This window comes from Psychrobacter sp. GP33, assembly GCF_014119005.1.
Lineage (GTDB): Bacteria > Pseudomonadota > Gammaproteobacteria > Pseudomonadales > Moraxellaceae > Psychrobacter.
Genome location: NZ_JACGYX010000006.1, coordinates 115,343 through 169,470 on the forward strand (window position 1 = coordinate 115,343; position 54,128 = coordinate 169,470).

Sequence of the window (54,128 nt, forward strand, 5' to 3'; positions counted from 1 at the left end):
GCAGCAGCGCGTGCCAATGCGGCTCAGAAAAACAGCTATGAGACTTTGCCCGTATTTCTGGTTGCGGTATTGGTGGCGATGCTATTCTTTGTGCCACAAGCCATTGTTAATAAGCTGGCGTGGCTTTATGTGATTATCCGTATGGGCTATTGCGTCGCTTATATTACCAATTTAGCAATGTTTCGCTCCATTCTTTGGGTCTTATCCATCGCTTGTAGTTTGATGTTGTTTTATTTGGCGATTCGCATTAGCGCTTAAAGTTGTTATTACCATAAAAACACTAATGCTATACTTACGATAAAAGCGACTATGGATGTTTAATGCGTACTATTTTTCAGCGCATGAATGATTGTCGCTTTATCTTTTTCACGTTTAATATCTTGCCACAATGCTTGGGCTTCACTATAGCCTTTAGTCAGCATTGCCAGCCACTGTTTATAGCGTCCGATGAGGACGATATCATTTTTCGCTTCGCCATGTAAAAAGTCAATTTGATGCGGTATCAGCGCTTGCCAAGATAAAACGCTATCCGTGTTATCAGCATCATTATTCTTTTCAGAATGGTTGGTGTCAATGCGCGTAACCAAATCTGGACGTGTTACCGCACCGCGACCAAGCATCAAATGTGATGTTCCCGACTGCTGCATACAAGATTGGGCTTGCTCAGCTGTCCAAATCTCACCATTGGCAATAACGGGAATAGTTAACGTATTAAAGCTTTGGATTTTATCCCAATAAGCGGGCGGTTTATAACCTTGCGTTTTAGTACGGGCATGAATGGTCAGCCAATCGGCACCACTATCGGCAATGGCAGCACGAATATCATCCATTTTCGAGGTATCGGTATAACCCAGACGAATTTTTGCCGATACTGGAATATGAGCAGGAACCGACTGACGGACTGCGCTGATAATCTCGTATAGCACCGCAGGCTCGTCTAATAAAACTGAGCCACCACGATGATTGTTCACCGACTTAGCAGGGCAACCAAAGTTAATATCAATGGCGGGCGCACCAAGCTCGCAGGCATACGCGGCATTTTCTGCCATCAGCTTCGCGTCGCTGCCGAGTAGCTGAATATGAATCGGTGTGCCGCAGGCTGTTTTGGCATCATGGTGCAACTCAGGCACATATCTATAAAAAACGTGAGCCGGTAGCAGGTGCTGAGTAACGCGAATAAACTCACTTACCGACCAATCATAAGGGCGACCCAAATCATGGGCAATTTGTGTGAGTATTTGACGCATTAATGGGTCGCTTAAGCCTTCCATAGGAGCAAGTAGGCGAACAGGATTGGCAAAAAATTGTTGTACTGCGGCGATAGGTTGCCGGTTATTCATTATACTAGCTGCCATAAATTACCTTTTTCCCTGCCTGTAATCCTGATATCAAGGGTTGAATATTGGCAATATCTAAGTTTACCTGAGCTCGTGTACAGGCTACGTATAACAAGCGCAACTCTTCAGGGCTGATTTTAATACCATTGGTGGTCACATCATAATAAAAATCATCATCCAACTGCACCCGACCCCATTCAAGACCTTTTGCTTTGTGCGCGGTTGAAATAACATAATCAGCATTTTCAATACTGGTTAAGCTGTTTACCGCTTTGCTCAACACATTAGTGCCATGGTCATCAACCAATTTAACCAGTGTTTTTAAATCGCTACCTTCATTGGTTTCCGCATATTCTTGTACATCTGCCCAATTATAAAAATACGCCAGTTCTGGCACGCCATAAGCCGATTTACCATGCTTTAAATTCTCCGCTGCTTGACAAAATTTAAGCATCCGCTCAGTATCCGCTTGCAAGGCAACGCGATGTCCTAGCTTGAGCCCTGTTAATAACTGCGACATTGCCGCAGCATTAGTACGGCAAAGAATGGCATCTTTTTTACTATGTACCAATCCTTTATTGGTAGACGAGTGCTTAGCAGGATTGCCAATTAATGGTACATCTTCTTGTAGCGCCTTCAATAACGTGTTGGCAATCTCAGCAATTGGTTCGCCAAAACGAAAGGACTGAGTTAATAAGGTTTGCGGCAGCGGCAATTTTTTCATAGCATTGACAGCGCCTCGCCATTCATAAATCTGCTGATGGGCGTCGCCAACATAAATCACTTGCTTGGACTGCTGAGTTAAAATGCCCATCATTAAGGGGTCGGCGTCCTGCGCTTCATCGAACAGGATAAAATCTGCTGGAATACTGGGTTTCGATAATGCCCACAGTTTAAGATAAATATCATGACCAATACCTGCGGGATGACGCGCATCAATTGATTGTAGCCAGCGCTGCTCAACGGCAGGATAGAGCATCTCGCGTAGTTGTTCGGCATCAGCAGCGTCCAGCCATTTTGGAAATTCGATATGTCTTGGCGCAGGATAACTGGCGTGCGTGCTACAAAAATGACTGACCGCATCACTGACAAAGCGCGCTAGTCTGGCTGGCGTTAGCGTAATATATTTATTGACCCCGTCCATTTGTCGGCGAACTTGCACTGGTTGTAGACCTAAATCATCGCCCAGACGCTTAGGCGAAAAGCGAGGTAGTGATAATTTTGCCGTGATATCACGCGGGACGTGGCGATAAGCCAACGAGTGGAAGGTTCGGCAGTCCACATGACCGGGGAATTTTTGCCGCGCATCGTTGGCAATGGCTTTGTTAAATGCCAAATACAAACCGCGCCCGCGCAGTCGCTCACCGATAAGCTTTAAGGTTGTGGTTTTACCCGCACCGGCATAGGCGACTACTTTAAACGACTCACGATCCATCGCCATATTCAGTGCCGAGAGCTGCTCATCCGTGGGATGGCTCATATAAGCGGGCATAGATGCAGACATAAAAAGCTACCTAAAATACAAAGACAAGATAATAAAGTTTCGGGGGTAAAAAAAGCCACTGCATAGACAATGGCTGAAAGACGAAGAATAGTTATAAATATAAAGAATATTGATTAATGGTAAGCATAAGACATTGTGCTGGTATTTATCTCTAAATAATTAATTATCTGACGTTTTAATATCAGAGACTAAAGTAGTTTTTGGCTCTTCTTTAATCAATAATTGTGCAAATAATAACCCCAACTCAAACAATAACCACATCGGAATTGCCAACATCAACATCGACACGCCATCGGGCGGTGTCACTATAGCAGCAACCCCAAAACAACCCACAATAATATAGCGGCGTTTGTCCTTGAGACTCTGAATGGAGACAAGACCGACCAATATCAAGAGCAAGGTCACTACAGGAATCTCAAAAGTCAGCCCAAAGACCATAAATAATTTTAACGCAAAGCTTAAATAACTGTCGATATCGGTCATGGGAACGACGTTTTGCGGGGCAAACATAATAAAGAACTTTAGCACCCCTTTTAGAACAATAAAGTAGGCAAATGCGACACCGGCATAAAATAAAAATATTGAAGATAATAGCACTGGAATGGCAATTTTCTTTTCTTTTTTATATAGACCTGGGGCAACAAATGACCAAATTTGATACAAAATATAAGGCATCGCAGCAAAAGCAGCGACAAATATGGTCAGGCGAATGGGTGCCATAAAATTTGAGGTGATGTCTGTCGCAATCATAGTTGAATTAACAGGCAGCTGTGCCACTAAAGGGTCTGACAATAAGGTATACAGTTCGCGAGAAAATCCGACTAATACCAAAAATATAATGAGAACGGCGACGCATATTTTTATCAAGTGCGTGCGCAATTCAATCAAGTGCTCAGTAATAGGCATATCAGCCAGTGTGTTTAACCCCTCATCCGACTGACTGTGGCTATCTTTTGACACAGTGCTTTTTGATGCAGGTTCTTTTGATACTTCGGTTTCTGAATCGGCTATTTTTTCTAGGCGGCTTTTACGCCGTTTGAATAACTTCATTCAGCCGCTCCTTTGATATTCATAGCAGCATTTAATAACGTATCGGCTTTATAATTTGGTAAATAGGGCGCAGAGGGTAGGCGACGAGCTTTATCATAAGCACCCAACCGAAACCACATATTCTCCCAAGGTTTGGTGACAATAGGTTGAACAACGATATTGCTGTCTTTACCTGATATTGTTGCGTTGCTATCAGTATTAGAACTGCCAGCACTATGCTTATCAGCGCTATGAGATGATTCTATAGAGTCATTTGACTGGGATTGCGGATAACTTTGGTCTTGCTCGTAAGCGTAACTGAATGCTGCTGGCACAGATGATTTTGCCACATCTTGTTTAGAGTGGTTTGCATCAATATGAGTTGGTATATGAGGGTTTGATTTTGAATCATTGCCTGATTCAGAATGAGCCTTGGTGTGTATGCTTTGATTTTGAGCGTATTCAAACTCTTTCATACTGCCACGCATTTCCGCCATCTCACGTCGCATCTCTGCTTCCGTTTGGCGAATTTTGGCAATCTCTTCTTGCATTTGCTGGCGCGTTTCTGCCAAATCAAGTTCAGCTTCTATTTCAGACTGCAAGGTTGAAACAGTACGGCGAACTTTTGCATACCACTGACCAGCGGTACGCGCCGCCTTTGGCAGTTTTTCTGGACCTAATACAATTAGGGCAATGATACCAAATAAGAGTAATTCGGAAAATCCGATATCAAACATAATGCTCAAATATAGTGATTAATATAGCGACTAGACTTTAAAGCATTGCACTTTAAAATATCGGGCTTTAAAACGTTGGACTTTAGAAAACGGTATTTTAGATTTTATGATGGTCGTCCACTGGTGCAGGACTGATTTCGATATCATCGATTCGCGTATCTGACTGCTCATTTTGTACAGGAGAGCTGGATTCGTGATCCAGAACCCGATGCTTGTGCGCATGCTCTGCTTGCTCATCTTTTACCGCTTCTTTAAAGCCTTTAACCGCGCCACCCAAATCTTTACCAGCATTTTTAAGCTTGGAGGTGCCGAACACGACAACCACAACGACCAATAAAATAAGCCAATGCGTAATGGAAAAACTGCCCATAACGGTATCCTTATAACCTAATAAAACCAGTATTTATGATAATACGTTGAATATACTTATATTATAACGCGCACTGATGACAAAAAGGTGAAAACAATTGTCATCATAAGAGACTGGTGTTTATCTGTTTATTATTGCTCTATTGCTCTATTGCTCTATTGCTCTATTGCTCTATTGCTCTATTGCTCTATTGCTCTATTGCTCTATTGCTCTATTGCTGGCGAGCTATTGTTGACGCGCTGCTTTTTCATCAATACCCGATAATCCAAAGCGTCGCCCAAGCTCGTTTAACACTGCATCGGACTCAATATCAAACCATGCCAACCCAACTAGAGTGTGGAACCAGACGTCTGCCACTTCATAAATCAGCTCATCACGTGCCGCATCATATTGAGCTTTAGCTGTATTTTCATCACAGCTGGCAAAGTCTTTAGCGGCAATAATACTTTCTGTCGCTTCCTCACCGACTTTTTCTAGTATTTTATTGAGACCTTTTGCATATAGACTGGCGACATAAGAGCTGTCCGCATCGGCTTGTTTACGTTCCGCTAATACTTTATCCAGCTGTTGTAAAATTGGCTGGTTAATATGATGATTATCATTGTTTCTGTCATCAATGTTATGAGTATCTTTATTATAAGAATCATTATTAACATCAGATATTTTTGGTGTTTCACTATTACTATCAATAACAGTAACATGAGCTTTCTTGTCACTATAAATCTCAGCAGGATCTTTTAGCACCGCATCGACTGTTTGCCATACAGGCTCTGCTCCCGATATATCCAATCGTTGGTAAAAGCAAGACGCACGCCCAGTATGGCAGGCGATACCACCAATTTGGGTCACCGTTAAGACGATTACATCGGCATCACAATCGAGGCGAATATCATGGACGTGTTGGGTATGACCTGACGTTTCTCCTTTATGCCAAAGACGTTTGCGTGAGCGCGAAAAATACACAGCGGTCTGTGTTTGCGCTGTTAATTGCAGCGCCTCAGCATTCATCCATGCCATCATCAAAATACGTCCTGTCTGCTCATCTTGAGCAATTGCAGGAACCAATCCATCAGCGTTAAAAGTTACGGCAGTAAGCCAAGCAGGTAGGGTCATAATTGGTCGGTCATCTTATATGAAAGAAAATAGTAATAGAGATAGTAAGTAATAATCAATGTTTAAGTGTCATATGATATTACCTAGTATAAACCATTATTAAATCCCAAGAGATGACGGACTCAATCTTTCTTGCATACTACTATCTATGGTGGTGACTTTATTTAGACGATAGTCATAATTAATAATATGCTTACGAGCTTTTGCCACCACTGAGCCGTCATGCATGCGTGATACTTTAATAGCAATATTACCCCCTTTTTCAGAGAGTTGCTCAATACCCACTTCAAATAAAAGTTCTTCCCGAACTCGAACTCTACTGATAAATTCTAACTGCAAATTATCCACCATTAAACCTTGATAACCTGCGTTAACATTTTGTATACCTCTAGAATATAAAAAGCGGGCGCGCACCTCTTCTAATAATACCGCCAACGCTTCAAGTGTTAAGTATTGTCCACCACTAGTTTCTATATTGCGCACGCGCATAACTGTTTCAAAAACAAATATTTTGTTATTGAAAATTAATCCTTGATCTGACAACGTCATCTCCTAATTTATATTTATATAATGACTCAGATATAGTAATAACTACTAATAAAGCCAGCTCAAGGGCTGGCAATACCATGATTGACTATTGATATAGTCTTTGGTCTTTATAAGTAGTGGCATATGAAGAACACTATAGAATATAGATGCGCTCATTCTGTACTTAAACATAGCACAAGGTCGCATTCAATATAATTAGGAATGAGCGGTCAAATTGCTCGACGACATTATATTATTCATTAGAAAATAACTTTCTATTAAAAAATAAAAAAGTAAAAATATTAAAATGAATGAACATAGAATAAAAAGTAATATTATTAATTTAAAGTACGTTAATTTTATTAAATGACTCGTTTTAATAATGTAATAAGTTAGATGTGAGCATGTTATTGAAGCTTACTAAGCTAGCTTATGGAGAAGGCGTTAAAGCCGTCAAAACTTTGCTTGGCAAAATAGGGTTGACTCTGTTAAAATAGCGCCTCCCACCTCAAGGCAAATAGACAGTTAGCAGTTATTTTATGATATCTTGCTTGCAGTAATGACTGTTTGACGACCAGGTTCTAACACAGATAAAGAGGCAATCACTCATGAAAGTGAAGATGAAGACTAAAAGCGGTGCCGCTAAACGCTTTAAAAGAACAGCGAATGGCTTCAAGCGTAAGCAAGCATTCAAAAGCCATATTTTGACCAAGAAATCAGCTAAGCGTATTCGCCAGTTGCGCGGTCTTAAGATGGTGGACAAGTCTGACGAAGCAGCAGTTCGTCGTATGTGCCCATACATCTAACAGTCTATCGTCATTTAAGTTTAATTAAGGTTTACTTAATTAAAAATATCTGACTTTGCAATTTGACAGCGATGTTTAAGTATTAACAACATCGTTACTCGTTTAACAATGATTAAAGAAATCTTGGAGTAATTTATGGCCCGTGTAAAACGTGGTGTACAGGCGAATCGTCGTCACAAAAAAATCTTAAAACGTGCTAAAGGCTACTACGGTGCCCGTTCACGTGTTTACCGTGTAGCGGTACAGGCAGTAACCAAAGCTGGTCAATATGCATATCGTGACCGTCGCAACAAAAAACGTACTTTCCGTCGTCTTTGGATTGCACGTATTAATGCTGGTGCACGCTTGAACGGCTTAAGCTATAGCCGCTTTATCAATGGTATGAAAAAAGCCAACATCGCTATCGACCGTCGCGTATTGGCTGACATCGCTATGCATGATGCAGCGACTTTCACAGCATTGGTTGAAAAAGCAAAAGCGGAATTGGCATAAATAGTCAGCTTGTTTGAATGCTTTATTGGCTTAAAAAAAGAAGTATTTAATCAATAAGTTTACTAATCATTAATAGCAGCTATATTAATAAAAGCTACCGCAGGTCGGTGGCTTTTTTTATGTGTTTTATCTTGCTAAGCTATACCTAGCTTTAATTATATATTGTCTAAATATTTAAGTTATTCAGTGGTCTGATTTTTATCACCAATAAACTTATATAATTAGTAATTTTTATAATATTGTTATACACCTAACAATGTTATAAAAATGGAAATGATATTACCATTATAAAATTAATATTCGTTATAAATATACTTCCAATAATTTGGAATATTTAGTCAACTCCTTATCCTTAATCGTTTGTTTAAATCAGGAATGAAACGTCTTATGACCACCCCTGCTGTTACTAACGAGTTGTCGGCGCTACCGACTTTATCTTCTGAGCTGAGTGAGGTTCAGGAGGCACAATTGACTGAGCTTGCCAGTGCGGCAGAAGCGATGATTGCTCAGGTAACGGATGTGAGTGCATTACAAGCCTTACGCGTTCAGTTAACGGGTAAAAAAAGTTTGCTCACCGGATGGTCAAAGCAGCTGGGAAAACTCAGTAGCGATGACAAAAAAACTTATGGTGGCTGGTTACATCAGGTTCGTAGTCGCATTCAAGATGCGTTGACTGAGCAGCAACAGCAATTAGAAATTACGGCGTTAAATGCCAAGCTTGACGCTGAGCGTATTGATATTACTTTACCAGCGCGCGGTGGTCAAAAAGGTCATTTGCATCCAGTGACGATGATTACCCAGCGTATGCAGCAGTTTTTTGTGCAAGCAGGATTTAATGTGGCAACCGGTCCTGAAGTAGAAAGCGATTATTATAACTTTGAGGCGCTAAATATCCCGTCACATCACCCAGCGCGTGCCATGCATGACACGTTCTATTTTGATGCCCATTATTTATTGCGTACTCACACCAGTCCGGTACAGATTCGCACGATGGAAAAAAGTGTGCCCCCGATTCGTATTATCTGTCCGGGTCGCGTTTATCGCTGCGACTCTGACCAAACCCATTCACCGATGTTTCATCAGCTAGAAGGATTGATGGTTACTGAGTCAAGTACCTTTGCTGAGCTAAAAGGTTTAATTAGCGAATTTTTGCAGGCATTTTTTGGTAAAGAGCTGACGGTTCGTTTTCGTCCATCATTTTTTCCCTTCACCGAGCCATCTGCGGAAGTGGATATCTTAGCTGATAATGGCAAATGGTTGGAAGTTATGGGTTGTGGTATGGTACATCCGCAAGTATTAACCAACTGCGGCATTGATGCCGACAAATATACTGGTTTTGCTTTTGGGATGGGGATTGAGCGTTTTGCCATGTTGTATTACGGTATTGATGATTTGCGTTTGTTTTTCCAAAACGATGTACGCTTTTTAAAGCAATTTGGCTAGATTTTCGTTATTAATACGTCTACCTTTACTTCAAAATTTTGATTCGAGATATTTATGAAAATTAGCGAACAGTGGCTACGTCAATGGGTGAACCCTAATAATAGCAGTGAGCAATTAGCCGAACAACTGACCATGGCGGGTCTAGAAATTGACGATCGTTATACGGTCGCGCGTGCGTTTAGTGGCGTAGTAGTGGGCGAAGTGCTTAGCGTCATTCCGCACCCTGATGCTGATAAATTACGTGTCACTCAAGTAAATATCGGTACAGGCGAACCGTTACAAATCGTTTGCGGCGCGCCCAACGTTTGTGTTGGTATGAAAGCACCGGTAGCAACTGTAGGTGCGGTATTACCAAGTGCTGACGCAAAAGGTTTTGAAATTAAAAACGGCAATCTACGCGGCGTAGCCTCTAACGGTATGCTATGCGGAGCGTCTGAGATTGATTTAACCGATAGTATAGATGGCCTGCTCGAACTACCAGCTGATGCACCGATTGGTATGGACATTCGCGAGTATTTGGGACTGGATAATCAGATATTTGATATCTCAATCACGCCCAATCGTGGCGATTGCTTCAGTGTGCGCGGCATTGTCCGTGAGATATCAGTCATTAACGGTTTGCCGATTGAAACGCCTGCCATTAAAATGACTGACTTGGCAGCTGGTGCGCACTTAGACACGACTCCTACCGTGACGGTCAAGGCGACAGAGGCATGTCCACGCTATTTATTACAAGTTATTAATAACATTGATCGCAGTAAAGTAACGCCAAAATGGATGCTGGATGCGCTGCTGCATTCAGGATTACGCACCCATAACTTTTTAGTCGATGTGACCAACTATGTGTTGATGGAGCTTGGTCAGCCGCTGCATGCTTTTGATGCCGATACGATTGTCGGTGATATCGTTGTCCGTTTAGCGCAACCAAAAGAAAGTGTTACTTTGCTTAATGAACAAACCATCAGTCTCACAGGTGATGAGTTAGTGATCGCTGATGACAAAGGTATATTGGCATTGGCTGGTATTATGGGCGGACAGCGCGGTAGCGTAACTGATAGCACGACTAATATTGTATTAGAAAGTGCCTTTTTTAATCCATTAGCCATTGCTGCGCGTGCGCGTCGTTTTGGTCTTCATACCGATGCGTCACAACGTTTTGAGCGCGGTGTCGATTTTGAATTACCAGCGTTGGCACTGGCGCGTGCTACTGATTTGATTACCAGTATCAGCGGTGGTCAAGCTGGGCAAGTGGTTGTCACTGAAACCCTTGAGCAGTTACCAGCACGTGCGCCCATTACCTTACCGATTACAAAAGTGCGTGATGTGCTCGGTATTGATATTGAGCCTGCTACCATGGTGCGCATTCTAACCCAATTAGGCTTTGTGGTTGAGCAAACAGGAACGACGCTTATTTGTACGCCGCCATCGTATCGCTTTGATATGAATATTAAAGAAGATTTGATTGAAGAAATTGCTCGTATTTATGGTTATGACAATATTCCGAGTATCTTGCCACATTTGCAAGTGAGCATGGATTATGACGATACTGCCGACTTAACCTATGAGATGAAACTGGCGATGGTTGATGCTGGTTACATGGAGGCGATTAGCTTTAGCTTTAGCGATGCAAAACTTGAGACGCTGCTTGATGATAAAGCGTTAGGTGAAGTGTTGGCACTTGCCAATCCGATATCCAGTGATTTGGCAGTGATGCGCCGTACTTTATTATCAAGTTTATTGCCTTGTGTGCAATATAACTTAAACCGTCAGCAGTCACGGGTACGCTTTTTTGAGACTGGTCTCAGCTTTATAGGTCATAGCATTAGCGAGCTGGTACAAACACCAAGTATTGCATTGATTGCAGTGGGTAATATTTGGGATGAGCAAGCCTATCAAAATCGAGCCATAGATTTTTATGACCTCAAACATGATATTGAACAGTTACTGCCGGCATTAATAGATTCTGCTCGTATTCGTTATGAACGTAGTGAGCTTAGTTTCTTACACCCGGGTCAAAGCGCTAAACTATATATCGACGATCAGTATATCGGCTGGCTTGGACAACTGCACCCTAATACGGCAAAACAACTTGATTTGCCTGCAACATGGGTGGCGCAACTGGACTTAGCACCGCTACTCACCCTAGCGCGTGAGCAATACGCCATTGCCACACCTAGTAAGTTCCCACAAGTACGCCGTGATATCGCTATATTGGTCGATAGTGAAATTAATGTGCAAACCTTACAAGCTACCATACGCGCGGCAGCTGGTGACTTACTCACAGACTTATGGCTGTTTGACGTCTATCAAGGTGACAATGTTCCAGCTGGTCAACGCTCATTAGCATTTGCCCTGATTTGGCAAGACAGTAACCAAACCTTATCTGATGAGACTGTAAAAACCGTTACTGATAATGTCATTCAGGCATTAACCGAGCAACATCATGCCCAGCTACGCGACCATTGATATATTATTTGTTCATGATGTTTATAGAGTTATATAGTATGAACTAGAAATGCTAGATGACTGTTAATAAAGGATTTTTAGTATTATTTAAATAAAAATCGTGCCAAAAATCCTTTATAATCATCAAGGTAATTTCTAGAGCAATACCGTTTGTTCAATAATATCATCACGATATATCAATACTGCACCATTTAAGATAGGAGTCGTACTGTGAGTACCTTAACCAAATCTGATATGATTGAGCATCTCATGTATCAGCTTAACCTAACCCGCCAAGAAGGGCGCTGCTTGGTTGAGAACTTTTTTGATGAATTGTCAGAGAGCTTGATTGCTGGTAACGAAGTCAAACTTTCAGGCTTTGGTAATTTTGAGCTTAAAGATAAAAGTAGCCGCCCAGGTCGTAATCCAAAAACGGGGGAGCCGGTTGACGTTTCTGCTCGCCGCGTCGTTACTTTTAAAACGGGACAAAAATTCCGTCAAAAAGTTGACGAGCGTTTATTTGAAGTGTAGAAAATTTCAGGGAAAAAGTAGTAAGGGTTATTAAAAATATAAATAGTTGTGCCAATATTCTATTTATATTAGCTATCTATCATTCTTTTATTATCTCTAATCCTAAATGACAGACACAAAAAAGAGAGCATACGCTCTCTTTTTTTACTACCGTAATATTTATTGTATAAACAATAAAACTTACTTAGCTGGCTCTTCAACAACAACTACGTCGTCAGCAGCATTAGCAGCAGCAGTATCGCTAGCTACGTCAACGCTAGTAGTAGTACCGTCTACAGGTACTTCAGCATCGATTTCGTCAGTAGCAGTAGCTACTTGAGCGTCAGCGATGTTAGCTTCAGCGTTAGCAACAGCAGCGTCAGCTTCTGCAGTAGGTTCGCCTTCAGCAGCTGCTTGATCTAACTCTGCAGATGCGTCTTGCACTTCTTCTTGTGCGTCAGACAAATCTTCAGCAGCGTTTTCTTTGTTGCTATCACAAGCAGTTAAGCCCATAGAAGCGGCCATGATACCAGCTAGCGCAAGTAATTTAAGTTTCATACGATTTCTCCGGAAAAATGAAATGATCAGTAGCTATAGCACGGAAAAAAGTCGAGCTTTCGACATACTCGAAAGTCAACTAATCTTAGTTACAGCTACTCAGCTTCCACGCATTCTATACTCTTTCTTTTGAAAAGAAAAGACGTTGTACACTTAAGTAACAATAAACTTGTAATTAATATTTTAAGTGTCTATTTTGATGTCGATTTTAATACAATAAAGCGACCTACAATCCGTATAATTAGCGCTACAGGCTATTACAGTACAGCATCTTAGCATGACTTGAGAGTAGTCTTACATGTAGCTTACTATGATACTTATATAATTAAAATTAACAAGTCAAAGTGCTCAGTATCTTGCGTAGTTAGATACCTCTAACTCCAAATACCTTTAATAACTTAATAAAAATTCTATTTAAGGATAACAATTATGAAATGGCAAGGTCGGCAGGGCAGCTCGAATGTGCGCACCACAGGCGGTGGCAAAATGATAGGCGGTGGTATTGGCGGTATTATTATCGCTGGTATCCTGTGGCTGGTATTTGGTGTCAATCCAATGACGGCGCTACAGACAGGACAAGTGGTTGCTGGGGGCGGCAATAGTACTCAACCTGCGACTGATGATGATCGCGATACCCGATTTGTTAAAGTGGTGCTCGGCGATACTGAAAGAGTATGGAATCAGGTATTTACAGAAGGCGGGCAAACTTATAAAGAGCCATCATTGGTACTGTTCAATGGACAAGTTAGCTCGGCTTGTGGCAGCGCCACCTCAGCCACGGGTCCTTTTTATTGCCCGGGAGATCAGACCGTCTATCTTGATACGTCTTTTTTTGCAGAAATGCGTCAAAATTTAGGTATTAGTGGCGATCAACAGGGTTCAGGTGATGCAGAAAATCAAGGTAAGGCAGGAGACTTTGCTCAAGCCTATGTTATCTCACATGAAGTAGGTCATCACGTTCAGACCTTATTAGGTATTACCCAGCAAGTGAATGAAGCCAGCCGTCAAGTGACACGCGCCCAAGCTAATAAGCTTTCTGTACTCCAAGAGCTGCAGGCAGACTGCTTCGCTGGGGTATGGGCAAATCGCAATCAATCTTTAGTGGAAGGTGGCTTTATCGAACCCGGTGATATCGATGAGGCAATCAATGCCGCCAGTCAAATCGGTGATGATCGTTTGGCAAAAGCCAGTGGACGTGCAGTAACGCCAGATAGTTTTACGCATGGAACCAGCCAACAGCGTGTGCAATGGTTTAGCCGTGGACTTGAAAGCGGTAACGTACAATCATGTGATACCTTTAGCGGTGCGTTATAGAAAATCGCACACTATGATGATTTTTTGTTGGTATTTGGATGTCTTATTGACTTCAAAAGTAAACAGCATTAAAAAAGCCTACCATTTAAATGATAGGCTTTTTTGATTTTAGGTATGATAAATAAACCTAAGTTTGAGCTATAACATCAAAGCTTAGTGCTTTTTGTTATTATCAAGAATATAAGCACCAGCACCGCCAACCGCTGCACCAGCAATTGCACCACGAGCGATATCTTTGCTATTGCCGCCACTTCTGATCAGTGCGCCAGCTGCTGCACCTGCCGCCGTACCTTTAGCAGTGTTGCTTAAGCCACTGTTATAACCATAGCCAGAATTACAACCAGTCATAATAAGTGCCGAGCTAGCAATAGCTGTCATAGCAATAGTTTTTGCAAATTTCATATGAGTACCTATATAAGTTATGTTATGCGCGTTACGCACATAGTAGCAATAAATATATGATATTTTCAACATTTAACCAATATCAATGTATTTATAAAAGTTTACAAATAGATTTTTTAAGGATACCAATTATTTATCTAAGTATCATTAACAGTGACTGTAAAATTTTTTAGTAGCAATATTTTAAAAATACATCATATACATCTATTAAGGCTTTCTTTAGACAACTAAGAGCTTTAAAACCAAACGAATATTTCTAAATTAATGCCTTCCTAACCAATTCTAACAAGCCGTTTTTACTAAATTGTAGCAGGACATATCTATTGTTCCAATAATAATCTATTTTCAGTGGGGGAGTCGTAGTAAAAAGGCTAAGCTTTACAAATATTATGTAAGTGATGTTACGTCCACGTATCATTGGTAGGAGATTAGCTTAGTATTATTGTATTATCATCGATAATACGCTAACTGTTTTTAGGTATGTTTGTAAGATTTATAATTACAGGAAATAAAAAAAGACCGCACAGTGGCAGTCTTTTTTAAATAAGACAATCTATAATAGCGTGGCTGGTCTAGTTTTGTGATTTACGCTTCATTTGTTCAAAGAATTCATCATTAGTTCGCGCTTCTTTTAAGCGATCTAATAAGAATTCAGTCGCTTGCACCCCATCCATCGGCTGCAATAATTTACGTAATATCCAAACTTTACGTAGCTTATCTTCATCAAGTAGACGTTCTTCGCGACGTGTACCAGATTTTTTGATATTGATAGCAGGGAAGACGCGTTTTTCTGCCAAATCACGTTCAAGAGTAATTTCTTGGTTGCCCGTACCTTTGAATTCTTCAAAAATAACGCTGTCCATTTTACTACCGGTGTCAATCAGGGCACTGGCAATAATGGTTAAACTGCCGCCTTCTTCAACGTTACGCGCCGCACCGAAAAAGCGCTTTGGACGTTCAAGAGCATTGGAATCCAGACCACCAGTTAGAACTTTGCCGGACGATGGGATAACGGTGTTATAAGCACGAGCCAGACGGGTAATAGAGTCGAGTAAAATAACCACATCTTGCTTATGTTCAACCAAACGTTTGGCTTTTTCGATAACCATTTCTGCTACTTGAACATGGCGCTGCGGTGGCTCATCAAAGGTTGAAGCAACCACTTCACCGCGTACCGTACGTACCATTTCGGTTACTTCTTCTGGACGTTCATCAATAAGTAAAACGATTAAATAACATTCAGGGTTATTACGGGTTATCGATTGAGCGATATGTTGTAATAACATCGTTTTACCCGCTTTTGGCGGTGCAACAATGATAGAGCGTTGACCTTTACCAATCGGTGCAATTAAATCAATAATACGACCAGTCAAATCTTCAGTCGTCCCGTTACCAAGCTCAAGTTTAAGATGCTCAGTTGGAAAGAGGGGTGTTAAGTTCTCAAAAATGAGCTTATGACGTGAACGGTCTGGGGTATCAAAGTTAATTTCCCCCACCTTTAATAAGGCAAAATAGCGCTCAGAATCTTTTGGAGGACGAATAGTACCAGCGATGCTATCGCCAGTTTTTAAGCTAAATCTACGAATCTGGCTTGGGCTGACATAGATATCATCAGGACCTGCCAAATAAGAGCCTTCAGAAGAGCGTAAAAAGCCAAAACCGTCCGGAAGGACTTCAAGTACGCCATCACCGTAGATGGCCTCACCGTTACGAGCATGGGTTTTTAAAATCGCGAAAATGATGTCCTGTTTACGGCTACGTGCCATATTATCAAGACCCATATCTTTGGCTATCGCCAACAGTTCAGCGATTGAGTTTTTCTTTAATTCAGTTAAGTTCATAGATAAGTCATTAGCTATTTATCGGGTGAGGCATGCCAGTAGCTGGACAACCCACAACATTGATTAAGATTACGGAAGTGTAGCAATATAGGATAGGCACAGAATTTAGTCTTAAACAGCCTGCATTGTTATCGATCAGGTTTGTGTCGTCTGACCAAGATAATGGTGAGATGACAAAAAAGAAAATCAAAAAGGCAATACAAGAGTCAAACAGAGCTCTGTATCGGTTATTAAATGCATTTAGTAGCTATACTTGGTAATGATAGTTGTGTTTTGTATTGATAAACACGAGGAGAACAGCGACAAGACGCTTATGAAAACTACTATTTTCTCTTGTCAGCAGACTATACGGTTTTCACGTTAGGCTTGTCAATTATTTTTGCTAAAAAATTGGGATAATCATCTTTTTCTACAAAAAACGAACAAAAAAGCCATTATCTACAGTCAATAATGGCTTTTTATCTATCTCTTACCTAAATCAAAGCAACAAAACGATTTTTAATTTTCATAGCTGTAAGTAAGATTTTTTAATAACAAGTACTTATAAATGTTTATCAAGCACTTTAGCAAGTTCAGCTTTTGGCTGTAAACCCATTACTGAATCTACTTTTTCGCCACCTTTAAACACAAATAACGTTGGAATGTTACGGATACCGAAGCGGCTGGCAGACTGTGGATTGTGATCAACGTCGACCTTAACAATTTTGACTTTACCTTGGTATTCGGTTGCCAAGTCTTCTAAAATAGGGGCAATCGCTTTACAAGGACCACACCATGTTGCCCAAAAATCAACCAATACAGGCACGTCTGACGCCAGTACGTCTTGGTCAAAATCAGCATCGGTAGTATTTATAATAAGGTCTGACATAATTTTTCTCTCTTGTTGTGTCTTCTTTTTTAACAAAAAAATGCAATTAACGCTTACAGATTAAAGGCTCTAAAGAAGTTAGTATGGATAAAAATTTGCAATTATCTTACCATGTATTTTGGGTGCTAATGGTCAAAAACAGGTTAAATTAATCAACAATTACGTTTAGTACAATGAATCGAAACATAAAGTAACGCGCTTAGTAATTACAAATATTACTGTTATTTGCTTCATTTTACGTTGTAGAAAGTTAATCATTAAACTATTTTTTCAAACTTTAACTTCTTATTTACTCATTATACTGCGCGTATATTTCCTTCTTCATTTCACTCTATTCTAATTCAATTCACTTAATAATAAGTAGTCATTTATGCCGTTTTCCGATGCCGCAATCGATGCGCTCAATCAGCAAGAAACACAGTATTCGCCCGAATTTTTTGAGACATTTGCAAAAGAAATTACGGTTTATGAAGATGAAGATATTTGGGTAGTTGATAAGCCAGCTGGGCTATTAAGTGTCGATGGTAAGACGTTAAAGGTGAGCTTGTTATCCCGACTTGAACGAGCAAACCCAGCGGTAAAGCTGATTCATCGCTTAGATATGGACACTTCTGGACTGCTTATTTTTGCAAAAAACGCCGCCTCGCAAACCCATATTAGTAAGCAATTTATTGAGCGTTTGCCACAAAAGACTTATCAAGCAAGAGTCTTCGGTGAGTGGGAAACTGTGGGTGCAAAAGGCAAAATATCTGTGCCCGTACGCTATGAGCCTGCCACCAAGCCGCGCCATATCGTCGATTTGGAATGGCATAAACATGCGCTGACCTTATACCAAGTGTTAGCGCATGAAGAATGTGCTGGGCAGATGGTAACGCGTGTGGCGCTAAAGCCGGTGACTGGACGCAGTCATCAGTTGCGTGTGCATATGGTACATGTCGGTCACGTCATAATTGGCGATCCTATTTATGCAGAAAATGAAGCACTGAAAATTGCGCTGCGACTTAATCTGCATGCGCAGCAATTACGCCTCAAGCATCCGGTACTGGGTGCGTGGATGAATTGGGAAAGTCATGTCCCTTTTTAGCGAGTTTTTAGTAGGTTTGTAGTGAGTTACCGTTAACGCAAAGAGCGTCAGAAAATACTTTCGTTCGTGTTGGTATCCGTCACGTAATCAGTAAATAAAAAGGATAATATTATGGTTGCTACTACTGTTAATAATTTACCAAACATTATCGAAAAAAAGAGATTTGCAGTCTCAAAATCCAAGCCAAAAAACTTTGTACATAATCCTACTGCCGATTATGAGGTACTAATAATTGGCGCAGGTATCTCTGGAATAGGAATGGCGTGCCGTCTACAGCAAAATAGTGATAAATCCTCTAGGTATAGAAGAATAAAAAATACGTTTAAACGCGCAAAAGTGGATACTAGCAAGCATTTTTTGGTATTAGAAAAACGTGCCGATTTGGGCGGTACTTGGGATCTGTTTAATTATCCGGGCATCCGCTCAGATTCTGATGCGTTGACATTTGGCTATAGTTTTCGTCCATGGCTAAATCATAAGATGCTGGCAAAAGGTGCGGATATTAAAAGCTATATTGCCGATACTGCACGCGAATTTAATGTTATCGAGCATATTCGTTATCAGCATGAGGTTCAGCACTTATCATGGTCAACTATCGATCAACATTGGACGGTAATGGTCAAGAATCATGAGAGTGGCGAGGTCTTTACAGTGACGGCAAGCTTCGTCGTTGGGGCATCTGGTTACTATGATTATGCTACTGGCTATCGACCGAAATTTAAAGACGAAGCGCAGTTTCAAGGTGACATTGTTCATCCGCAGCAGTGGCACAATGTAAATTATCATGATAAAAAAGTAATCGTGATTGGCAGTGGCGCGACAGCGATGACTTTAGTGCCAGCGCTGGTTGATGAGAACAGTGAACAATGTGCGCGTCATGTCACCATGCTACAGCGTTCACCAACCTATGTCGCCAGCGTATCAGGTGACGATCATGCGCTTGATTGGCTATCGGGTAAGTTCTCTCCTTTATCAGTGCATCAAGCATATTCTTTATTACGCACACGCAATATATTGTTTCAGCAAGGACTCTATCAAGCAGCAACCCATGCCCCAAAAGTAATAAAAGCGCTGTTAAAGCATGGCGTAAAGAAAGAGTTGAAAGGGAGTGACGTTGATGTTGCCCATTTTACACCTTCTTATAATCCGTGGGATGAGCGACTGTGCGCTGTTCCCGATGGTGATTTATTCACTGCTTTGCAGGGGTCACGTGCTGAGATTGTGACGGATGAAATCAGCCACTTTACGACAACTGGCATTGCGCTAAAATCAGGCAAGCAGCTTGATGCTGATATTATTGTTACTGCGACGGGACTTAAATTACAAATGCTTGGCGGTGCGGCGTTAGTTGTGGATGGACAGCCCGTCGATGTGGGTACACGCATGACTTATAAAGCGGTGCTGCTTGAGGGTGTACCCAATATGGCAGTCATGTTTGGCTATACCAATGCGTCATGGACGCTAAAGATTGATTTGGCGTGTCAGTATGTGGTTCGACTGCTCGATTATATGCATAAAAATGGCTATCAAGCAGTATGCGCGCAGGCGCAAAACCTAAGCGAACACGCACAGCCGGATACCGTACTTGGGGCATTATCAGCAGGCTATGTGCGCCGTGCCAAAGATACGCTCCCCAAACAAGGCAACTGTTATCCGTGGTATGTCACTAATAATTATATAAGCGATTATATGATGCTTAAATACCGTAAAATTAACGATAGTTGGCTGCATTTCACGCGTTAATTTTTTATTATTATACGGATTGCTTATCAATAAATTCTGTCACTTGCTTACTTAGCATTTGCCATAAAGTTTCTTGCGCACTTCTACTGCCCCAAGCATTGTGCGGACTAAAAATAACCCTTGGATGGTCTTTCAATGTTAATAAAGGGTCATCAGTAATGATAGGCTCTTGCTCAAAGACGTCGCTGCCATAGCCGCTCACTTGTCCATTATTAATCGCCTCAGTTAATGCTTGGCTATCGACTATACCGCCGCGCGCAACGTTAACGAGGATAGGTTTTTTAACCATTTTTGCGAGTGTGTCTTTATTAATCAAATGCTCAGTTTGTTCGTTCAGAGGACAATGCAAGCTAATCACATCTGCACGCGCCAGCACCTCATCGAATGCGGTATAGTCATCATTACGTGGCGTGCGCCCTTGGTGCTCTGCCCATAATACGGTCATGCCAAAGGCGCGAGCAATGTCAGTAACGCGCTTGCCAATGGTGCCAATACCAACGATACCGAGCGTTTTATCTTCTAAATCGATGAGCGGGATATCGAGTAGGCAAAAATTACCATCATTCTCCCACGTGCCATCAATCACTTTTTGGTGATAATAAATGCCTGCACGCATTGCGTTTAGCATCAACATAAAAGTGTGTTCAGGCACACTTTTTACCGCATAACCGGCGACGTTATATAAGGCAATATCATGAGCGGTACAGGCGTCTTGATCGACATTATTCATACCAGTTGCGGTGATTTGAATCAGTTTTAACTTAGGTAATTTAGCAATCACGTCAGCAGAAATTTTTACTTTATTGGTAAAAATAATCTGCGCATCTTGGCAACGCTCAATAATGATTTGGTCGTCTTGTGGCGTATCATTATGAGTAATATAATCGCTAATCCCTGCCGGTGCTGGCAAGTTAATATCATCTGAAAAAGATCCTTCATCCAAAAATACAGCGCGCATAGCGGCTCCTGATAATAAGTTATTATTTGTGGTTGGTTATTTGGTCATAAATAATGGTTTATGATTTTATTGGTCATACTAGATTTTATAGATGATACTTAAAGTGCGCCTACTAATGTAGCATGTCATTATGGTCAAGCACCATTTAGCTTGGCGATATTTAAAGTTTTAGCGATTGCAGTTTCAACTATCCTTAATTAATTTCCTTTTAATAACTACAGCTGAAAAATCATATTTTACACTTAGCAAATTGATAATTGGCATTTTCCCCAAAATTTAGGAGCCTATCCAATAGCTTAGATAAATATACTCTTGAAAAAGTAAGTTAGCGCATGCATCTAGCTGCTAACGCTATATAATAGACACGCTTATGCCGTGATTGATTAAATAACGGTTATTACCACTTTTCTTATCATCTGAGTACAAAAGACATCGCCCTATGACTATCTCTGCCGCTGTATTGCATAATTCTGAATTTGCTGTTGGTCAACGCTATTTATCTGATACGGAGTCCGAGCTTGGCTTGGGTGTGGTTGTCGATGTCGACGACCGCTGTGTGCATATCTTATTTCCGCAAAGTGAAGAAACACGCGTCTATGCAAAAAACTCCGCGCCCTTATCGCGCGTGGTATTTAAAGTGGGCGATAGTATTTGCGACCAACAAGGCTTAACCCATACGGTCACGGCTGTTGATGAAGTGATGGGCGTGCTCAAATACAGTGTCGATGGCTATGATAAAGGCATTATGGAAACTCGCCTTGCTGCCAATATTACCTTGGCAAAACCGCTTGAGCGCTTGCTGGCTGGGCGTATTGAGCGCGGCGATTGGTATGAGCTGCGCCAAGATATCTTGCGCATGCAAGCGGCACTTGCTGGTCATCCCCTTAAAGGTTTGATGGGCGCGCGTGTCGATATCATTGAGCATCAGCTATATATTGCACATGAAGTGGGCAAACGTATCGCCCCACGTGTCTTGCTTGCCGATGAAGTGGGTCTGGGCAAAACCATTGAAGCCGGTTTGATTATTCATCAGCAACTACTCAGTGGTAAAGCGGAGCGCGTGCTGATCTTAGTGCCTGATAGCCTGCAATATCAATGGATGATTGAGCTACGCCGCCGTTTTAATCTCAATTTTGCACTGTTTGATTTGGTACGTACGGCGGCGATTAAAGAGCATGATCCTGAGCAAAATGTCTTTTTAACTGAGCAATGTATGATTGCCGGTATGGATTTATTGCTCGATCATCCAGACTTGTATGATCAAGCAATGGAAGCAGGTTTTGACTTATTGGTCGTTGATGAGGCGCATCACCTGCATTGGGATGAAGAGCGTGGTGGCAATGATAAATATGACTTGATTGCAGATTTTGCAGAAGAAACACCAGGTGTGATGTTACTAACCGCAACGCCTGAACAATTGGGTACGCAGAGCCATTTTGCGCGTTTGCGTCTATTAGATGCCAATCGTTTTGATGATTTAGATGAATTTATTGCTGGTCAAGACGCCTTTGCCGAAACGGCTGCAGTTGCTGGCGTGTTAATAGAAGATAAACCATTAAGTGACGGACAAATTGCGGCGTTATCGGGCTTATTAAATATCAGTCTCGATGAATTATCTGCAATTAATGATGATGAGAAATTACGAACTCATGCGTTAAATGAATTGCTTGACCGTCATGGTACGGGTCGCGTGCTATTTCGTAATACCCGTGAAAGTGTCAAAGGTTTTCATGGTCGTAGCAGTCAGCCTTATCCTTTGCCATTACCTGAAGCATGGATAGACAGCTATCAAACCTGCGGTAAATTGCGTGAGCAGTTATGGGGCGAAGAAAATCAGCCCGATGGCGGCTGGTTGGAAGATGACCCACGTGTGCCTTGGTTGATTGATATCCTAAAAGGCGAGCTAAAACATCAAAAGGTGTTATTGATTGCGCGCAGTGGCGCAACCGTTGAGAGCTTGGAGGCGGTATTACGTCTGCATGCAGGTATTAAAACCGCGATTTTCACTGAGCAAATGACCTTGCTGGAGCGTGACCAAGCCGCCGCATTTTTTGCCGATAATGAAGGCGCGCAGATATTATTATGTTCAGAGATTGGCTCTGAGGGGCGTAATTTCCAGTTTGCCAGTCAGCTGATATTATGGGATTTACCAGCTAATCCTGATACGTTAGAGCAGCGTATTGGTCGCCTAGATCGTATTGGGCAGACGCAAGAAATCACTTTGCATGTGCCATATGTCAAAGGCACGGCGCAGGAGCGTTTATATCAGTGGTATGACAGTGCGCTGAATATTTTTAACCAAATCTCGCCAACCGCGCAAAGTGTGCAAGAGCAATATATTGCCGAGCTAAAGCCGTTATTAGAAGGCGCGGATACGGCTGAGAATCGGACGATTTTGCAAGAAGTGATTGCTGATGCGCTCGAAACACGACTCGAGCTTGAAGCCCAACTGCAAGCCGGTCGCGACCGTTTGTTAGAATACAACTCATGTCGCCCACGCGTAGCCGGTCGTATTGCCGACGCGATGCGTGATTTTGATAGTCATAATGTGCTGCCAAAATTCGTTGAGCGTTTCTTAGCATCTGCCAACATTGAGTATAGCGTGCAGCGCGATGGCTCATGGGTGATAGCGCCTGTAGACAGTACAGAAATCAGTGAGTATATCGATGGGTTGCCGCTGGGTGACGAAGATGGTATGACCTTAACGTATGAGCGTGAGCTGGCGCTGCAACGTGAAAATATCGAATATATTACCCACGAGCATCCACTGATGCAGGCAATATATGAGCTGGCAACCACTAGTACCTTTGGTAATACCACGGTCGCCACGCTCAAAAGTGCCGCCATGCCCCAAGGGATGGTGATGATTGAGGTGAACTTCCGCGTAGAAGCCATTGCCCCAAAACTTCTTAACTTGCCTGCGACTTTGTCAACTCAAAACATCCGCGTCTTTATCAGTGAGCAAGGCACAGATTTATCCGCACGTGTTAGCGCTGAGATGATTATGCCGCATGTTGAGCGTTTGGATAAAAACCGCGCGCGCCAAGTGATTAAAGTACGTGGCGATGTGATTGAAAATCGCTATTATGAAGCAGAAGAGATTGCCAAAAAACAATTGGCAGATATCGGTGCGCAGGCAAGTGAACGCTTTAGCCAGCAATGGTCGCGGGAAATCAAACGCCTTAAGCATCTACAAACGATCAATCCTAACGTCCGTCCTGAAGAGATTGAGCGCCTAGAACAGCTAAAAGCGCAGGGCGAGCAAGCCTTAGCAAACTTATCCTTAGTGCCGGATTCTATTCGCGTTTTAGTAGCGGTGAAGCCTTAACGGCTATTTGTTACAATAAAAATGAGGTGTTCTTGTAGCGCCTCTTTTTTTATTTTAAATTTTTATTCATAGTTTTTTAAGCTGATATTTATGCTTGCCCCAATAGTCAGCATAAGATTTTATAACATCGCAGTGGTCACTGGTCAAACCTATAAATATTGGGTAAGATATTTGGTTTTTATTAATAAACGTCTAAGGATAATCGTTTATTAACCCCACAGTCATGGATGATTCCACTGTTAATATACGTTATTAACGCTAAATAATTTCTTGCTATTCTGAACTGTATCGCATTGATGTCGGCATGATATGGGATTAGGGATAGAAAATAAGGGAACATGCTGTCATGTCTGATTACTCGCAACTGATCGATGAGCTACTTGCTACTGTCACGCTTATCGAAGTGAGCCCTGATGTATTTGAGGGGCAAAGTCATGATTATGTCGGCGCGCGTATTTTTGGCGGGCAAGTACTGGCGCAAGCGTTGATGGCAGCTGCGCACACGTTGCCAGAGGATAAGCCTTGTCACTCGTTACATGGTTATTTTTTACGGGGTGGTGACATTACTCAGCCCGTTATTTACCAAGTGCGTCGTTTGCGTGATGGGCGCAGCTTATCGGCGCGTCAAGTGACCGCCATTCAATATAAGCAAGTACGGGGACAGCCGCCCGTTGAGCAAGTGATATTTACGATGATGGCATCATTTGCGCCGATGGAAAATGGCTTAGAATATCAAGAGGACATGCCGGTTTATCCACCGCCAGAAGATTTACTTGCCGAGCAAGAGTTAAAAGAAGACTATGTTGGTAAGGTACCAGACGCGCTCAAAGCACGCTTTATGCGCCGTCGTCATGTGGAGATAAAACCCGTCAAACCGCGTGATCCCATTCACCCTGAACCGATGAAACCCAAACAAGCCAATTGGCTACGCATCCGCGAATTGGGTACACAACCACAAGCTATTCAGCAGGCACTGTTGGCATTTTCATCAGATTTTTATCTGGTGGGGACGGGCTTAATGTCGCATGGCGTCAGCTTTATGACCAGTGGGCTGCAAGCGGCGAGTATCGACCATTCGATGCATTTTCATCGTCATTTTGATATGAATGAGTGGCTGCTTTATGACATGTGGAGTGATACCACATCCAATGCGATGGGGCTGAATCATGGTCAGTTTTGGCAAGACGGTAAATTGGTGGCGACGGTACAACAAGAAGGTTTGATGCGTTTGCGTGTGCCTAAATCCTGATTTTTATCCTTTTATAGATAAAGTTATAACTAAAAAAGCGACTCAGAATATATTTTGAGTCGCTTTTTTTAATATCAGGTTAAGCAGTTATGTTTAAATACTTATTCTAAAATCTTGACCATCGCTCGTGGTAAACCAAGGGTTGCTTGTGCATTATCAGCGTTTAACCAATTGATATTAATCTGAGCGGCTTGCAATGCTGTGGTTAATTCTTGAGATTGCTCGGTATTCAAAATTAATAATTGCCGCGTTAAATACCAATGAAAATGGGTCAATGAATGTTTAATTGGTACATCATCTAATAAGGTTTTATTGATGGCTGTTGCGACTAATTTATTTTTATCCAGCCATTTGTTGATAATTTGTTCAGCAGTGGTAAATTCTGCTTCGTAAACCTTTTCATTGCTTGCTACTTTTAAAGACTTCTTATCAAAAGCCTCTGTCTGTTTAGCAGCAATTTTACCCTTGCCATTACCCTCTATTTTTTCTATAAACTCTAACGGTAAACTCCATAAGCCGCCCCAAATGCCATTATCTGGACGCTGTACCCATAATATTTCGGCATTTTTATTTTGAATCAGCAGCGCATTACTAAATTTACTGGGCTTGGGCTGTTTCTTGGCTTTTACTGGATAGTCTTCTTCGCGATTTTGCGCATGTGCCAAACAATCCGCTTGTAACGGACATAACAGGCAAGCAGGTTTGCGTCTTGTACATAAGGTTGCACCCATATCCATCATGGCTTGGGCGAACAATCCGGAATTCTCTATTGGCGTTAAACGCTTCGCCAATGCCCACAGCTCTTTGGTGGTTGCAGACTTGGTGATATCGCCATTTATTGCTGCCCAGCGCGTGAGTACGCGTTTGACATTACCATCACAAATGACGCCATAATGATGCAAGCCCATCGCCATAATCGCGCCTGCGGTCGAAGGCCCAACGCCCGAAATCGCTTCCCAGCCTTCTAACGTTTGCGGAAAATCGCCTGTTTCTTCAATCACAGCAACCAATTGCTTTGCGCCTTTATGTAAATTCCGCGCGCGCGCATAATAACCCAGTCCTGCCCAATGCTCTGCGACCGCATCCCATTCTGCTGCGGCTAAATCTTGCACTGTTGGAAATGATGTCATGAAGCGCGCGAAATAAGGCAGCACAGTAGTTACTTGCGTTTGCTGTAGCATGACCTCTGACAACCAAACAATATAAGGATTGGGCGTGTCAGTCTGGTGCTGCTGCCACGGTAAATCGTGGCGACCGTTTTTGGTGAACCAAGCGAGAAGGCGCGGGGCGAAGGAGTTTAGTGAAGTTTTAGAGTGGTTAAAAGTAGTATCAGAAGATTTAAAAATAGCAGTTAATTGGGTCATAGGCTGTGTTATTCAGTCTTTTAAGATAAGTAATTATACCTTATATGAGTGTTTCCTACGACTTCGCTATGACAAAATTTTATTAAATAACATAACAAAAATAACTACTTAACAATATCGAAAAGTAAGAGATTGTTGACAGTGTGGTCAATATAAGCATGTAAATAACTACTTTCAGAGATATATCCAGAATAACGCTCAGCTTCTTTTTCTAGATCAATTTTGCTTAGCATATTTCTTAGAATTTCATTTCCTTGGTTACTATCACTGTAATCATCTCTTGGAATATGAATATTATTGTTTTCGTTTACTGTATTGAATAATACTAATATTAAACTTCTTACATAGTTTTCCCTAACGACACTAACGTCCCTAGGTAAATATAAGCGTTGGCTACCAACGAATTTAAAAAAGATTTCGCTGTTAACTGTTTTGTCAGATACTTGAATAAGTAAATCTTTATTCAAAATATAAATGAAAGATATAAACACCATGAGAATCTGCTCAACAACAGGTGACTGACTTTGTGCTTCATCTTCAAATATAATTAAAGTCTCTATGCAACGAACAATTTGCTCAATATTTCGTAGCGATAACTTACTGACATTGATAAACGTAGGAATATCATAGATAAAGTTGTTATCTTTAAATTCTTGTGGGATGACTTTACTTTTCTCTACGGTAGTTCTGAAGTGAGTGACATTATTCTCAATTGATATACCTTCAACATCTTTAATAGTAGTCGGAAGATTAATCTGATATTTAAAGAACTTGTATAAATAATCGTGTGAATTAGTTTCACTGCCATAGCTATGTTTGATAGTAGCTTTTAGCTGTTCAGCATTAGTAATTAATATAATTTGTACATTTTCGACGTCGAATACATGCTTGATAGTCTCTAACATCATGACAGCAAAATCAGGACGGCAACGGTCGAGTTCATCAATCAGTAAAATGATTGGATTACTAGACGCAATATCAGTTAATGCGTCTCTTAATGTAGCTAAATTTTTTTCAGCTTCGACTTGGTCTTTGATTAATGATTCAATAGATTGGTCAATAAGAGATTTAGAACCTTCTCTGATTTCATCAATACTATCTGCGAGTTCGTCGGGAATATCAGTAGCATATCTACCAAATGCAAAGCCCAATGCAGCCTTAACCCCTAAACCCGTCACTAAACGCAGATAAGGAATGGCGCTGGCGATAAAATTTTGACGTTTGTCATTATCTTCACCATAGAAGCCAGCCACTTCTGCAATCAGTGTTAAAAGTGGCTCATTGGCATGGTCAGCTTGAAAAGCATTAACATAGCCAATCTTATATTCATTGGGATTATCTGATTCAATGAGGTTTTTAAGTTTAAAGCAAAATTCAGTTTTACCTGTGCCCCATTTACCATCAATGATTAGAGGTGAGACATTAATATCTGAGTTCAATAATTTAATGATTTTTTCAGCGATTGGCTTACGTGAAAACTCGTCTCTGTCATCGAAGGTTAAGGCTTTCATTTCATTATAATCTGTCATCTTAACCCTCAAAGCTATTTATAAAAAAATTTAACCCTACTTCCGATTCTTCCGCGTTTTTAAGCGACGCACGCGTTTTTCTTCTTCCTTAGCCAGTTTCTTTTCCTCAAGCGCAATACGTTGTTCCGCAACGACAGCTTCTTCCGCTTCACGCATATCAGGGGTTTCCAGACTAATACGCCCAATCGTGCCACTGCGCAGCTCATTGACAAGGATTTCTGACATGCGGTAAATATCCACTACGCCACCTTTCTTTAATAACCCTCGATTGCGCCCTGCGATTTCAAAGAACTCCCCATCTGTCTTAGGCAATTCTTCAATTTTATAACGCTCTTTTAACAGTTCAGGATATGCCTGCAACAAATATTCAGCGGTATAACCGGCGACATCATCAAAATCAAATGCCGTATCGCGGATACCACCCGTTGCCGCCAAGCGATAGCCTGAATTGGCGTTTTCAACTTTTGGCCACAGCATACCGGGCGTGTCATAGAGCATGATGCCACCGTCAAGTTTAATCAGCTGCTGCGATTTGGTGACGGCAGGCTCATTGCCCGTTCTGGCAACGGCGCGACCGGCTAAAGTATTAATCAAAGTCGATTTTCCCACGTTTGGAATACCCAAAATCATGGCTTTAATTTGTCTACCGGATTCAGCTTTATTGGGCATGAGTTTTTTGCAAAGCTCAATAATACGGTGTACATCTGCCGCTTTATTATCATCAAAAGCCAGCGCCTTGACTCCATCTTCCTGCTCAAAATAATCCATCCATGCTTGCGTCATCTCAGGATCGGCAAGGTCAGCTTTATTTAAAATTTTAATCACCGGCTTGTCACCGCGCAGGGTGGCGACCATCGGATTTTCGCTGCTATACGGAATGCGCGCATCGAGCACTTCGATAATCACGTCCATTTGCGGCATGATTTCTTTGACTTCATTGCGCGCTTTGTTCATGTGTCCGGGGAACCACTGAATATTCGCTCTCGTATCCATTTGCTGTTACAACCTTTTATTCATAAAATGTGGTTTTTGATAAAATGTGGTGCTTAAAGTAACAATGCGTCGCTTTAAGCAATGACGTTCAGTTTACTACATAAGCCACGTACGGATGCTAAAAAGTAAGGATGCGAAAAAGTGCTCAGGCTGCCATTTCAATTTGTCTTAATGAGAAGTTATTATTCTACTTACTTTACAGACTCATCACGCACAGGTGGCAAAGGGGCTAAATAGCCAATCAGTAAAATCAAACTGCCCGCACCAAGGAAAGAAATCACCCGCCAAATTGCTTCTGTCTGTGACAAATCAACCAAGACCAGTTTTAAAACCACAATACCCAATAAGCCAATACCCATAAACCAAAGCGCACGCTGCTTGTAGCGACTGGCAATAATAGTGGCGAACAGTGCCAGCAACGTCCATAAAATGGTCAGCCCTGTTTGCACTTGCTCGCTGTCCCATGCGTTACCCGCATAACCATAACCAATTCTGCGGTATACGTTACCAATCCATAACGGTGTATCAATAAACGCATGCAACGTTCTGACCAACATACTAGAGCATATCCAAAAACTAATTAACGCCAATACAATCAGTAACGTGTCGCTTTTGCGAATGGCGGAGAATAGGTTTTGCGATTGCATGCCACGTTGACGTAGTAAATGCACGCCCAGTCCGTAAAATACTACCAACCATAACGTCACATCATATAAGTTAAATAAGGGAAAATAGGGCAGTCCCCAAATCACGCCATCGTAGGTGAAGTTGGTAAAAATAACCCAACCTAAAGTGATTGGCACAAATATTTTGGCGCTATTTAGTAGTGCTTCTTGCCAACTAAACCAGTAGAGCGTGCGCCCTGAAGAAGAACTTTCCGTCTGATTATGATTTTGCTGACGATACGTTAACCACAGTCCAGCAAGCATCAGCGCTATGGGTACAAGGATAGTAATAACACCTTTTGAATCGGGCAATTTATAATGTACCAATTCGGCAATAATGATAATGCCTGTACCAAGCCAACTGGCGCTATCGTAGCCTTTTAATTCTGCACCGCTATTGTTATCGGTATAGCCATGCCACGTTTTTAACCATAGTTGTCCAATCACTAGCCAGCCAATGACTAAGGTTATAAATATTGACCAATAAAAGCTTGTCCATTGATAGTCGAATTCATATTTTTGTGGCAATTGACATATCAGTACGGCATAAAATAACAGCAGTAAACTGTGGCTAAATTGTCTGACCTCACGCCACGGACGATATTGATTCACGGCATAATAAATAATAAGAATGGTTAACGTTGCCATTGCAATCAGCGCCGTCGTTGCCAATTGCCAACTGGCAAACCATTGGTCAAAGTCGATGATAAGGACATACAGCAGCCAACCCATCGCGGCTAGCGTCAACAAGCGTATTAAAGCGGGACGTTGCCAAATGATTCTAAACGCTACACTTTGGCTATTGATGCTGGCAAGCCATTGCTGAGCTGCCGTTTCGCTGATACCCAATACTTTGGCATAATCTGGCAGTGCTTGATTGCGGGAAAGCTGATTATCAGTATTATTAATAAGTGAATTATTGATATCATTAATAGGCGAATTGCCGGCACGTAAAATAAAGACGCTGGCAACGGCACTGATGGCAGAAATCGTTAAAGCGAGTGTTGGATAATGGTCGATGCCCATGAAGTTATTCAATAACATAGCAACACTAACGAGCTGCAACACTATACCGAATATGACTGACCACGCCCGTAATGAGCGCCGCCCAAACCAAACCAGTGCCAATCCTTGCACCGACCAACCAAAGGCAATCCATTCTGCGTTTAATGCAAGCGGAATCACCAAGGCTAAAAAGCCAAAGCCTAATGTCAACATCCCTTCGGTAATCAGCGCATAACGCTGACTGCGCTGAATAAACGTCCAGCCAAGTCCTAAATATATCGCAGCTAGAATTGCACTGGTAAGGGTTAAGGCGTGATTAATATCATGCAGTAACGCCGAAAATAAACCAAATGCTAATAAGGGTACAGAAAATAGGAGTCCGATATCAATGGGAAACACATAGCTGGCATGCTGACTTTTGCTATCAATAATTTGCTCAGTATTGCCAGCGGTAATGGGGTTAGCTTCATTATTATCGTTATAAGCAATAATTTGCTGGGCGTAACGGATGACCACAAATAAATATAGCAGCACATGTAGTGCGACTAGCATGACCAATGCCCATCGCTGATTATCAATGATGGGCATTAAGTTTTCAGTCAGTCCCCAATAATATGCCAGCCCAAACGTTACGCCTGCACCAAATAAATTTAGCACTTTCCACGGGCGATAATGGGCGATAACGGCAATGGTAATGTTTAATAATAAATAATAGCTAAATAATACCGTTAAGCTACCAGTGTCTTGACTGGTTAATATCGGCGCGAAAAAACCACCTGACAATGCTACTAATGCCAAAGGAAACGCGTTTTGGCGCACGGCTAAAGCAACAGTCACTGCTGATAATATGCCAAGTGTTATGAAACTTGGTAAGCTGCTCATCACTTGATATACACTATAAGCAAAAAAGGTCGTTAGATATGCCGTTGCCAGCCCCGCACCTTGCAACGTAATGCCATAGGCAAAGCGCTTGGGCACAAGCTTGAATCCCAAACCGGCAAGTGCCAATCCTGACACACCAATCGCTGACAACTTAATACCAATTGGAATTTCGATATATTCACTGAGTAAGCGTAATAACAACACCACGCCAACGAGTAAAACCAATACCCCAACCCGCACCACCAAATTACCACCCAAAAACCAATTTTGAATTGAGTGGAAAAGCGAGGTAACAATCGGAAATGAGCGTTCGTCAGGCTCTATCGGTGTAGTACTGTTTTGATCAGCTAACGGCTGACTGTTATTGGCGAACGGTTGAGTTGCAGGGACTCCTAGAGAGCTAGGTGATGAAGAATCAAGCGGTAACGGTGGCGGCATTGATTTTGCTGTCGATGAAACTGTATCTGCAATAGGTGCTTTGGCGTCAAATATACCTTGTACAGTAGTAGCATTTATAGCAGAAGTTTCACCCACAGTAGAGTTATTGAGTGCACTATCGGCTACAGAATTAGTAGATAAGGAGTGTTGAAGAAGGCTTATATTTTCCTTTCGTTGCTTAGGCGTTTGGTGCTTCAGCTCGTTTTTTAACTGCGCCATATCCTGTTGCAATTGTGCCAGTTGCTGATGCAACCTAATATAGAGGACAATCATAATCACCAGCAAGGTGATAACTGCCAGCCAGCCTAAAGAACCCATCAAAAAATATAGCATCATCCCCACTCAGTCTGTCCGTCCATTGAGTGATAATGACGCTATTTAACAATAAATACAACTTTATCAGACCGAGTCATTAGAAGGTTCAAGGCTCGTATGCGCATAAGCCTCTTTAAATATAGTGATATAAAAAAACATACGGTAGGATAAATTCTACCGTATGCTCATTGGTTAATATTTCTAGGGGTTTCAATAACTATGAAGTAGGCATTTTAGTTTTATAAACACCGCCACCATTGACGGTCAGCTCAGTACCTGTAATCCACGACGCTGCATCACTTAGTAAAAATGCCATGGCATAAGCGATGTCTTCTGGTAGACCGCGCCTTTTGAGCACGATACCTTTGACCACATTATCTATCATTTCTTGAGTATAGCCTGCCTCTTCAGATGAGGCACCATTATCTACCGTCCCGATAATTAACGAGTTAAAGCGCACTTCAGGTCCTGATGCTACCGCCATACTTCTGACCATATTTAGCAAACCCGCTTTGGCAGTGCTGTATTCAATAAATTCTGGCGATGGCGTATTACCGACCATAGAGCCTGAAAATACCACAGAAGCATTATTTTCTTTCTTTAAATGCGGCATACATAAACGGGTTAAATTATAAGCACCTAAGGTATTAAGCTTATAGGCATCTACCATTTTTTCGGTGTTAGATTCCCATAATGGGGTATTTGCGCCCCAACCAACGTTATTAACGACCGCAGATATGTTGCCAAATTTTTCAATAGTCGCATCTACTAAAGCTTCGATTTGCGTCTCTTCGGTGAAATCTGTTTTGATACCTAAAGTAGCATTACCTGTTTCTTTTTCAATATCTGAAGCAATTTGCTGTACTTTTTCTTCATTTAAATCAGCAAGAACAATATTGCCACCAAGTGAGCTTAAAAAGCGTGCTGCCTCGCTACCGATAGCGCCTGCTGCACCGCTAATAATGATCGTCTTATCGGTAAAGTCATATAATTCTTGAATGGTTTTCATAGCTTCTACCTTATTATCGTTTAAAGAATTATCAAGTTAGAGAGTTGGTAAATTAGAAAGTCATTAAGTTAGATAATGATTAAGCAGTTATTCTCATTATATATTAGCGTTTCAATTCCCTACGGCTAGTAAGCTTTTGTAGCGGTTCAATAATAGCAATGAATTTCCATACACACATAAAAAAGCAGAGTAAGACATGCTTACTCTGCTATCAGTTTTTCGTAACGGCTAATGGTAATAACTACTTGTCATTTTTAACCAAAAACTGAATTTAGATTTAAAAATATAGCCTGTAATTAGCCTAAATTTTCTTTCATAAACTCAAGCATGTTTTCCCAACTTTGCTTGGCGGCGGCTTGATTATAGCCCAAGTCTACACCGTTTTTGGCTGCGCGCTCATCTGCTTGCGGGTTGGTAAAACCGTGCTTAGCACCATCATAAACATCAATAGTGTAGTCAACATCGGCAGCATCTAGCTCTGATTTTAGACCTTCTATCGCATCCATTGATACCATCGAGTCATCACGCCCATGAGCGACCAATACCTTAGCAGTGAATTTCTCATCGGCAGGCTGCTTAGGTGATGGATTGCCGTGGAAAGTAGCAACGGATTTTAAAGGCATACCTTCGCGCGCCATATCGAGAACGATTTTGCCACCAAAACAAAATCCGATTGCGCCTAAGTTGTCACCATCAACGGCAAGCTGGTCACTGAAATCATTAAGAATTAAACGGCAGCGTGACATCAGCATGTCTTGATCGGCTAATACTTGCTCCATCCACATATTTGCTTGTGCAGCATCTGATGTTAGCTTGCCTTCACCGTAGATATCCATTGCCACCGCTGTATAACCCGCTTTTGCTAAGCGTTCGGTCACATTTTTTGGATGCTCGACCACGCCCCACCATTCTGGTGCGACTAAAATACCGGCGACGGGTTTGTCGTCTGCAGCGTTTTCTGGTAATGCCACGTAGCTGATAAGCTGAACACCGTCATCTGTGGTGCTGATGAGCTCAAAGGTCTTAATTGACATAGTGTTGTCCTTTTTAGATTTGAAGTTTTCTAGCATGAGTATTATTGATTTAGCTTTATTTATAACGCTTAGTTTGCTTACCCGTACTACCATAACGCCCAACTTAGTCAAAAACAGCTATAATACTGTAACGCTCGTTACCCAAATTTATCTGCCTACCGTTAAGAAAATATATGAATTTAAATTTTTTACAATCTACTCGTACGCCTCAGCCAAGCCCGTTGACTGCGTCCCAAGCAGAAGGCAACAGTCAAGCCAGTATCCAGTCGGACCAGACCGAGTTGCGCGAGCAATTCTGGACGCGTTTTACGCTCGATGAGTTGACTAATAATGAGTGGGAAGCTTTATGTGATGGCTGTGGCAGTTGTTGTTTGATTAAATATATCGACGAAGATGAAGATGGCAACGTGGATGAAAGTCTGGTCGAGTATACCGATGTGACCTGTCAGCTTATGGACTGCGCGACGGGCTATTGCAGGCATTATGCGACACGCCAAGAGCACGTACCAGATTGTATTCAACTGACGATTGATAATCTGCCTAACATGATGTGGCTACCGTCGCACTGTGCTTATAAGCGCTTGTATAAAGGGCAAAACTTACCAAGCTGGCATTTATTATTGACCCAAGATGCGGTGGCAACTCAGCAACAAATGCGTGCTGCCAATGTCGGTGTGGCAGGGCGCTGCGTGACTGAAATCGGTATGGATGATGACGAGATGGAGACGCGTGTGGTTAATTGGGTAAAACCTTAGTTCGTATTCCTTAGTTGGGATTAACGCGTATGGCATGGCGGTCAGCCAGCGGTGGAATCGGAATACCTTGGCGAATTTGCATTGAAAACTCACTGCCATGAATGTTGTTACCGTTATTAAAGCCTTTAACTTTAGGGTTGATGTGCGCGCGCTCATACCATGTATCCATTGACCATGATTGAGCGTTGGTCGCAGACTGAGTGTTGTTTTGAGGACTGGCATCAAGCATGCCTAAATCATAAAGATAATTAGGCAGCCAACCGGATACCCAAATTCGATAATCCCACGGTAGCCGCTCACCACTGACCACACGCGCCATATAAAAAATAATATTGGTACAGTTGCTGGTTAAGGTGTTATACCATTCAGGTTTGGCGTTTAATTCGTCAGCAGCAATTAAGTAAGACTCAAATAATGATTTGACTTCGTGCTGTTGCAGATGGCTGACAGGAAATAAATAGACTTGTTCACCGCGTGCATTACTGCGCGTGTAAATGATATCACGCTCCTCTGAGGCAATTAAGCTCAGCTCATAACGTTTAAAAAAGCCGCCCAATGCTGAAAACGACTCACCGTTTTCTTTACGAATTTCTAGAGAAAACGACAGAGGTCTATCATCTTCAAAGCGAAAACTTACCAAAGTATGAGCAATCAGTGGTCCCATCCAATACGAGTTAATCACATCAACGCCGGATAATTTACTCATATCGACTGTGCGCGTCTCCCAGCGTTCTGTTGCATCATCGCCAGTATGCCAATCAAAGTTCCGAACGTTGGTGAATGTTATCAAATCTGAGTTATTGGCATCGCGCGTATAGGATAATATCTGACCCACTTCTGGTTTCCAGTCGCGCAGTTGTTGCGGAGTGATAGACACAAACCAGCCTGCCCCAGTCAGCCAAACCCCGACATACAATCCGGTCAGCCATTTACTGGCTTTGTTTTTAGCTTGGTTATTAATAAAGGATTTCAGAACTTGTTTCGATAAAACCCGCTTGGGCAAATAGCGTACAGTGAGTAATGCTGTTAATAAGCCAATAATGACAGTCGTTGCAAACCAGGTGACCGTAGAATTTCCACCAAATTGATACCAAATCGCCATCAGCAACCAAACTGCGGACAATATCAATGCCTTGACAATAAAAAACTGCAGCAGATAATATCTCCACGAGTGTGGCCACGAATGTGTCTTTTCTGAGTCATATTGACGAGTGGACGCAAGCGATTGATTCTGAATACGTTTTGTGAATAGGCGTGAAATAAAGGCTCGAGGGGACATAAGGCTCAATGTTATCAATAAAGCTATAAATAATGCTGTCGACCATAGCAAAGTTTGTCCCACACTGACAATACAATTTGGATAAATTTATCGTTGAATGTCGGGTAAGCTTGCGATAAAGTGAAGCTGATTTAAACTGCTTTATTTATTTTTTATCATTAATACCTTTGTTTTATTTATGGTTTTCATCTCCATATATCATGTTGTGTATTATTTAATCCCCATTAACTAAAGAGGTTAACTCACACCACCATGTCTGACGACACTCCCAGCCCGAGTAGTTGGTCGATGCGCGGCTTAAAACGCTGGCTATCGACCGCCCCCGAAACCCGTGATGAGCTGATTAGTCTTGTGCAGCAATCGCGTCAATTCCTAGAGCCTGATACGGTAGATATGTTAGAAGGCGTACTTGATTTGCCAGCGACCCAAGTTCGCGAGATCATGACGCCGCGCCCGCAGGTAGTAGGTTTGCACGAAAGTACCAGCCTTGCAGAAGTGATGGATATCATTCTTGAAACCACCCATTCGCGTTATCCAGTGTTTGATAGCCAAGATGATGATGCGGTCATCGGTATCTTGCTTGCTAAAGACTTGATTCCAATTTTAGTGCATATGGTACGTGATGAAGACGAAAAAATTGCCAGTAAGCGCTTAAAAGATTTGGTGCGCCAGCCGCTGTATATCAGTGAAAACGCGCGCTCTGATACTTTGTTACGCTCGTTGCAGCGTACTCAAGTCCATATGGCAGTGGTCATCGATGAATTTGGTAACTTTGCTGGTATCGTGACCATGGAAGATTTGCTCGAAGAAATTGTTGGCGATATTGTTGATGAGCATGATGACTTTGATGAAGACAGTGATATTAATAATATCGTCGTGCATCCAGAAAAGCCCAATACCTGGCGGGTACAAGCTTCTACCGTGATTGAAGATTGTAATGACGAGCTGGGTAGCCATTTTGATGATACCGATGTCGATACCATGGGCGGGCTGGTCATGCAAACGCTTGGTCATATGGGTGACTTAGAAGGTGAGAGTGTCACTATTAATGACTGGCAGATTACGGTGACAGATGTTGAGGGTCGCTTTATTCAGAATTTAGAGCTGACCAAAGTGGTGCCTGATCAGCATCATCTTATCGGCAGTCATTAACTGGCTATAGATAAATTCATATTTAGAACTTATATAAAAAAACACGACTATGGTCGTGTTTTTTTATGGGCGCTATTTGAGAAATTTAAGCGGTTACAGGCAATTATTCTTACGCACGTGACACTAGCCAGCAATTTTCCCCATTTTTTAGCACAGGCTGTTATGATAGTCGGGTTTAATTTTGGGAGACTTATTTACCACTACTAATCATCCTTGAAGCGAACCCTCAAAGTAAGAAAAGAGGTGTGATTTAACGGTAATAAGTGGGCCTTAAAAGTTGATAAATTTGGATAATTGTTATTTGGATAACTGCTATGCGCCTGACTACGGCTGATTTACAAAAACGTTTGAACCCGAATAAAAATACTTCTAGACCCTTAGCGATCACTTTATTGCTGGCTTTTGCTGCGGGGGCAATATTTTTATGGGCGTTAGCACCGTATGGCTTTTGGCCATTAGCCGTGGTGTCGCCGGCGCTATTATATGCGTTGTTATTGCCAGAGATGAGTGGCAAGCGAGCCTTTTTTATTGGTGAAGCGTACGGTACGGGGCTGTGGTGCGTTGGCGCATTTTGGTTGTATACCTCAATTCATGATTATGGCGATACGCCTGCCTGGCTGGCGCTGATTATGATTGCCCTGATGGGTCTTGGGATGGGTCTTTTTCACGGCTTTTTAGCGCTAGTATTTAACCGTGTGGTCGGCAAGCAGCCCCTATCGTTTGCTGCGCTGTGGATATTGCAAGAATGGATGAAAACGTGGCTGTTTACCGGCTTTCCATGGTTGTTCGTCGGTTATGCTTTCACTGAGCAGCGTTGGTTGTCGTCGCTTGCGCCTGTAGCTGGCGTATTTGCGGTCTCATTTGTAGTAGTATTATTCGGCGCAAGTTTGGTTGAGCTATTCCGTCGTCGCGGTGGTTATATGCTTGCCTCGCTCGCATTACTGGTTATCAGTATCTCGCTATGGCTGATTAATCCGCAGTGGACGAAGCCAAAAGGCACACCAGATTTATCAGTGTCATTAATTCAAGGGAATATTCCGCAAGATTTAAAATGGCTAACTGAATATCAAATAGAAACTCTTAAAATTTATGCAAATTTAACGCGTAGTGAGTGGGGGCGTGATATTGTCCTGTGGCCTGAATCGTCTATTCCGATGTTCCAAGATGAAGCGGTAGGGTTTATTAATGAAATGGTAAAAATGGCAAAAGCCACCAATACCACTTGGATAACGGGTATTCCTTATAAAGATGAAGCGGCATTTAATCCTAAAGCTGATAAGTATCCACCGTTTTATAACAGTGTGATTGCCCTTGGCGCTCAAGCAGATGGCTTGTACAAAAAGCAGCGTCTCGTGCCCTTTGGTGAATATATTCCTTTTGAAGGTATGTTTGATATCCTGCCCAATCTAGCTGGTAGCCAAGATATTATGAGCTATAGTCGTGGTAGGGACAACCAATCTCCGCTACATGTACGTGGTCATAATTTGGGTGCTGCCGTGTGTTATGAGGTGGCGTATCCCGATACCACTCGCAAAAATGCTATTGGTACGGACTTCTTATTAACTATATCTAATGATGCTTGGTTTGGTACGTCTGCTGGTCCCTTACAACATCTACAAATGGTACAAATGCGTGCTCTTGAAAATGGACGCTGGTTTATGCGCGCGACCAATACTGGTGTCACTGCTATTATCGATCATCAAGGTCATATCGTAAAACGCTTGCCACAGTTTGAACGCACTGTTCTACGCGGTAATATTCAAGCGCGCGTTGGCAACACCCCGTTTATGAGTATGGGTCATTATCCCATTTTAATCCTTATCGCCTTGCTACTTTTACTCAGTTATCTCGGTAAACGTGCCAGCGCACGGGCGAATATAGGGCGCTAATGAAGGTAATAGCAATCTTTCGATAGAAGCTTAATAATAAATCCTTTAAATAGTTAAGGGTTTTAACAAATCGGCATAAATTGCGATATAATAGGTTAAAATTTTACATATTTTTGTGCAAGGTGGATCAGGTATGTCAGAGCATATTGTCGAAAACAACCCTAAAAGAGAGTTTATGTTTGCCTTGGGCGGCGTTGGCTTATTTTTAGCAATCGTTTTACTGATTGGCGTTTCAGGATTCTTACGTCCTGCCGGTGAGCACATTACAGCGAAAACTGCTGCTGAAGAAGAAGTACCTGTTGCTACAGCGGCAGCGCCTGCTGCTAGTACTGATGCTGCTGCTGAACCAGTCGCAGCAACCGAGGCTGCTGAAGCTGCTCCTGCCGCAGATAAAGCAGAAGCGCCTGCTGCTAGTGCAGACAGCACGGCTGAAGCAACTGTAGAACCTGCTGAAGCGGATAAAGCCGAAGCAGCTCAGTAACAGCACTTGTTGTATGGTAAGTACTATTCAATTTATTGGAAATAGAATAGTACTTACGATTTGCTAAATGGCAAACAGCGCATATAAAGTGATATAAAGAAAAGACGGCTACTATAGGCCGTTTTTATCATTGCTGATGTTTTATTAAACGATACGTTTATTACCGTTACTATTATTTTTTTATACATTTATAAGCGTGTTCCTATTCATAAAAAGCCCGCCATCATGCTTTGATGGCGGGCTTTTTCGTGGGCACAATTGATAGAGAAGACGAACGAAGCTACCTAGCTGGTATCCATTTTCTTCTTTACATGCTTATGGTCAAATGAAACAATAACCAGCATTTGTGACTGCCCGTGAGTGTTATCGAGGGTTTGGTTATTATTGAGCGCTATATAAAGGAATAGATTATGAGCACGGAATCACAAACAGAAGTTAGTGCTACCGAACTAGCGGCGCTGGAAAATGGGTTTATGGGGCATCCAAAGCCGTTACGACCGTTGTTTTTTACTGAGATGTGGGAGCGGTTTTCCTATTATAGTATTCGCCCGCTATTAGTACTATTTATGGTAGCAACTGTAGGTAGCGGCGGCTTTGGGTTCGATGAAGCCACTGCGTCAGCTATCTATGGTATTTTTGCCGGCTCACTTTATTTAGCTGCGGTTCCCGGTGGTTGGTTGGCGGACAATTGGCTTGGTCAAGAGCGTGCCCTATGGTGGGGCAGTATTATTATTGCACTTGGTCATTTGTGTATTGCGCTATCAGCTATTTTCGGTATGACGCTGTTTTTTGTCGGTCTAATATTCATTGTGCTCGGTTCAGGTTTATTTAAAACCTGTATTTCAGTGATGGTGGGTGCTTTATATCCCAAAGGCGATTCGCGCCGTGATGGTGGTTTTACCTTATTCTATATGGGTATCAATATCGGCGCGTTATTGGCTGCGCTTATTGTTGGCGTGTTCAAAGAAAAAGGCATGTGGCATGTTGGCTTTGGAGTCGGCGGTTTGGGTATGTTGGTATCCTTGCTAATTTACCGTTTTTCAGCCAAAAAAACCTTAAACCATTATGCTCGAGCCAAGAACATTAAACCCGAATGGGAACATTCGAATAATCATTTTAGCAATGTGGGTCGCTGGGTAGCAGGCTTTATTGCGTTGCTAGCTGTGCTTGTTGTGTTGGTGGCAACGGGCACCATGCCATTTGCGCCTGAGATGGTGGCAGAGTATATGACTTATATTATTGCTGCCGTGGTTCTGTTGTATTTTGTGGTTATGTTCCTATCACGCCGTCTCGATAAAACGGATAAGCTGCGGTTATTGACCTGCTTGATTCTGATTATTGGTTCAACGCTATTTTGGTCAAGTTTTGAGCAGCAGCCAACGTCATTTAACTTATTCGCTGATAATTATACCGACTTAAATGTCCTTGGTTTTGAGATACCCAGTATTTGGTTTCAGTCTTTAAATCCGCTGTTTATTTTACTATTAGCCCCAATTGCGAGTATTATTTGGGTTAAGCTTGGCAATCGTGGGCTTGAACCAAATAGCATGACCAAGTTTGCAATGGGCATGCTATTAGCGGCGGCAGGTTTTGCATTGATGATATTTGCTTCTAAAAGTATTTTGACCAATGAAGGCGGCTTGGCATCACCATTATGGTTGGTCGGCAGTTTATTTCTGCTAACCCTTGGCGAGTTAGCACTTAGTCCGGTTGGGCTATCGGCAATGACCAAACTTGCCCCAAAAGGAATGCAAGGTCAGATGATGGGGCTGTTTTTTGCTTCTGTGGCGCTGGGCAACTTAGTTGCCGCATTCTTTGGTGGTCACGTCTCCGCGGATAAAATTGAAGGGTTGCCCGGTTTATTCACCACCATGACGGCATTTTTGGTCGCCACTGCAATATTATTACTGGTTTTATCCAAGCCTATTAATAATATGCTTAAAAAGAGTGAGCAAGCCGATCAGCTTAGTCAGTAAATGCTTATAAGTAGCTGACGTGACCTTAAAAAATAATTAAACGTGTTACCATAATCGGTAGCACGTTTTTGCTTTTATCGATGCAAATAGTATCAATACGCTATTGAAAGCTGATACTTCGCCCAAACATCGTATAATACGTTTTTAGAATAATTGTAATAGTAGTGCTCTATTAAAAGAAGATTGTGCGATTGAAAGAAATTTTAATAGAACACAGTGCTTATACAGCGGTTGTGCTTTTATACCGTAAAGCTAAACCAAGTAATACCTTCAAGCAATCAATAAGGAATACCCCAATGAATAAGCAAAACATTCATGATCGCATCAATAAGCTACGTCAAGCGTTGGTCGAGCAAGACTTGACTGCCATCATTGTTCCATCAGCCGATCCTCATTTATCTGAATATTTGCCGGAGTATTGGCAAGCGCGCCTATGGTTATCAGGGTTTACTGGTTCAGTTGGGACGTTGGTGGTGACCGCTGATTTTGCAGGATTATGGACAGACAGTCGCTATTGGGTACATGCTGCAGCGCAATTAGAAGACACAGGCATTAGCTTGGAAAAACTTGCACCCGGTCAGCCAAATCATATTGATTGGTTAGCGGCACACTTGCAAGAAGGGGATAGCGTGGCAGTCGATGGTAATGTCTTGTCAATTGCTGAGCAAGACCGTCTGTTAAGCGCTTTTGATGACAATGAGATTACATTAATAACCGACCGTGATGTGCTTGCCGATATTTGGAGCGATCGTCCAGCATTACCCGTTGCCCAATTGTATGAGCATAACGCTCAATTTGTTGCTCAGTCAGCGGCTGAAAAACTTGCTGCGGTTCGAGATGGTATGGCAAAAGCAGGCGCAACGCATCATTTGTTATCTAGCCTAGATGATATTGCATGGCTGACCAATCTGCGCGGTGCAGATGTGGATTACAATCCGGTATTTTTAGCGCATTTATTAATTGATACGGAAAATGCGACTTTGTTTATTGACAATAATAAAGTCAGCTCAGAGATTGCGCAACGCTTGCAAGATAATGGCTTTACCCTTGAAGATTATGTGGTGATACAAGATGCCTTAGGGGCACTTACCCCTGAGGATTTATTGTTGTTGGACCCAAGTAAAGTGGCAGTTGGTACATTATCAAAAATGGTCGACGATGTTGGCTTTATTGAGCAAATGGCGCCCAGTACTTTGCTAAAGTCAGTCAAAGCCGATGCTGACATTGACCATGTGCGTGAAGCGATGCGTCAAGACGGGGCGGCGTTGTGTGAATTTTTTGCTACGTTTGAGCAGCGCCTTGCCAGTGGCGAGCGTCTCAGCGAGCTTGATGTCGATAGTATGTTAATTGACGTCCGCAGCAAACAACCACATTACGTCTCTCCAAGCTTTCCAACGATTGCTGGTTTTAATGAAAATGGCGCATTGCCGCATTATCGTGCCACGCCAGAAAACTTTAGTCATCTAGATGTGGCGGATGGCGAAGGCGGCTTGTTACTCATTGATTCAGGCGCACAATATCAAAACGGCACGACAGATATCACGCGCGTGGTCGGTATTGGGCAGGTTAATGACGCGCATAAACGCGACTTTACCACGGTATTAAAAGCGCATATCGCTTTAGCAAAAGCGCATTTTCCTGATGGTATTGCCTCACCATTGATTGATGCGATTTGCCGCGCGCCACTTTGGCAAGCTCAGATGGATTATGGTCATGGCACCGGTCACGGCGTTGGCTACTTCTTGAACGTTCATGAAGGTCCACAAGTGATTGCCTATAGTGCCAGTACACCAAAAGAGCGCGCGATGAAAGCCGGCATGATTTCAAGTAATGAGCCTGGTCTGTACCGTGAAGGACAATGGGGCATTCGTATCGAAAACTTGATGGTCAATACGCGTGTTGCAAATCCAGCCGAAACTGCGTTTGGCGATTTCTTAAACTTTGAAACCTTAACTTATTGCCCCATTGACACCCGCTTGATTGAACCGGCATTATTAACGCAAATTGAAAAAGACTGGCTCAATGAGTATCATAGCCAAGTCTATATCGAGCTTAATAATCGCGTGACCGGTACGGCGCTTGAATGGCTTACTGAACGTACCCAAGCTATATAAGTTTATAAGCTATAAATAATAAAAAGCACCGGATAAATAATTTATTCGGTGCTTTTTTTGCGCGTTATATAATTAGACAATCAATAATATATATAAATATATTATTGATTATTACTACTGTCGGATAACGTCGCTTGCTCGCTAAGCTGGCGGCTAATCTCAGCGCGTAACCACGATTTTAAATCTTCAGACAGTTGCGCCATTTGCTCGCTTAAATAATCATCAATATGCATGCCAAGCTCATGAATAAAGGCTTCATTGTCCTTACTCAGTATTGGTGTTTTGACTAGGGTATCTGTTATGGGCGTGTGCTTTGCCGTATCTGCGCTGGCATGCAGTTGTAAAGCCGAGAGAACCTTGTCTTTATTGCTATTCACATGACCTTTACTAGGACCAGTCTTGGTTGTATTTTCAGTCACTTCAACAATGCCACTACTATCATTTAAAGTACTTTGCTGTTCTTGTTGCTGTCTGTCAGTATCTTTGTCATTACTGATAGTATGGTTGTCTTGCACTTCTACTTTTACTTCCGCATCTTTTTTCTCTTGTGCCTTTTTTTCTTCGGCTTTTCTGTTTTCTTCTTTTTCTATCTCTTCCGCTAAACGTTGTTCATCAGCAAGTTGCTGCGCATCGGCAATAGCTTTAGCGGCGGACAGCTCAGCATAATGCGCGTCATATAGCACTTTTATATGAGCATCAAGGTCAGGTTCATTAAAGCTAAAATCGGTAAGTTCGGTATCAGGTTGCAATAGTTTATTGATGTCTGTCAATTCTTGCACAATCGCTGCCCGTACAAGCTTTGGAGCTTGCGTCCAATGCTTGTAGAATTGATGAGAAAATGAGTAGCTTGACATGATATGTTCCATAGGGTTCCAAAAATTACCCCCTATCATACGCAAGTATAATAAGGGGCTGCAAGGGGACAAACGTAGCAACATTAAAATCAATCTGATGTTAATAACATTGCTTAAGCTTAGGGCCAGCGGGCAAAAATAAGTGAGCCGTTAGTACCACCAAAGGCAAAGCTATTCGAAATTCCGTAGTTTAGATTCTCAACTTTGCGAGAGTGATTGGCTACATAATCAAGATTGCAGTTTTCTGAGACATTCTCAAGGTTAATCGTTGGCGGTACATGCTGATTTTGTAGTGTTAGTACCGTAAATATGGCTTCAATCGCACCAGCAGCACCTAGCAAATGACCAGTCATTGATTTGGTTGAGCTGACTAGAATAGTGTCTTTAACAGACGCAAACACATTTTCGATAGCGATAGATTCCGCCACGTCGCCAACTGGTGTACTGGTACCATGAGCATTAACATAACCAACTTGAGAGGCCTCGATACCCGCATCGTTAAGTGCATTTTGCATAGCACGAGCAGCACCGCTACCATCTTTTGGCGGTGAGGTAATGTGACTGGCATCTTCACTCATACCAAAACCAACGATCTCAGCCAGTATAGTCGCGCCACGTGCTTTAGCGTGAGCAAGACTCTCTAATACCAGTATACCTGCGCCGTCTCCCATAACAAAGCCATCGCGGTCTTTGTCAAAAGGTCTTGATGCTCGTTCCGGCTCATCATTACGTGTAGATAATGCTTGCAACGCGCCAAACCCTGCCATACCAATTGGCGTTGAACCTTTTTCGCTACCACCAGCAACCATCACATCCGCATCACCATAGACGATCAATCGTGCCGCCAAACCTATCGCATGAGTCGCTGTCGTACATGCAGTGGCTGTCGCTAGATTAGGACCTTTAAGCTTGTGTTTAATTGCAACCAAACCTGCTGCCATATTGGCAATCGTACCTGGAATAATAAATGGTGAAACTTTTGTAGGACCTTTAACACGTAACACTTCGCAGCTACGTTCGATAGTCTGAATACCGCCAATACCTGACCCTAAAATGACACCAAAGCGTTCTTGATCAACGTTCTGTACCGGCGCTTCATCAGTAGTTAATTTATTAATAAAGCCGGCATCTTTTAATGCCATAGCTGTAGACGCTACTGCATAATGCATAAACTCATCATAACGGCGTGCATCTTTGGCAGTCATGTACTGACTAACATCGAAGTCTTTAATTAAGCCTGCAAACTGAGTTCGGAAGCCTTCAGTATCAAAATCAGTGATCGGTGCGATACCACTTTCACCATTTAATAAGCGTGTCCATGTGCTCTCGACGTCTAGACCTAGCGGGGTAATCGCCCCCATTCCAGTAACTACCACGCGCATATCATCAGGGCGCTCGTAATGAGGCGGCTTTTGACGCGACTTTTGTTGTGACGCTACATTAGCAGCATCTGCTTGCGATGTCAGTGAATCGTTGTGTTGGCTCATGCAATATATCCTATACTTTGCGGTCCTAAAGAAGGTCTTACAGATGTCGTATGATTATTATGCAGTGCAATACACTGTGTTACTTATAGCGTTATATCGACATTTTGACGACCATTATAAAGCACATAAGTGTACGCCTGTAAACTTAAATCAACTAACCAGTTCATTGGATACAATTGTTGATAAAAAAACGAGCAATGAAAAATTCAGAATAATAAAGATAAACTATAAGTAATATCTAATATTAACCATTATAGACATTTATATTAACTATCATTGTTCTGAATTTGGTTTATTTTTAACATATTTTTATAAAATAGACGAACTTATGTTTTAAAATTATATACATAATCAGAAAAAGGTTACGCGAAACATACTTGTCCTAATACCACCTCTTTATGCGCACCAGTGACTGCTGGCAAATTACCCGTTTCACCCATCAATGTTTGCCGTGCTAGCCATGCAAATGCCACCGATTCTACCCAAGTTGGCGCAAGTCCTAAGCTTGCTGTAGTTTCGACAAGACAATACGGCAAATGGAATTGCAAGCGCGTCATCAGATAACTGTTTAACGCGCCACCACCACAGATATAAACTGCCTCTGTTATCTTTTTATTTCCTATCAATTCATTTCCTATAAATAGTTTGATCTGCTCCGTGGCACTGATAGCAGTCAGTTCAGTCAGTGTCGCTTGTACATCGGCTGACGAATAATCAATATTAGGCGCTACATGATCGAATATTTGCAATTCTGACTGTAACCACGCCAGATTAAAATCCTCACGTCCCGTACTTTTGGGATAAGGTTGGTCAAAAAAACGATGCGTCAATAGTTGCGTGAGTAATGGCTTGATAATTTGTCCCGATGCCGCCCAAGCGCCACCTGCATCATAGCTTTGATTGATATGTAAAGCTGTCCACGCATCCAATAATAAATTGGCAGGACCTGTATCATAACCAACGACTTGATTGTCATTATGGTTCACGGTTGCTGGCAAGACGGCAATATTGGCAATACCGCCTAAATTAAGCAGCACGCGCGTGGTATCCTTTTTTGCAAATAGCGCCTGATGAAAGGCAGGTACGAGTGGCGCACCTTGCCCACCGACTGCCATGTCACGGCGACGAAAGTCGCTCACCACGCTAATACCGGTACGCTCAGCAATAATATTGGCATCGAGCAATTGTAAAGTAAAGCCTATGTGCGGACGATGACGTACCGTTTGCCCATGACAGCCAATCGCTAATATAGATTCTGCATCGATATTGGCATGTTGTAATAAAGCATTCACTACTTCGCTGGCAAACTCGCCATAAGCTTTGCTTGCCCATCCGAACCAATCCAATTCACTGTTCGGTTTATCATCTTGCTGGATTAATTGGTTCACCCCATTGGGCTGACATAACGCCAATAATACCTCACGTAAGCGCGGCGGAAAATCTTGGCTATAAGTCGCCAATAGCTGCATAGGTGTGTTGGTGTCGTTATCCGTATTACCAGCAGAAAATTGACAAATCACTGCATCCATACCGTCTAGACTCGTGCCGGACATCATCCCGATATACAAGCCGTCATCGAAACTTTCAAATACGGTCTGCTCAAGCGCATCGGTCAGCGTGGCATATTCCGAGGCACTATCGATATCTGCCGCTGAATATAGTCCGTCATTATTTTGAGTATCATCACTAGGTATAGGGTTGGTCATGGCAATTTACCTTAAAAAACGCTAATATATCTGCCAAATTCTACCATTTTTTGTACGCCTTTAAGGTTCTAAACCTTTTAACGGGTTTAATAAATGCATAAAGACAATTCATAAGACAATGAAGAGACCACTATGACCGAGCATTCATACACCCTAGAAGAACAACTTGCCCTTATCCAACGTGGTACGCAAGAGATTTTATCAGAAGACGATTTGGTAAAAAAATTAAAACTAAACCGTCCTTTACGTATCAAAGCGGGCTTTGATCCGACCGCGCCTGATTTGCATTTAGGGCATACCGTGCTTATTAATAAACTCAAGCATTTTCAAGACTTGGGTCATGAGATTTATTTTCTAATCGGCGACTATACTGCCAAAATTGGTGACCCTTCTGGTAAAAATGCCACCCGTCCGCCATTGACCGATGAGCAAATCAAAGCCAATGCGAAGACTTACGCTGAGCAAGTCTTTAAAATTCTAGATAAAGAAAAAACCCGCATCGTGTTTAACTCTGAATGGTTTAAAGATATGTCAGCGGCGGATATGATTCAGCTTTCTAGTCAGCTGACTGTTTCACGTATGCTTGAGCGTGATGATTTCTCTAAACGCTATGCAGCGCAAACGCCAATCGCTATTCACGAGTTTTTATATCCTTTAGTACAGGGTTACGATTCTATTGCGCTAAAAGCCGACATCGAGCTTGGCGGTACGGATCAAACTTTTAACTTATTAATGGGTCGTACCTTGCAAGGTCGCTACGGTCAAGAGCCGCAAGTTTGTATCACTGTGCCGATTTTGGAAGGTTTAGACGGCGTTAATAAAATGTCTAAATCGCTGAATAACTATGTTGGCATTTATGATGCACCGGGCACCATGTACCAAAAATTATTGTCTATGCCAGACACCTTAATCCGTCGCTACTTTGAGTTTTTAAGCTTTAAGCCAATGGAAGAGGTCGAAACGTTAATGGCAGAGATGGAAAACGGTCGCAACCCACAAGAAATCAAACGCATTTTAGCCGAAGAGTTGATTGAGCGTTTTCACGATGCCGACGCTGCTGCGAATGCGCATAAATCAGCAGGTAACGTATTAGCCGATGGCGAATTGCCAGTCGATTTACCAGAAGTGACGCTAGACTTAGAAGGTCAAGACGCCTTATTTATCGCCCAAATCTTAAACCAAGCTGGACTTGCCAAAAACAGCTCGTCAGCGAAAGACATGATTAAACGTGGCGCGGTCAAAGTAGATGGCGACGTAGTTGATGGTGGCTTTAGCTTAACATCTGGGCAAACCGTTGTTATCCAAGCTGGCAAGAAAGCTTATGCAAAAGTGACGGTTGCTTAAGCAATCTGCAAAGCGTAGTGTAAAAAAGGTCGACTTTTAATTGTCGACCTTTTTTACAGATGGATTAACAGAATTTTTAAAGTCAGGAGTTTGCTATGACCCAGTCAACTAAAAACACCGTCCCTCAAGGTATTTACCGCCACTATAAAGGCAGTTTATATCAAGTCTTACATACCGCGCAGCATTCAGAAACTGAAGAATCGCTAGTCGTTTATCGCTGCCTTTACGGTGAATATAGTGTTTGAGCACGCCCTCTAACGATGTTTGCTGGAACTGTTTTGGTCGATAATAAAGAAGTGCCAAGGTTTGAGTTGATTGAACCTTTAGCAGATTAATTATAAGTAAAATCGAGACTGACATGAAAAGGTTAGCCAATAAAAAAGGTGATTCAGTACCTTTACTAGTGCAGTTTATAGGAATCATAATTCAAGGTGAAATTTACTTAGTTATTAGCTGGTTGGATGCTTATTTCAATACAAGCCGACCTATTTCATCATTAGATAAGTTTTTTTGGTTAGTAATAGTGCCTATCACTTGGTTTATCTACGCTTTAATTTCTTATAAGTATTCTCATAAACTCTTACAGGCTATTTTCCAAGGTTTATTTCAAACGATATTTTCCTATGTCATTGTTATTGCTAGTATATTTTTCTTTTATACATGGATTGAAGGTTCCTTTTAAGGAAGGCTAAATTTGACCTAATATAAGAAATATTTGTGCTAATCTATAGCAAGCTGCCCTCAAAGACATAAGAAGGACAACGCGTGATGAATCATTCAACGCTGGTAGAAATTGATAGCAGCCTTTATCCGCAAGTATGGTCGCAACATACTTTCAGTAATGCAGAGTCCTTATTACTGGCAATGCTAAACGGCAGTATCACACCTGACCCTTATGCCTTCACTCAGATTTTGCAAGATAATGAGGTGTATCAAGATTGGGTGAACGCCACTGTATTTGGACGTTATATTCAGCGCAGTTTTGCCGCATTTTATCAGCAAACCGAAGACAGTTTTAACACTGAGTTGCCAGCGTTATTCCGGCATGAGTTGCATCGTTATGGGCAATACTTACCATTAGGGCAGATATTATTTGTTGCAGGTAACATTCCAGAAAGCACGCGTCGTGAAAAGCTTTTTACTACCACTATTAATCCTGCCACTGCTGTATTGGCTATGCAACAACTGCCCCAATTAGCTAAGCAATCGGCTTTTTTAAATACAAAAAATTCAAATTCCCAACCTATTGTTATCAATCAAATACGCGTGACGGGCAGGCAAGTGCTAGGATTTCCATTACGACATAATAAGCGCACGAGTGAGCGCATACGTAACGAGATATTGATTTTAGATTTTAACGACTTACGATTGGTAGATGAGCAAATAGTAAATGAAGTGGAAGACAAAGAGATAGAAGAGGAGAGCAATATAGCGCTATTAGAACATAGCACTATATTGCTTCGCTTTTATGAATTACGCTAATGAGTTCTTATTGACATATTTATTTATCTTGCTTGGCAATCGTCAGCCCATTATAAGTTTGTGCAACAGGCATTACTTCCAAACGATTGACGTTAATATGCGCAGGCGATTCAATTAACCACAATAAAATATCACCAATATCATCGCCAGTCATATTTTTAAAACCGGAATAAACTTGGGCTGCCTTGTCATCATCGCCATGATAGCGTACGTTTGAAAACTCAGTGCCCGCCACATTACCCGGTTCAAGATTGGTTACCCGTACTTGCGTACCGACTAAATCCGCGCGCAAATTTAAGCTAAACTGTTTAACAAAGGCTTTGGTCGCCCCATACACATTGCCACCAAAATATGGCCAGCTACCCGCAATAGAACCCACATTAATAATATAACCACTGTCGCGCGCCACCATAGCAGGCAATACCGAATGCGTCACTGACATTAGCCCTTTGATATTGGTATCAACCATCCGCGTCCAGTCATTAAGATCGGCTTCATGCGCAGGCTCTGTACCCAGCGCCAATCCCGCATTATTCACCAATACATCGATTTGCTTAAAGGCTTCTGGCAAATCAGCAATGATTTTCGGAATGGTATCAGGGTGACTCACGTCCATCACCACAGGCAAAAATAATTCACCAAGGTCTTGTGCCAGCGCATTTAGTCTATCCAATCGTCTAGCACAGCCGATCACTCGATGACCTTTGGCCACCAAACGTCTTGCTAATGCCTCACCGAATCCTGCGCTTGCCCCTGTAATCAATACGTTCATTGGTTATCCTTATAATCCCTGATAAGTGAATAATGACAGTTAATAACAACCTTTTTTAAGAAATTGCTATAAAATGATTGTGAGTTTATGAGTCTACTACGACCTTGATGACCTTCTATTTCTTAAAACAACGCCTAATGTTGACCTTCTTTTTTACCGAAGATTTTATCACCCGCATCACCAAGCCCTGGAATGATATAACCATGCTCATCCAAATGGCTATCAAGTGCGGCGGTATAAATGGTCACATCAGGATGTGCTTCATTCACCAAACGCACACCTTCAGGTGCGGCAACCAAAACCAATGCCTTAATATTATTACAACCATGCTTTTTAAGCATATCAATGGTCGCCACCATCGAACCACCGGTCGCTAGCATTGGGTCAATAATCAATGCAGGACGCTTGTCCATATGACTGACAAATTTTTCAAAAAATGGTACCGGTTCCAGTGTTTCTTCATCACGCTGCAAACCAACCACCGAGATTTTCGCCGTCGGAATCATATCGAGCACCCCATCGAGCATGCCAATACCAGCGCGCAAAATAGGCACGATGGTCACCGTTTTACCGATAATTTGCTCACCCGTGATTTCACCACACCAACCTTCCATTAAGAAAGTTTCAATCTCAAAATCGCGGCTCGCCTCATAAGCCATCAAGCGGGCAAGCTCTTTGGTCAAGGTACGAAATTTATAAGTACTACAGTCCTTTTCGCGCATCAGGCTCAGTTTATGACGTACTAACGGATGGTCGATTACGTTAATCTTTAGGTCATTCATAAGTACTCTCTTGGTTTCGGTCTTAGGGTAGGCAGTAGTCACTTTGCAACGTGATATCTTTATTAAAAGGCAGCTATAACAAATCGCGTCTTGACTCTATTGAGCGAGCTTTTATATTAGTAAGGACATAAATGATAAGCTTAGCTAATAAGGTAATTGCTTTATAAAGTCATTATAGGCAATATTTACAACAACTATCATACCAAAAAAACCACTTTTCCGATGAAGAATATCATGACTAACACCTCAGCTAATTCTCACATAGCGCCCTCAAAACCTGCTAACGACTTCATATGGCAGCAAGCAATACAACTCAATTCGCCACATGATTTGCCACAAGGTTCGCCACATATCGAAACCCATCCATTTGGACCTGTGCTACCGCCAGATGCCACCGTCATGATGATGGGCAGTTTTCCGCCCACAGCAGACAAATGGGCGATGAGGTTTCACTATCCCAATTTTCAAAATGACATGTGGCGTATCTATGGGCGCGTATTTTTTAATGATGCTGATTATTTTAGAGTAGGGGATGAAAAGCGCTTTGACCCCGAACGTATCCGCGCCTTTATGTTTGAGCGCGGCATTGCCTCTTGCCCGACCGTCGTCCAAGCGATTCGCGAAACCGGTAACGCCTCTGATAAAAATCTAACCGTCGTCACCACCATTGATTTAGATACTATCTTGCCGCAAGTTCCTAACGTAAAATCATTATTCACGACTGGCGGCAAAGCAACAGAAGTATTATTAAACCTATTACCTGAGCCACCTGCTAAATCAAAACATCCTAAGACCAACCAAAATGTTGATTATCCTTATAGGTGGCACGATGCTGCTAATAATAAAGCAGGTAAGGTAAATGAATTGACCTTATATAGACTGCCTTCTACTTCCCGCGCTTACCCATTAGCGTTAGATAAAAAGGTTGCCGCTTATAAAGACTTCTTTAAAAAGATAGGCAAGCTATAAACTAAGATAGTTATAAACTGTTCAACTATAACTATATGGGTGCATAAAACAAAACTAATAAGAAATGTAGATAAATAATGGTGAATACAGAGCTGCTGATAATAATTTAAAACTATTTTTATCCCTAACGTATTGATAAATAAACAGTATTGATTCTGTTCTCAGCTAAGACTAAAAATAGTATCTAGAATCT

Annotated in this window: 45 protein-coding genes and 1 pseudogene (1 of these 46 cut by a window edge); 22 read left to right on the top strand and 24 right to left on the bottom strand. The window is 42.0% G+C overall.

Features of this window, described 5'->3' with window-relative positions; all coding sequences use genetic code 11:
- Nucleotides 1–258, top strand: the 3' portion of a protein-coding gene (locus tag H2245_RS09810) for an MAPEG family protein (RefSeq protein ID WP_182407217.1). The gene continues 168 nt to the left of window position 1, outside the view; the window shows 258 of its 426 coding nt (coding positions 169–426); its start codon lies beyond the left edge, outside the window; its stop codon occupies nt 256–258.
- Nucleotides 259–317: 59 nt separating this feature from the next.
- Here H2245_RS09810 and H2245_RS09815 read toward each other — a convergent pair whose 3' ends face one another.
- The 7 genes from H2245_RS09815 to H2245_RS09845 form a co-directional block, all read right to left on the bottom strand.
- A complete protein-coding gene (locus tag H2245_RS09815) occupies nt 318–1,340 on the bottom strand; it encodes a tRNA-dihydrouridine synthase (RefSeq protein WP_182407264.1) in 1,023 nt (340 codons plus the stop codon).
- A gap of 4 nt (nt 1,341–1,344) precedes the next feature.
- Nucleotides 1,345–2,841, bottom strand: a complete 1,497-nt coding sequence (locus H2245_RS09820; RefSeq protein ID WP_182407218.1) for a UvrD-helicase domain-containing protein — start codon at nt 2,839–2,841, stop codon at nt 1,345–1,347.
- Nucleotides 2,842–3,000: 159 nt separating this feature from the next.
- Nucleotides 3,001–3,747: a twin-arginine translocase subunit TatC gene (gene tatC / locus H2245_RS09825; RefSeq protein ID WP_404944676.1), complete on the bottom strand. Its 747-nt coding sequence runs from the start codon at nt 3,745–3,747 to the stop codon at nt 3,001–3,003.
- 140 nt (nt 3,748–3,887) lie between these two features.
- Nucleotides 3,888–4,607 carry a Sec-independent protein translocase protein TatB gene (gene tatB, locus H2245_RS09830; protein WP_182407220.1) on the bottom strand — a complete coding sequence of 240 codons (720 nt, stop codon included), beginning with the start codon at nt 4,605–4,607 and terminating at the stop codon, nt 3,888–3,890.
- A 97-nt stretch (nt 4,608–4,704) separates the two neighbouring features.
- Nucleotides 4,705–4,977: a Sec-independent protein translocase subunit TatA gene (tatA, locus tag H2245_RS09835; RefSeq protein ID WP_182407221.1), complete on the bottom strand. Its 273-nt coding sequence runs from the start codon at nt 4,975–4,977 to the stop codon at nt 4,705–4,707.
- A gap of 225 nt (nt 4,978–5,202) precedes the next feature.
- Nucleotides 5,203–6,090, bottom strand: a complete 888-nt coding sequence (gene hisI / locus H2245_RS09840; protein WP_182407222.1) for a phosphoribosyl-AMP cyclohydrolase — start codon at nt 6,088–6,090, stop codon at nt 5,203–5,205.
- Nucleotides 6,091–6,189: 99 nt separating this feature from the next.
- Nucleotides 6,190–6,633 carry a thioesterase family protein gene (locus H2245_RS09845; protein WP_259365164.1) on the bottom strand — a complete coding sequence of 148 codons (444 nt, stop codon included), beginning with the start codon at nt 6,631–6,633 and terminating at the stop codon, nt 6,190–6,192.
- A gap of 593 nt (nt 6,634–7,226) precedes the next feature.
- Between H2245_RS09845 and rpmI the strand changes: the two genes are divergently transcribed.
- The 5 genes from rpmI to H2245_RS09870 all read left to right on the top strand — a co-directional run bounded on the left by rpmI (nt 7,227) and on the right by H2245_RS09870 (nt 12,335).
- On the top strand, nt 7,227–7,424 hold the full coding sequence (gene rpmI, locus H2245_RS09850) for a 50S ribosomal protein L35 (RefSeq protein ID WP_182407224.1): 198 nt from the start codon (nt 7,227–7,229) through the stop codon (nt 7,422–7,424).
- A gap of 135 nt (nt 7,425–7,559) precedes the next feature.
- A complete protein-coding gene (rplT, locus tag H2245_RS09855) occupies nt 7,560–7,916 on the top strand; it encodes a 50S ribosomal protein L20 (RefSeq protein ID WP_011281252.1) in 357 nt (118 codons plus the stop codon).
- A 387-nt stretch (nt 7,917–8,303) separates the two neighbouring features.
- A complete protein-coding gene (gene pheS / locus H2245_RS09860; protein ID WP_182407225.1) occupies nt 8,304–9,359 on the top strand; it encodes a phenylalanine--tRNA ligase subunit alpha in 1,056 nt (351 codons plus the stop codon).
- Between the two features lie 54 nt (nt 9,360–9,413).
- A complete protein-coding gene (pheT, locus tag H2245_RS09865; RefSeq protein ID WP_182407226.1) occupies nt 9,414–11,825 on the top strand; it encodes a phenylalanine--tRNA ligase subunit beta in 2,412 nt (803 codons plus the stop codon).
- Between the two features lie 210 nt (nt 11,826–12,035).
- Complete coding sequence (locus H2245_RS09870) at nt 12,036–12,335, top strand: integration host factor subunit alpha (RefSeq protein WP_182407227.1); 300 nt, start codon at nt 12,036–12,038, stop codon at nt 12,333–12,335.
- Nucleotides 12,336–12,515: 180 nt separating this feature from the next.
- Here the strand turns inward: H2245_RS09870 and H2245_RS09875 are convergent, their stop codons facing one another.
- Nucleotides 12,516–12,872 (bottom strand): hypothetical protein, encoded by a 357-nt coding sequence (locus tag H2245_RS09875; RefSeq protein WP_182407228.1) that lies wholly within the window; start codon nt 12,870–12,872, stop codon nt 12,516–12,518.
- 429 nt (nt 12,873–13,301) lie between these two features.
- On the opposite strand from H2245_RS09875, the gene H2245_RS09880 reads away from it, so the two are divergent.
- On the top strand, nt 13,302–14,186 hold the full coding sequence (locus tag H2245_RS09880) for a neutral zinc metallopeptidase (protein ID WP_182407229.1): 885 nt from the start codon (nt 13,302–13,304) through the stop codon (nt 14,184–14,186).
- Nucleotides 14,187–14,339: 153 nt separating this feature from the next.
- On the opposite strand, the gene H2245_RS09885 is transcribed toward H2245_RS09880, so the two are convergent.
- The 3 genes from H2245_RS09885 to trxA form a co-directional block, all read right to left on the bottom strand.
- Nucleotides 14,340–14,588, bottom strand: a complete 249-nt coding sequence (locus tag H2245_RS09885; RefSeq protein ID WP_182407230.1) for a hypothetical protein — start codon at nt 14,586–14,588, stop codon at nt 14,340–14,342.
- A 572-nt stretch (nt 14,589–15,160) separates the two neighbouring features.
- Nucleotides 15,161–16,429 carry a transcription termination factor Rho gene (gene rho, locus H2245_RS09890; RefSeq protein WP_182407231.1) on the bottom strand — a complete coding sequence of 423 codons (1,269 nt, stop codon included), beginning with the start codon at nt 16,427–16,429 and terminating at the stop codon, nt 15,161–15,163.
- A 541-nt stretch (nt 16,430–16,970) separates the two neighbouring features.
- Nucleotides 16,971–17,297, bottom strand: a complete 327-nt coding sequence (trxA, locus tag H2245_RS09895) for a thioredoxin (protein WP_182407232.1) — start codon at nt 17,295–17,297, stop codon at nt 16,971–16,973.
- 370 nt (nt 17,298–17,667) lie between these two features.
- Between trxA and H2245_RS09900 the strand changes: the two genes are divergently transcribed.
- Together H2245_RS09900 and H2245_RS09905 are read left to right on the top strand one after the other, a co-directional pair.
- Complete coding sequence (locus H2245_RS09900; protein ID WP_182407233.1) at nt 17,668–18,381, top strand: RluA family pseudouridine synthase; 714 nt, start codon at nt 17,668–17,670, stop codon at nt 18,379–18,381.
- 111 nt (nt 18,382–18,492) lie between these two features.
- Nucleotides 18,493–20,124 carry an NAD(P)/FAD-dependent oxidoreductase gene (locus H2245_RS09905; protein ID WP_182407234.1) on the top strand — a complete coding sequence of 544 codons (1,632 nt, stop codon included), beginning with the start codon at nt 18,493–18,495 and terminating at the stop codon, nt 20,122–20,124.
- Nucleotides 20,125–20,134: 10 nt separating this feature from the next.
- Here the strand turns inward: H2245_RS09905 and H2245_RS09910 are convergent, their stop codons facing one another.
- Complete coding sequence (locus tag H2245_RS09910) at nt 20,135–21,082, bottom strand: D-2-hydroxyacid dehydrogenase (RefSeq protein WP_182407235.1); 948 nt, start codon at nt 21,080–21,082, stop codon at nt 20,135–20,137.
- 439 nt (nt 21,083–21,521) lie between these two features.
- Between H2245_RS09910 and rapA the strand changes: the two genes are divergently transcribed.
- Together rapA and H2245_RS09920 are read left to right on the top strand one after the other, a co-directional pair.
- Nucleotides 21,522–24,410 (top strand): RNA polymerase-associated protein RapA, encoded by a 2,889-nt coding sequence (gene rapA / locus H2245_RS09915; RefSeq protein WP_182407236.1) that lies wholly within the window; start codon nt 21,522–21,524, stop codon nt 24,408–24,410.
- Nucleotides 24,411–24,756: 346 nt separating this feature from the next.
- Nucleotides 24,757–25,659: an acyl-CoA thioesterase II gene (locus H2245_RS09920; protein WP_182407237.1), complete on the top strand. Its 903-nt coding sequence runs from the start codon at nt 24,757–24,759 to the stop codon at nt 25,657–25,659.
- A gap of 101 nt (nt 25,660–25,760) precedes the next feature.
- Here the strand turns inward: H2245_RS09920 and mutY are convergent, their stop codons facing one another.
- The 6 genes from mutY to H2245_RS09950 form a co-directional block, all read right to left on the bottom strand.
- Nucleotides 25,761–27,023, bottom strand: coding sequence for an A/G-specific adenine glycosylase (gene mutY, locus H2245_RS09925; protein ID WP_182407238.1), 1,263 nt, complete (start codon nt 27,021–27,023; stop codon nt 25,761–25,763).
- 104 nt (nt 27,024–27,127) lie between these two features.
- Complete coding sequence (locus H2245_RS09930; protein WP_182407239.1) at nt 27,128–28,552, bottom strand: P-loop NTPase fold protein; 1,425 nt, start codon at nt 28,550–28,552, stop codon at nt 27,128–27,130.
- Nucleotides 28,553–28,588: 36 nt separating this feature from the next.
- Complete coding sequence (ylqF, locus tag H2245_RS09935) at nt 28,589–29,545, bottom strand: ribosome biogenesis GTPase YlqF (RefSeq protein WP_182407240.1); 957 nt, start codon at nt 29,543–29,545, stop codon at nt 28,589–28,591.
- Nucleotides 29,546–29,736: 191 nt separating this feature from the next.
- Nucleotides 29,737–32,871 carry a DUF2339 domain-containing protein gene (locus H2245_RS09940; protein WP_182407241.1) on the bottom strand — a complete coding sequence of 1,045 codons (3,135 nt, stop codon included), beginning with the start codon at nt 32,869–32,871 and terminating at the stop codon, nt 29,737–29,739.
- A 196-nt stretch (nt 32,872–33,067) separates the two neighbouring features.
- Complete coding sequence (locus H2245_RS09945; protein WP_182407242.1) at nt 33,068–33,859, bottom strand: SDR family NAD(P)-dependent oxidoreductase; 792 nt, start codon at nt 33,857–33,859, stop codon at nt 33,068–33,070.
- Nucleotides 33,860–34,155: 296 nt separating this feature from the next.
- A complete protein-coding gene (locus H2245_RS09950; RefSeq protein ID WP_182407243.1) occupies nt 34,156–34,893 on the bottom strand; it encodes a dienelactone hydrolase family protein in 738 nt (245 codons plus the stop codon).
- A gap of 173 nt (nt 34,894–35,066) precedes the next feature.
- Between H2245_RS09950 and H2245_RS09955 the strand changes: the two genes are divergently transcribed.
- Complete coding sequence (locus tag H2245_RS09955) at nt 35,067–35,648, top strand: YcgN family cysteine cluster protein (RefSeq protein ID WP_182407244.1); 582 nt, start codon at nt 35,067–35,069, stop codon at nt 35,646–35,648.
- Between the two features lie 10 nt (nt 35,649–35,658).
- Here H2245_RS09955 and H2245_RS09960 read toward each other — a convergent pair whose 3' ends face one another.
- Complete coding sequence (locus tag H2245_RS09960) at nt 35,659–36,927, bottom strand: DUF4105 domain-containing protein (protein WP_182407245.1); 1,269 nt, start codon at nt 36,925–36,927, stop codon at nt 35,659–35,661.
- A 252-nt stretch (nt 36,928–37,179) separates the two neighbouring features.
- Here H2245_RS09960 and H2245_RS09965 point away from each other — a divergent pair, with 252 nt between their 5' ends.
- From H2245_RS09965 to H2245_RS09985, 5 genes are all read left to right on the top strand, one after another.
- Nucleotides 37,180–38,079 (top strand): CBS domain-containing protein, encoded by a 900-nt coding sequence (locus H2245_RS09965; protein ID WP_182407246.1) that lies wholly within the window; start codon nt 37,180–37,182, stop codon nt 38,077–38,079.
- Between the two features lie 314 nt (nt 38,080–38,393).
- Entirely contained in the window at nt 38,394–39,968 is a 1,575-nt protein-coding gene (lnt, locus tag H2245_RS09970) for an apolipoprotein N-acyltransferase (RefSeq protein WP_182407247.1), read from the top strand.
- A gap of 133 nt (nt 39,969–40,101) precedes the next feature.
- Nucleotides 40,102–40,449, top strand: a complete 348-nt coding sequence (locus H2245_RS12115) for a hypothetical protein (protein ID WP_259365165.1) — start codon at nt 40,102–40,104, stop codon at nt 40,447–40,449.
- A gap of 410 nt (nt 40,450–40,859) precedes the next feature.
- Nucleotides 40,860–42,425 (top strand): peptide MFS transporter, encoded by a 1,566-nt coding sequence (locus H2245_RS09980; protein WP_182407248.1) that lies wholly within the window; start codon nt 40,860–40,862, stop codon nt 42,423–42,425.
- A gap of 296 nt (nt 42,426–42,721) precedes the next feature.
- Complete coding sequence (locus tag H2245_RS09985) at nt 42,722–44,539, top strand: aminopeptidase P family protein (protein ID WP_182407249.1); 1,818 nt, start codon at nt 42,722–42,724, stop codon at nt 44,537–44,539.
- 101 nt (nt 44,540–44,640) lie between these two features.
- On the opposite strand, the gene H2245_RS09990 is transcribed toward H2245_RS09985, so the two are convergent.
- The 3 genes from H2245_RS09990 to H2245_RS10000 form a co-directional block, all read right to left on the bottom strand.
- A complete protein-coding gene (locus H2245_RS09990) occupies nt 44,641–45,405 on the bottom strand; it encodes a hypothetical protein (RefSeq protein ID WP_182407250.1) in 765 nt (254 codons plus the stop codon).
- Nucleotides 45,406–45,512: 107 nt separating this feature from the next.
- The gene (gene fabF, locus H2245_RS09995) at nt 45,513–46,880 is read right to left on the bottom strand and encodes a beta-ketoacyl-ACP synthase II (RefSeq protein WP_182407251.1); all 1,368 of its coding nucleotides are present in this window, start codon (nt 46,878–46,880) and stop codon (nt 45,513–45,515) included.
- Between the two features lie 362 nt (nt 46,881–47,242).
- Nucleotides 47,243–48,586 (bottom strand): anhydro-N-acetylmuramic acid kinase, encoded by a 1,344-nt coding sequence (locus tag H2245_RS10000; RefSeq protein WP_182407252.1) that lies wholly within the window; start codon nt 48,584–48,586, stop codon nt 47,243–47,245.
- 132 nt (nt 48,587–48,718) lie between these two features.
- Between H2245_RS10000 and tyrS the strand changes: the two genes are divergently transcribed.
- The 4 genes and pseudogenes from tyrS to H2245_RS10020 all read left to right on the top strand — a co-directional run bounded on the left by tyrS (nt 48,719) and on the right by H2245_RS10020 (nt 51,412).
- Nucleotides 48,719–49,930, top strand: a complete 1,212-nt coding sequence (tyrS, locus tag H2245_RS10005) for a tyrosine--tRNA ligase (protein WP_182407253.1) — start codon at nt 48,719–48,721, stop codon at nt 49,928–49,930.
- 95 nt (nt 49,931–50,025) lie between these two features.
- A pseudogene (locus H2245_RS10010) lies at nt 50,026–50,265 on the top strand (DUF1653 domain-containing protein).
- A 23-nt stretch (nt 50,266–50,288) separates the two neighbouring features.
- Entirely contained in the window at nt 50,289–50,612 is a 324-nt protein-coding gene (locus H2245_RS10015; protein WP_182407254.1) for a hypothetical protein, read from the top strand.
- An 86-nt stretch (nt 50,613–50,698) separates the two neighbouring features.
- Nucleotides 50,699–51,412 carry a hypothetical protein gene (locus H2245_RS10020; protein ID WP_182407255.1) on the top strand — a complete coding sequence of 238 codons (714 nt, stop codon included), beginning with the start codon at nt 50,699–50,701 and terminating at the stop codon, nt 51,410–51,412.
- Nucleotides 51,413–51,431: 19 nt separating this feature from the next.
- Here the strand turns inward: H2245_RS10020 and H2245_RS10025 are convergent, their stop codons facing one another.
- Both H2245_RS10025 and upp read right to left on the bottom strand, forming a co-directional pair.
- Entirely contained in the window at nt 51,432–52,184 is a 753-nt protein-coding gene (locus tag H2245_RS10025) for an SDR family NAD(P)-dependent oxidoreductase (RefSeq protein WP_182407256.1), read from the bottom strand.
- A 134-nt stretch (nt 52,185–52,318) separates the two neighbouring features.
- Complete coding sequence (upp, locus tag H2245_RS10030) at nt 52,319–52,966, bottom strand: uracil phosphoribosyltransferase (RefSeq protein ID WP_062533997.1); 648 nt, start codon at nt 52,964–52,966, stop codon at nt 52,319–52,321.
- Nucleotides 52,967–53,365: 399 nt separating this feature from the next.
- On the opposite strand from upp, the gene H2245_RS10035 reads away from it, so the two are divergent.
- The gene (locus H2245_RS10035) at nt 53,366–53,935 is read left to right on the top strand and encodes a DNA glycosylase (RefSeq protein WP_404944677.1); all 570 of its coding nucleotides are present in this window, start codon (nt 53,366–53,368) and stop codon (nt 53,933–53,935) included.
- The last annotated feature ends 193 nt before the right edge of the window (nt 53,936–54,128 follow it).

What these genes read in the sequence shown, in the direction of transcription:
- H2245_RS09815 (WP_182407264.1), bottom strand. Translation starts at nt 1,340, where the DNA reads ATGAATAACCGGCAACCTATCGCCGCAGTACAACAATTTTTTGCCAAT.
- H2245_RS09820 (WP_182407218.1), bottom strand. Translation starts at nt 2,841, where the DNA reads ATGTCTGCATCTATGCCCGCTTATATGAGCCATCCCACGGATGAGCAG.
- tatC (WP_404944676.1), bottom strand. Translation starts at nt 3,747, where the DNA reads ATGCCTATTACTGAGCACTTGATTGAATTGCGCACGCACTTGATAAAA.
- tatB (WP_182407220.1), bottom strand. Translation starts at nt 4,607, where the DNA reads ATGTTTGATATCGGATTTTCCGAATTACTCTTATTTGGTATCATTGCC.
- tatA (WP_182407221.1), bottom strand. Translation starts at nt 4,977, where the DNA reads ATGGGCAGTTTTTCCATTACGCATTGGCTTATTTTATTGGTCGTTGTG.
- hisI (WP_182407222.1), bottom strand. Translation starts at nt 6,090, where the DNA reads ATGACCCTACCTGCTTGGCTTACTGCCGTAACTTTTAACGCTGATGGA.
- rpmI (WP_182407224.1), top strand. Translation starts at nt 7,227, where the DNA reads ATGAAAGTGAAGATGAAGACTAAAAGCGGTGCCGCTAAACGCTTTAAA.
- rplT (WP_011281252.1), top strand. Translation starts at nt 7,560, where the DNA reads ATGGCCCGTGTAAAACGTGGTGTACAGGCGAATCGTCGTCACAAAAAA.
- pheS (WP_182407225.1), top strand. Translation starts at nt 8,304, where the DNA reads ATGACCACCCCTGCTGTTACTAACGAGTTGTCGGCGCTACCGACTTTA.
- pheT (WP_182407226.1), top strand. Translation starts at nt 9,414, where the DNA reads ATGAAAATTAGCGAACAGTGGCTACGTCAATGGGTGAACCCTAATAAT.
- H2245_RS09875 (WP_182407228.1), bottom strand. Translation starts at nt 12,872, where the DNA reads ATGAAACTTAAATTACTTGCGCTAGCTGGTATCATGGCCGCTTCTATG.
- H2245_RS09880 (WP_182407229.1), top strand. Translation starts at nt 13,302, where the DNA reads ATGAAATGGCAAGGTCGGCAGGGCAGCTCGAATGTGCGCACCACAGGC.
- H2245_RS09885 (WP_182407230.1), bottom strand. Translation starts at nt 14,588, where the DNA reads ATGAAATTTGCAAAAACTATTGCTATGACAGCTATTGCTAGCTCGGCA.
- rho (WP_182407231.1), bottom strand. Translation starts at nt 16,429, where the DNA reads ATGAACTTAACTGAATTAAAGAAAAACTCAATCGCTGAACTGTTGGCG.
- trxA (WP_182407232.1), bottom strand. Translation starts at nt 17,297, where the DNA reads ATGTCAGACCTTATTATAAATACTACCGATGCTGATTTTGACCAAGAC.
- H2245_RS09900 (WP_182407233.1), top strand. Translation starts at nt 17,668, where the DNA reads ATGCCGTTTTCCGATGCCGCAATCGATGCGCTCAATCAGCAAGAAACA.
- H2245_RS09905 (WP_182407234.1), top strand. Translation starts at nt 18,493, where the DNA reads ATGGTTGCTACTACTGTTAATAATTTACCAAACATTATCGAAAAAAAG.
- H2245_RS09910 (WP_182407235.1), bottom strand. Translation starts at nt 21,082, where the DNA reads ATGCGCGCTGTATTTTTGGATGAAGGATCTTTTTCAGATGATATTAAC.
- rapA (WP_182407236.1), top strand. Translation starts at nt 21,522, where the DNA reads ATGACTATCTCTGCCGCTGTATTGCATAATTCTGAATTTGCTGTTGGT.
- H2245_RS09920 (WP_182407237.1), top strand. Translation starts at nt 24,757, where the DNA reads ATGTCTGATTACTCGCAACTGATCGATGAGCTACTTGCTACTGTCACG.
- mutY (WP_182407238.1), bottom strand. Translation starts at nt 27,023, where the DNA reads ATGACCCAATTAACTGCTATTTTTAAATCTTCTGATACTACTTTTAAC.
- H2245_RS09930 (WP_182407239.1), bottom strand. Translation starts at nt 28,552, where the DNA reads ATGACAGATTATAATGAAATGAAAGCCTTAACCTTCGATGACAGAGAC.
- ylqF (WP_182407240.1), bottom strand. Translation starts at nt 29,545, where the DNA reads ATGGATACGAGAGCGAATATTCAGTGGTTCCCCGGACACATGAACAAA.
- H2245_RS09940 (WP_182407241.1), bottom strand. Translation starts at nt 32,871, where the DNA reads ATGATGCTATATTTTTTGATGGGTTCTTTAGGCTGGCTGGCAGTTATC.
- H2245_RS09945 (WP_182407242.1), bottom strand. Translation starts at nt 33,859, where the DNA reads ATGAAAACCATTCAAGAATTATATGACTTTACCGATAAGACGATCATT.
- H2245_RS09950 (WP_182407243.1), bottom strand. Translation starts at nt 34,893, where the DNA reads ATGTCAATTAAGACCTTTGAGCTCATCAGCACCACAGATGACGGTGTT.
- H2245_RS09955 (WP_182407244.1), top strand. Translation starts at nt 35,067, where the DNA reads ATGAATTTAAATTTTTTACAATCTACTCGTACGCCTCAGCCAAGCCCG.
- H2245_RS09960 (WP_182407245.1), bottom strand. Translation starts at nt 36,927, where the DNA reads ATGTCCCCTCGAGCCTTTATTTCACGCCTATTCACAAAACGTATTCAG.
- H2245_RS09965 (WP_182407246.1), top strand. Translation starts at nt 37,180, where the DNA reads ATGTCTGACGACACTCCCAGCCCGAGTAGTTGGTCGATGCGCGGCTTA.
- lnt (WP_182407247.1), top strand. Translation starts at nt 38,394, where the DNA reads ATGCGCCTGACTACGGCTGATTTACAAAAACGTTTGAACCCGAATAAA.
- H2245_RS12115 (WP_259365165.1), top strand. Translation starts at nt 40,102, where the DNA reads ATGTCAGAGCATATTGTCGAAAACAACCCTAAAAGAGAGTTTATGTTT.
- H2245_RS09980 (WP_182407248.1), top strand. Translation starts at nt 40,860, where the DNA reads ATGAGCACGGAATCACAAACAGAAGTTAGTGCTACCGAACTAGCGGCG.
- H2245_RS09985 (WP_182407249.1), top strand. Translation starts at nt 42,722, where the DNA reads ATGAATAAGCAAAACATTCATGATCGCATCAATAAGCTACGTCAAGCG.
- H2245_RS09990 (WP_182407250.1), bottom strand. Translation starts at nt 45,405, where the DNA reads ATGGAACATATCATGTCAAGCTACTCATTTTCTCATCAATTCTACAAG.
- fabF (WP_182407251.1), bottom strand. Translation starts at nt 46,880, where the DNA reads ATGAGCCAACACAACGATTCACTGACATCGCAAGCAGATGCTGCTAAT.
- H2245_RS10000 (WP_182407252.1), bottom strand. Translation starts at nt 48,586, where the DNA reads ATGACCAACCCTATACCTAGTGATGATACTCAAAATAATGACGGACTA.
- tyrS (WP_182407253.1), top strand. Translation starts at nt 48,719, where the DNA reads ATGACCGAGCATTCATACACCCTAGAAGAACAACTTGCCCTTATCCAA.
- H2245_RS10015 (WP_182407254.1), top strand. Translation starts at nt 50,289, where the DNA reads ATGAAAAGGTTAGCCAATAAAAAAGGTGATTCAGTACCTTTACTAGTG.
- H2245_RS10020 (WP_182407255.1), top strand. Translation starts at nt 50,699, where the DNA reads ATGAATCATTCAACGCTGGTAGAAATTGATAGCAGCCTTTATCCGCAA.
- H2245_RS10025 (WP_182407256.1), bottom strand. Translation starts at nt 52,184, where the DNA reads ATGAACGTATTGATTACAGGGGCAAGCGCAGGATTCGGTGAGGCATTA.
- upp (WP_062533997.1), bottom strand. Translation starts at nt 52,966, where the DNA reads ATGAATGACCTAAAGATTAACGTAATCGACCATCCGTTAGTACGTCAT.
- H2245_RS10035 (WP_404944677.1), top strand. Translation starts at nt 53,366, where the DNA reads ATGATGATGGGCAGTTTTCCGCCCACAGCAGACAAATGGGCGATGAGG.